Source organism: Phycisphaerae bacterium, from assembly GCA_017999985.1.
In the GTDB taxonomy this organism is placed as follows: domain Bacteria; phylum Planctomycetota; class Phycisphaerae; order UBA1845; family Fen-1342; genus JAGNKU01.
Genome location: JAGNKU010000017.1, coordinates 57,672 through 107,217, shown reverse-complemented (window position 1 = coordinate 107,217; position 49,546 = coordinate 57,672). Strand labels below are relative to the sequence as shown.

The 49,546-nt window shown below is 66.8% G+C and carries 36 protein-coding genes (1 of these 36 running past the window's edge); 15 read left to right on the top strand and 21 right to left on the bottom strand.

Annotated elements, in window-relative coordinates; translation table 11 throughout:
- Positions 1–726 (top strand): hypothetical protein (locus KA383_18220; protein ID MBP7748055.1); only part of this gene is annotated, 726 nt, incomplete at its 5' end.
- 194 nt (positions 727–920) lie between these two features.
- On the opposite strand, the gene KA383_18215 is transcribed toward KA383_18220, so the two are convergent.
- The 11 genes from KA383_18215 to KA383_18165 form a co-directional block, all read right to left on the bottom strand.
- Positions 921–1,703: a DUF11 domain-containing protein gene (locus KA383_18215; GenBank protein MBP7748054.1), complete on the bottom strand. Its 783-nt coding sequence runs from the start codon at positions 1,701–1,703 to the stop codon at positions 921–923.
- 140 nt (positions 1,704–1,843) lie between these two features.
- Positions 1,844–3,337 carry a DUF11 domain-containing protein gene (locus KA383_18210; GenBank protein MBP7748053.1) on the bottom strand — a complete coding sequence of 498 codons (1,494 nt, stop codon included), beginning with the start codon at positions 3,335–3,337 and terminating at the stop codon, positions 1,844–1,846.
- A 125-nt stretch (positions 3,338–3,462) separates the two neighbouring features.
- Entirely contained in the window at positions 3,463–5,736 is a 2,274-nt protein-coding gene (locus tag KA383_18205) for a DUF11 domain-containing protein (GenBank protein MBP7748052.1), read from the bottom strand.
- Between the two features lie 737 nt (positions 5,737–6,473).
- Positions 6,474–7,223: a hypothetical protein gene (locus tag KA383_18200; protein ID MBP7748051.1), complete on the bottom strand. Its 750-nt coding sequence runs from the start codon at positions 7,221–7,223 to the stop codon at positions 6,474–6,476.
- Between the two features lie 179 nt (positions 7,224–7,402).
- On the bottom strand, positions 7,403–7,870 hold the full coding sequence (locus KA383_18195; GenBank protein ID MBP7748050.1) for a YXWGXW repeat-containing protein: 468 nt from the start codon (positions 7,868–7,870) through the stop codon (positions 7,403–7,405).
- A gap of 149 nt (positions 7,871–8,019) precedes the next feature.
- Positions 8,020–9,903 carry a squalene--hopene cyclase gene (locus tag KA383_18190; GenBank protein MBP7748049.1) on the bottom strand — a complete coding sequence of 628 codons (1,884 nt, stop codon included), beginning with the start codon at positions 9,901–9,903 and terminating at the stop codon, positions 8,020–8,022.
- Positions 9,900–10,784, bottom strand: coding sequence for a hypothetical protein (locus KA383_18185; GenBank protein MBP7748048.1), 885 nt, complete (start codon positions 10,782–10,784; stop codon positions 9,900–9,902). Before KA383_18185 ends, KA383_18190 begins: the two co-directional genes overlap by 4 nt.
- On the bottom strand, positions 10,726–12,453 hold the full coding sequence (locus tag KA383_18180; GenBank protein ID MBP7748047.1) for a polyprenyl synthetase family protein: 1,728 nt from the start codon (positions 12,451–12,453) through the stop codon (positions 10,726–10,728). Before KA383_18180 ends, KA383_18185 begins: the two co-directional genes overlap by 59 nt.
- Entirely contained in the window at positions 12,450–13,640 is a 1,191-nt protein-coding gene (locus KA383_18175; GenBank protein MBP7748046.1) for a radical SAM protein, read from the bottom strand. Before KA383_18175 ends, KA383_18180 begins: the two co-directional genes overlap by 4 nt.
- 10 nt (positions 13,641–13,650) lie before the next feature.
- The gene (locus KA383_18170) at positions 13,651–14,148 is read right to left on the bottom strand and encodes a ferredoxin family protein (protein ID MBP7748045.1); all 498 of its coding nucleotides are present in this window, start codon (positions 14,146–14,148) and stop codon (positions 13,651–13,653) included.
- Between the two features lie 632 nt (positions 14,149–14,780).
- Positions 14,781–15,500 (bottom strand): TetR/AcrR family transcriptional regulator, encoded by a 720-nt coding sequence (locus tag KA383_18165; protein ID MBP7748044.1) that lies wholly within the window; start codon positions 15,498–15,500, stop codon positions 14,781–14,783.
- A 271-nt stretch (positions 15,501–15,771) separates the two neighbouring features.
- Here KA383_18165 and KA383_18160 point away from each other — a divergent pair, with 271 nt between their 5' ends.
- From KA383_18160 to KA383_18150, 3 genes are all read left to right on the top strand, one after another.
- Entirely contained in the window at positions 15,772–17,499 is a 1,728-nt protein-coding gene (locus tag KA383_18160) for an efflux transporter outer membrane subunit (protein MBP7748043.1), read from the top strand.
- A gap of 65 nt (positions 17,500–17,564) precedes the next feature.
- Positions 17,565–18,767 carry an efflux RND transporter periplasmic adaptor subunit gene (locus KA383_18155; GenBank protein ID MBP7748042.1) on the top strand — a complete coding sequence of 401 codons (1,203 nt, stop codon included), beginning with the start codon at positions 17,565–17,567 and terminating at the stop codon, positions 18,765–18,767.
- A gap of 12 nt (positions 18,768–18,779) precedes the next feature.
- On the top strand, positions 18,780–21,962 hold the full coding sequence (locus tag KA383_18150) for an efflux RND transporter permease subunit (GenBank protein MBP7748041.1): 3,183 nt from the start codon (positions 18,780–18,782) through the stop codon (positions 21,960–21,962).
- Between the two features lie 14 nt (positions 21,963–21,976).
- Here KA383_18150 and argH read toward each other — a convergent pair whose 3' ends face one another.
- From argH to KA383_18100, 10 genes are all read right to left on the bottom strand, one after another.
- Positions 21,977–23,353 (bottom strand): argininosuccinate lyase, encoded by a 1,377-nt coding sequence (argH, locus tag KA383_18145; protein MBP7748040.1) that lies wholly within the window; start codon positions 23,351–23,353, stop codon positions 21,977–21,979.
- A complete protein-coding gene (locus tag KA383_18140) occupies positions 23,350–24,456 on the bottom strand; it encodes a M20/M25/M40 family metallo-hydrolase (protein MBP7748039.1) in 1,107 nt (368 codons plus the stop codon). The genes argH and KA383_18140 overlap by 4 nt, the downstream gene beginning before the upstream one ends.
- Positions 24,453–25,388: an acetylglutamate kinase gene (gene argB / locus KA383_18135; GenBank protein MBP7748038.1), complete on the bottom strand. Its 936-nt coding sequence runs from the start codon at positions 25,386–25,388 to the stop codon at positions 24,453–24,455. The genes KA383_18140 and argB overlap by 4 nt, the downstream gene beginning before the upstream one ends.
- A gap of 30 nt (positions 25,389–25,418) precedes the next feature.
- Positions 25,419–26,435, bottom strand: a complete 1,017-nt coding sequence (locus KA383_18130; protein ID MBP7748037.1) for an N-acetylornithine carbamoyltransferase — start codon at positions 26,433–26,435, stop codon at positions 25,419–25,421.
- A complete protein-coding gene (locus KA383_18125) occupies positions 26,419–27,567 on the bottom strand; it encodes an aspartate aminotransferase family protein (protein ID MBP7748036.1) in 1,149 nt (382 codons plus the stop codon). The genes KA383_18130 and KA383_18125 overlap by 17 nt, the downstream gene beginning before the upstream one ends.
- Before the next feature lie 34 nt (positions 27,568–27,601).
- A complete protein-coding gene (gene argC, locus KA383_18120; GenBank protein MBP7748035.1) occupies positions 27,602–28,666 on the bottom strand; it encodes an N-acetyl-gamma-glutamyl-phosphate reductase in 1,065 nt (354 codons plus the stop codon).
- Positions 28,663–29,724: a hypothetical protein gene (locus KA383_18115; GenBank protein ID MBP7748034.1), complete on the bottom strand. Its 1,062-nt coding sequence runs from the start codon at positions 29,722–29,724 to the stop codon at positions 28,663–28,665. The genes argC and KA383_18115 overlap by 4 nt, the downstream gene beginning before the upstream one ends.
- Entirely contained in the window at positions 29,708–30,931 is a 1,224-nt protein-coding gene (gene argG / locus KA383_18110) for an argininosuccinate synthase (GenBank protein ID MBP7748033.1), read from the bottom strand. Before argG ends, KA383_18115 begins: the two co-directional genes overlap by 17 nt.
- A gap of 641 nt (positions 30,932–31,572) precedes the next feature.
- Entirely contained in the window at positions 31,573–32,571 is a 999-nt protein-coding gene (locus KA383_18105; GenBank protein MBP7748032.1) for a hypothetical protein, read from the bottom strand.
- 225 nt (positions 32,572–32,796) lie between these two features.
- Entirely contained in the window at positions 32,797–36,174 is a 3,378-nt protein-coding gene (locus KA383_18100) for a right-handed parallel beta-helix repeat-containing protein (protein ID MBP7748031.1), read from the bottom strand.
- Positions 36,175–37,649: 1,475 nt separating this feature from the next.
- Here KA383_18100 and KA383_18095 point away from each other — a divergent pair.
- From KA383_18095 to KA383_18045, 11 genes are all read left to right on the top strand, one after another.
- Positions 37,650–38,453 (top strand): hypothetical protein, encoded by an 804-nt coding sequence (locus tag KA383_18095; protein MBP7748030.1) that lies wholly within the window; start codon positions 37,650–37,652, stop codon positions 38,451–38,453.
- 67 nt (positions 38,454–38,520) lie between these two features.
- Entirely contained in the window at positions 38,521–39,714 is a 1,194-nt protein-coding gene (locus tag KA383_18090; GenBank protein MBP7748029.1) for a (Fe-S)-binding protein, read from the top strand.
- A gap of 92 nt (positions 39,715–39,806) precedes the next feature.
- Positions 39,807–40,577: an electron transfer flavoprotein subunit beta/FixA family protein gene (locus KA383_18085; GenBank protein MBP7748028.1), complete on the top strand. Its 771-nt coding sequence runs from the start codon at positions 39,807–39,809 to the stop codon at positions 40,575–40,577.
- Positions 40,578–40,644: 67 nt separating this feature from the next.
- Positions 40,645–41,589 carry an electron transfer flavoprotein subunit alpha/FixB family protein gene (locus tag KA383_18080; protein ID MBP7748027.1) on the top strand — a complete coding sequence of 315 codons (945 nt, stop codon included), beginning with the start codon at positions 40,645–40,647 and terminating at the stop codon, positions 41,587–41,589.
- 25 nt (positions 41,590–41,614) lie between these two features.
- The gene (locus KA383_18075; GenBank protein MBP7748026.1) at positions 41,615–43,720 is read left to right on the top strand and encodes a (Fe-S)-binding protein; all 2,106 of its coding nucleotides are present in this window, start codon (positions 41,615–41,617) and stop codon (positions 43,718–43,720) included.
- 11 nt (positions 43,721–43,731) lie between these two features.
- Positions 43,732–45,762, top strand: a complete 2,031-nt coding sequence (locus KA383_18070; protein MBP7748025.1) for a CoB--CoM heterodisulfide reductase iron-sulfur subunit A family protein — start codon at positions 43,732–43,734, stop codon at positions 45,760–45,762.
- An 11-nt stretch (positions 45,763–45,773) separates the two neighbouring features.
- On the top strand, positions 45,774–46,271 hold the full coding sequence (locus KA383_18065; GenBank protein ID MBP7748024.1) for a hydrogenase iron-sulfur subunit: 498 nt from the start codon (positions 45,774–45,776) through the stop codon (positions 46,269–46,271).
- Positions 46,268–47,275 (top strand): oxidoreductase, encoded by a 1,008-nt coding sequence (locus tag KA383_18060; protein MBP7748023.1) that lies wholly within the window; start codon positions 46,268–46,270, stop codon positions 47,273–47,275. Before KA383_18065 ends, KA383_18060 begins: the two co-directional genes overlap by 4 nt.
- A gap of 66 nt (positions 47,276–47,341) precedes the next feature.
- Positions 47,342–48,829 carry a Ni/Fe hydrogenase subunit alpha gene (locus tag KA383_18055; GenBank protein ID MBP7748022.1) on the top strand — a complete coding sequence of 496 codons (1,488 nt, stop codon included), beginning with the start codon at positions 47,342–47,344 and terminating at the stop codon, positions 48,827–48,829.
- Between the two features lie 17 nt (positions 48,830–48,846).
- The gene (locus KA383_18050) at positions 48,847–49,380 is read left to right on the top strand and encodes a hydrogenase maturation protease (protein ID MBP7748021.1); all 534 of its coding nucleotides are present in this window, start codon (positions 48,847–48,849) and stop codon (positions 49,378–49,380) included.
- 4 nt (positions 49,381–49,384) lie between these two features.
- Positions 49,385–49,546: the 5' portion of a cyclic nucleotide-binding domain-containing protein gene (locus tag KA383_18045; GenBank protein ID MBP7748020.1), read on the top strand. Its footprint extends 285 nt past the window's final position; only the first 162 of its 447 coding nucleotides appear in the window; it begins with the start codon at positions 49,385–49,387; its stop codon lies off the right edge, out of view.

Below are 49,546 nucleotides of genomic sequence, written 5' to 3'. Positions count from 1 at the left end.
AACCCGTGTGCGCAGCCGGTCGGCGCTTGCTGCTTCCATGATGGGAGTTGCCAGCAGCTTACCGAGGCGGCCTGCACCGCAGCCGGCGGTGAAGCCTGGACCATGGACCAGTCCTGCACGCCGAACCCGTGTGCGCAGCCGGTCGGCGCTTGCTGCTTCCATGATGGGAGTTGCCAGCAGCTTACCGAGGCGGCCTGCACCGCAGCCGGCGGTGAAGCCTGGACCATGGACCAGTCCTGCACGCCGAACCTGTGTGTGCAGCCCACGGGCGCCTGCTGCTTCCACGATGGCACCTGCCAGCAACTCACCGAGGCAGACTGCACGTCCGCTGGCGGCGAGACCTGGATGATGGATCTAGCCTGCGAACCCAACCCGTGCACACAACCCATCGGCGCCTGCTGCTTCGACGACGGTCACTGCGAGCTTCTGACCATCATCGCGTGCGAAACCGCGACGGGGTCGTATCAAGGCAACGACACGGTCTGCAACCCCAACCCATGCCCGCAGCCGCCGCTGCGCGGCGATCTGAACTGTGACGGGCTCGTGAGCTTCGCCGACATCAACCCGTTCGTGTTGGCGCTGAGCAACCCGGATACGTACATGCAGAACTACCCGGACTGCGACATTCTCGCGGGCGATATGAACTGCGACGGCGGCACCGGCTTCCAGGACATCAACTGGTTCGTGAACTGCCTGAGCAACGGCGACTGCGACTGCCCGCCGTAAGACAGGTTGGACAGCGACTGGGCGACTGGAGCGCCCCCGGCTAAAAAGCTCACGCGCCGTGCCTCGGCGTGATCGCAGAGGCACGGCGCGCGACGCAAATGAATAGCGCAACCCACGTGCTTTGCCACGGGGGGCGCCAGCGGCGACGGGGACGCGCGGGCGGACCCGCGGGCGCTCCGTAACGCGTCGGCGGTCTAGTAGATATGCGTGCTCTCGGTCTCCATGACCGGCTCAGCAATCTGATCGCTGGTCAGGTTGACGCGGAAACGGGCATCGCCTTCCTTCACACCCTTGACCGTCACGGTCCAGACGGCCTTCGCCTTCGGCGCCAGGGTCGGCAGCGGGGCAAACTTGACCGTCTTGGCATCCGCCTTGCCTTCGGTGGCGCCGCCGGCCTTCACGAACTCCTCCTCGGCGGGGAGCACGCACTCCAGCGCGATGTTCGTGCCCGTCTCGGAGCCCTGGTTCGTGACGGTAATCGTGTAGGTCATCTGGCCGTTGACTTCGATCGGATCAGGATCGTCCACGCACTCCAGCAGGATCGCCGCGACGCCTTTCACCGGGAACTCGCACATCGCCTGCGCCTCGGCGCAGTAGGTGACTTTCGCCACGTTGCGCACCGTCGTGATCTGGTTGCAGCGGACGTTGATCTTCAGCGTCCGGCTCTGGCCGGCGTCGAGGTTGCCCAGGCGCCAGACTACGTTGCTGCCTTCACGCTGCGCGTCGTTGTCCGCGCTGATGAACTCCACGCCGGCGGGCAGGGTGTCGATCACGACGACATTCAAGGCCGTCCCCGTGCCGCGATTCGTGAGGCCCAGCTCGAACGTGGCGTCACGTCCGACGTAGCGGAGATTCGGGCATTTCTTGGTGAGCTCGAGATGCGGTGCGCCCGTTGCGGGCTGCTCGGTCTGCGCAGCGGCGAACTGGACCGCGAGAAGCACGATCGTTCCAAGGGCCAATGTTCTGCGAAGCTTCATGACACAGCTCTCCTGATGGTGGATGTGAAGCGGCCGGCAGAGCGCGCCCACGACAACGTGCGGCGCGCGTGCCCGCCAGGACTAAAACCGTCTGGACCCGCGCTCGCGCGGGCGTGCGGACGCGTGCAGCGCGCCCGGCATCAATAAATGTGCGTGCTTTCAGTCTCCTCGACCGGGCTGGTCGTCTGGTCGCTCCGCAGGGTGACCTTGAAGCGCGCATCGACTTCCTGGAGGCCCTTGGCAACCACCCGGTATGTGACCGTCGCCTTCGGCGGGAGCGCCGCCAACGGGGCAAACCGGATGCTCGGACCGTCCGCCTGGAACGACACCGGTCCGTTTGCCGACACATACTGCAGCTCGGCCGGCAACGCGCAGTCGACGACGATGTTGGTGCCGACGGCCGAGCCCTGGTTGGTGACTTCAATGGTGTAGGTCACATCGCTGCCGATCTCGATGGGATCGGGGTGATCCACCACTTCAAGCAGGATGGCCGGGATGCCGCGGATTTCCAGCCGCGCGGCCGCGGTCGCCCGCGCGCAATACGCCTCCACGGTGGCGACGTTCTCGATGGTGCCGATGACGTTGGGCTTGAGGGTGAGCTGCACGGTCCGCGCTGCCCGGGGCTCCAGCGTCCCCAGTTGCCAGACGACGTTGCCACCGACCAGTTGGCCGCCGTCCGCCGCGACGAGTTCCGTGCCCGCCGGCAACGGGTCCGTCAGGACTGCGTCGCGGGCCGGTGCGTCGCCGGTGTTGAGCACCGTGATCTCAAACGTCGCCGGCCGCCCGAGGAAACGCACGTCCGGCCCGCGCTTGGTGATGGCGAGCACCGGCTGCCGGACCACGACCCGCGCGGACGCGTCGGCCGTCAAGCCCCCTTCCTCCTGCGCCCGCGCCGTGTTGACGATCTCACCCAGCCGCGTGGCCCGCAGGCCCACGCTGTACTCACGCGCCTGCCCGGGGCCCAGCTCGCCCACGTCGATGGCAAAGCCCGACTTGCCGTCGGCCGTCGTCAGGCCGTCCGGCAGCGCGTCGGTGATGCGCACGTTCTGCACCGCGCCCGTGCCACTGTTGCTGACCACCAGCCGCAAGGGAATCGGATCACAAACCAGTGCCTCCGGCGGCAACGACTTGGTGAGGGCGAGTTGCGGCTCGACGATGTTCGTGTTGGCGCAGATCACCGTCGCAAAACTGACGGTCGCGCAGAAGTGCAGCTCCCCCGCCGACGTGGTGGAACCGCGGACACGAATGGTCTCGGTGGTTCCGGCGTTCAGGCGCGGCCATTTCCAGCGCGCGGTCCGCTCCGGGGTCAGGCTCGCCTTCGGGTCGGACGCGCGCGGCGCGAAGTTCAGCGGGAACTGCTCGACGAGCTCGACGTCGCGCAGATCGATGCGCGTGACGTTGGTGAGCTTGATCTGGTATTCCAGGTCCAGGCCGGCGCGCACCTCGCGCGGCGTGAAACGCTCCAACAGCAGGACCGCCGAGGACCGATCGCCCGTGGGATAGGCCACCTCGGTGCGAACCACCGCCGAGCGCGCCGGGGCTGGGGGCGGCGCTGTGCGCTGTTGGGCAAACGCACTCCAGGCGCCGGCCGCCAGGACCGCCAGCCAGCTTGCCGTCCGTACATACGTACACATGTGTCGCTCTCCCTACTCGTCCCCGCGGCCCTGCCGCCGGCGGAAACACGTGCTCCGCAAAAGGCACGAGGGGTGCCGAGCGTTCCGCTCGGCACCCCTCGGAGGGTTCTTAACAGCCGAGCCGGTTAGTAAATATGCGTGCTCTCGGTCTCCTGCACCGGCTCCGTGATGAAGTCAGCGGTGAGTACGGTCGTGAACCGCACGTCACCTTCCTTCACACCCTTGACGACCACCTTGTACACCAGCCGCGCCTTCGGCGCGAGTGTCGCCACCGGTGCGAACTTGACGCTCTTGCCGGAAGCCGTCGCCTTGGCGGGACCGTCGCTGGAGACGTACTCCTGCTCGTTCGGCAGCGTGCAGTCGATCACGATGTTGGTGCAATCCGCCGAACCCTGGTTGGTAACGACGATGGTGTACGTCACCTGCCCACCGACCTCGATCGGGTCGGGGTCATCGACGCACTCGAGCAGAATCGCAGGCACACCCTTGATCGGCATGGTCGTGTCCGCGCTGGCCTCGGTGCAGAACGCCTTGGCCGTGGCCACGTTCTTCACGGTGCCGGCCGAGAGCGGCTTCAGTGTCACGGTGACCTTCTTGCTGGCACCGGGCTCCAGCGTACCCATACGCCACGTCACCAGGCCGCCGGCGAAGCTGCCGCCGTCGCTGGCCGAGGTGAACTCCAGACCCGCCGGCACGGTGTCCGTCAGGACCGTGTCGCGCGCCGGAGCGTCACCCTTGTTCGTGACCGTGATTTCATAGACCGCCGGGCGGCCGATGTAGCGCATCTCCGGTCCGGTCTTCGTCACGGCCAGCTCGGGCTTGCTGACCACCGTGGTGCAGCTCGCCTCCGCCGTCAGCCCGCCGTCGGCCTTCGCCATGACCCGGTTCTCGAACCGGCCGGTGCGGTTGGCCTTGGCACTGATGCGGATTTCCTTCGACTGGCCCGCCGCGAGCGTGCCGACGTTGCTGACCGCCGACGTCTTGCCGTCGGTCGTGGTGACGCCGTCCGGCAGGTTGTCGGTGACCTGGACGTTGTTGGCCGGGCCGTCACCGGTGTTGCGCACGACGATCACGTATTCGATCGGGTCGCACAGGGTCACCGCCTCGGGGCAGCGCTTCTCGATGACCAGTTTCGGCGACGTGACGACCGTGCTCGCGCAGCAGCGCGTGGACAGGTTCATCGCCGCCTTGACCTCGGCGCAGTTCTCGAACTTGCCGGTCTTGGTCGCCTTTACCTGGATGCTGATCGACTTCGACGCACCGCCGGCGACCGAACCCAGGTTCCACGACAGCGACTGGCCGCTGGCACTGGTCGTCGGGTTGGCGGACACGAAGCTGATGCCATCCGGCAGGTTGTCCGTCACCACCACGTCCTTGGCCTCGACCTGCGAGGGGTTGGAGACCGTGATGTTGTACTCAAACTGCTGGCCGGCCAGCACCGACGCCGGCGCGGTCTTGTTGCACGCGATCTTCGGTCCGATCCAGGTCTTGGCGGTCTGGCAGTTCGCGATGTGCACCTGCGGCTTGCACTCGCCGCATTCCTGCCGCCAGATCTCGATCGCGATATTGTTGGTGCCCTCGGCCGGCGTCACCTGCCGGAGCGTGACCTTCGCCACGCCCGTGGCATCGGTCTTCACCGTCGCGGTGGTGCCGCCACCCGGCTCGAAGACGCCCGCCGGACCGTCAAGGATCTTGTAAGTCACAATGTAGTCCGCCAGCGGCGAGCCGTCGGAGTACTTCTTGACGACGGTCGCGAAGTCGTGCGTCGTACCGGTCGGGTTGGTGGCCGGCGGCGGGCACTCCCACTGGACGTCGTACCAGTGCTTGACCGCGAAGACCTTGTGCTTGTTCCAGTCGTAGATGCCCGGCGCGTAGACGATGATGTGCGTATCGCCTTCAACGGGCGATGTAATGGTGCACCAGGTCTGTCCCGGCTCGAGCTGGATGTCGTCGGACGGATCATCGGTGCCGCGGTCGAGCACGTGCTTGAAATTGTTGGTATGGGAGACCGCGTAGCGCTCGGTGACCTTGTACCCGCGGCTCGCGCGGACGCCGCTCTCGTCCACTTCGATGATGTTGCCGATGCTGCCGTCGGCGATGATCCACTCGACGCGGCGGTTGGGCAGCGGCTTGCCGTCCTTGTCCTTGACCGTCGCGACCAGCACATGCTGAGTGCGAACCGGATTGACGTCCTCGATCGGCGTCACTTCCAGCGACACCGCGAACGGATCCCAGTTCGTGTAATACCCACCTTCTGGCGGCTTCGCATGGGTCTGTTGCACGTCACCCCCGGCAGCCCAGACGAACGAGTGCGGGACCGTGTCCCGACAACCCGCGGCGGTAACCATGAGCAACACCGCCACCACCAGACCGCAAGTTCCGACCACTCGTCCAATCATCGCTGACTCCTTCTGCTTCAGTTTTGCGACATCGAAGACTTTCAGAGGTATCTTACGAAGACCTGTTTATGCGCTCACGCCGGCAGGCTTTTCCTTCGAGCGCCGCACAAAAAAACGCTTCCGTTTCTATCGGCAACCCACGCCGGTTGTCATCTGCCGCGCCAAAACCCGATGCTCAAAAGCTGCCTTTCGACAGCCGTCCGACATGCCAACCCGGAGCGGGTTGCACCCAAACTTCACGTTCACTATAACTAGGCCCAACTTGCCGTCAAGCGGCTAATCCCGCGCGAATTGCATTCGGTCACTCGCATAAGAGTGCGTCCCGCAATGGCTTCGAATGCCAAGAGTCGCGTTGCGTGCGGCGCTGACTCGGCGCGGCGTCTGGACGCCGACGCTCGCCAAAACGCCACCACGACCAAACACACCGCTCACCGACACCGCCCGGTTGCCCCATGGGATGTTGCGTCGGCACCACAATTACAGGCGTCAGAGAGACGGAAAACCGCCAACTGGGTGATCACCTTAGACAACCGGCTGACGCTCCGGCGTCACGCAGCGCCGTGGGTGGGACGACGCTGCCGACCAAGGTTGAACGTCGCGCCAAACATGCACGCAAACGTCGCGCCCGGCGGCACGTACGTTTTGCTAGGGATCCTTGGAGGTGAAATCGTTTTCTAGGCTCTAACGCCTTGCCAGGTCGCGCGCGGGCGCGAATTTGTCCACGCCGCGCGATCCGGTCAACCCGTCCGACCACGCGGACGAGTGGGTCGAGCCGGTCGCGGCGACACTGGTTCTACTGGTTCCGGGCGCGGTTTCGCCGGTCGCGTCGTCGGCTCGGCCGTCGGCTGCGTGGTTGGCTGGGCAGTCGGCCAGGTGGCTGGCCGGGTAGTCGGCCGGGTGGTTGTGGTTGGCGTGACAGTGGGCTGGGGCTTCGGCCGAGTTGTCGGCTGCGAGGTTGCCCGTCGGTCCGGCACCGGCGCCGGTCTGGCTGGTGCTTCCGTCGCAACCGCGGCACGCCGGGCGGGCTGAGACGGCACCGGGCATGATGCCTGGGCGATGCACTCCCCGGAGATGTTGTAGAGGCGAAAGACTGCTGAGACGGGCCAGTCGCCCTTGCGGATCTGAAGTTGCTCCACGGGAATCGTCAGGGGCACGGATTCGAACGTGGTCGGGTTCTGCAGCACCATGAGCGTCTTGCTGGCCGCCACCGCGCCGGCTTTGTTCTGGTAACGGCCGTCGGTCGACTTGATCGGCCGCAGTGCCGCGTTGCGCAGGCTGACCTCGTACACAAGCTGCTCGCCAACGATCCCCTCGGTTTCGATCGTGGATTTGAACGTCAGCGCCACCAGCGCGTCTCCCTGCTCGACACGTTGGCAGGTCGGGCGCAGCACCCTAGCGCGCGCCGTTTCACAGCCGGTGGCACTCGCCAGCAAGGCCAGCGCACACAGTCCCGCCAGAATCGGCCGGCGATGGATGGAACCGTACATAGTCAATTCCCGTCGTCGCCCAGGCAGCCATGCAGCACGACCGGCACCATGGCTCGCACGCGACCGCGCCGGCGAATCATGCCGGTGGTCCCAGGTAGTGACGAGCGCGCATCAGGCCGCCGATGTTCCGGTGACCGGGGCGGGCACGGCACTGCCGCGCGGGGAGCCGGGCGCGCGAACTAGCGGCGCCAATAGCCTTCTCTCAGTTCCCAGCCCTGCCGGGTACGTATCCAGCGCGCCGGCTCATACCGGTATCCGCTGCGGGCCTTCACGTAGTGTCCCTTGATCCACACGAACTGGTCGCCTTCACGCGACCAGTAGCCGTTGACCCACACGTGCGGATAGGACGGCCGCGGCGGGCGCATCTCATGAATGACCTTGGGCGGCGCTTCGCGCACAATGTGAACCGCGCGCGGTTTCTCGCGCACTACGACGACATCCGGCTCGTTCCGCTGGATGACCACCATTCGATCCTCGCGGGGCTCGACCACCATCACGCGCGACGGCGCCTCGCGTTCCACGACCACGGTTCGGGGCCGGTCCTCATGTACCCTCACTTTGCGACGATCGTCGCCGCAGCCGAGCTGCAGACTGCTCAAGACGACGCCACAGACGACAGCGCCGAACGCAGTTCGCCACCCAATCATCACATCTCTCCTGAGGTCGCTGTTGATCGCCAAGCCGTCCACGAAATCGGCAATTGCAGCCGGGATTCTAATCCCAAGAACCAGGTCGCCGCCAGTGCCACCGCAAGGACCGCTCGCGCGGTCTGTCCGCCGGCGCGCAGCGCGCGGGCCTACGGGCGGCGCAGCCCACCGAGCGCGGCGACGGTCATGATCAGCGGATACAGCCGTTCGGCATACCACAGCCGAGCGAAGTACAGACCGATCGGCGCGGCCGGGAAGCGCCGTCCGCCCTGTGTGGCCTGAACCAGCCACCGTGCACCACGATCGAGCGCAGTGACGATGGCGTCGCCGCGGTCCGCAACGCCGGAGTGCGCCGATGCGGCGGCGAGTGCCTGCACGGCCTGGCCGGTTTCTTCGATGGTCGACGACACGCCCGCCGCGCCGCCCCAGCCGCCATCCGTGTTCTGCGCCGTCAGCAGCCAGCGCACACCGCCCGGCAGCAGCGCGCGCACCGCGGGCGTCGTGCGATCGCAGCAGCGGCCCAGCGCCAGCACGACGCGCGCGGTGCCATACGTCGGATTCTCTTCGTGCGGCGCTGCCTGATTGCCAAACCAGAGCGGCACCCAGGCACCCTCTGGCCGCTGCTGCCGGCGCAGGCATTGCAGAGCTCTCTGAGCGGCGTGGCCGACCGCATGCGCGAGCGGGGCTGGCAAAAGGTCGTGCCAGGCGCGCCAGGCCAGCAGCGCGTGGGCGGTGAGTTCCGGCGCGCTGCGGTCAAACGGCAGGCGCCCCCAGCCGCGACAGAATGTCGGAATGCCGCCATCGCGGTTCTGCAAACCCAGCAGCCAACGCACTCCGTCGGTCGCGGCGGCAATTGTCGCCCCGTCGGGTTCGCCGAGGCTGCGCAGCGCGATGAGCGCCCCGGCGGTGTCATCCGCGTCCGGCACGCCGCCGGCCAGGTCCGTCCAGGCCCAGCCGCCCGGATCGGCGCCGGTGTAGCGGTGCCGCTGCCGATGCTGCTGATTGAGCAGCCAAGCCCTGACCACCTCCTGCTCGCCGGCTCCCAGCGACTCGCACTCCCGGGGAGAGCAAAGCTCTGCTTGGCTGCTGCGTGCAAGCACCACCCCGCCGGCCGCAAGCGCATTCACCGACAGCGTCGTCACCCAGGTGGCCAGGTTGGTGTCTATCGGCCAGCTTCCGTCGGCGCGTACTGAACTCTTGAGAAACTGCACGCCGCGCGTTGCGACCGGACCAGCGGCCTGATCACTACCGATCAGACTCATGACTACGAAGCTCGTCAGCGGCGTAGCCTCCAGGAAGCCGCCGTCCGGCGGCTGAATCTGTTCGAGGACGCGCCGCGTGCGGCCGTGCAGCGCCCAGCGCAGCCCGCGCAGCAGCGGGTTCCGCGCGGGCCGCCGAAAGTGCCGCACCTGCCCCATCGCAATCAGCGCGGGCAGCGCGTAACTCACCACGGGCAACTGCAGGAAGCGGAACCAGAACTGCGGCAGGGCCGCGAGTTCAAACGGCAACTGCATCACGCGCGGCCACGCCTGTGCATCCGGCCCCAACCGCCCGGCGAGCGCACACATCGTGAGGATGGGTACCGAGAATGTGCGGTCATCGCCGTAGCGGTGGACGATCGCTTGTGTCAGCGTGTCCGGGTCGAGCGCGCCGGCCGCACGGGTCAGCCAGGCATCGGCGCGGGCACGGGCGTTCTGCACATTCGCAGCGCCGCCGATCGCGTGCAGGGCGGCCCAGCAGAGGACGGTCGTGCTGATGTTGCTCGCGCTGTCGGGCGTATCGCCCCAACCGCCGTCGGCGTTCTGATGGTGCGCCAGCCACGCAGCCCCGGCCGCGCTGAGCCGGCGACATTCGGCGCACGCGGAGCGCCCGGCGTACAACCCCAGCGCGAAGGACGCCGTCGCCGTGGACAGCGCGCTGCTGGACAACTCGCCCTCCCAATGCCCGGCGCTGGTGCGCGCCGCCAGCAGACACTGTCGGGCATTCGCCAGCGTCTCGGCAACCGCAGCGGTCGTAGCCGCGGCGGCGCTCATGGGCTCAAGTGCCCCAGCGCCAGCAGCGCATAGAACGTGTACTCACAATCCGCCACGTCGTCGGTCCAGTTGCCGTAGAACGCGCCGCGATTGGTCCAAAGACTGTTAAGAAAGTCCAGGCACGGTTCGCGTACCGCCGTCAGGTCTGCCTGCTGGCTGCGCAACGCATGCAACGCTGTGGCCGTCGAAAGCAAATCCGGCAGTGGCGCTACCGGCGTCGCAAAGAACCCGCCCGCCGCGTGGTGCCGTGCCAAGAGCCACGCACCGAGTTCGGCCGGCACCGGCTGGCTAAGGCTCTGCAGCAACGCAATGGCCGCCGCGGTGGTCGGCGTCAGCCCCACCGGCAGCTCGTCATCGTTGGCGTAGCCCCCGTCGCTGGCCCGCAGCCGTTCGATACAGGCCAGGACGGCTGCCGGCGCGGGAAGGGCTGCGCCCAAGTCTTCGTGGGCACCGAGTGCAAGGAAGCAGCCGTAGAGCGTGCCGCGCGGGCTGCCCGGGCGGGCATCGTACGCCCCGTCACCACTGCGAAACGTCGCCACGTGACGCAGAAGCTCCGCCCGTGGCGCCCGCGATTTCAGCTCCGCCGGCAATGCGGCCCAGCAGCGCGCGAGGCACGCAGCATGAACCAAGTCCAACTGCTCACCGGACCCCAGTCCGGCAAGGTAGCGGGCCACGGCGTCAAAGGGCACATCGCCGTCCAAAGCCACCAAGCCCTGCAACCCGAAGACCGTGTAATAAACGTCGCTCACGCCGGCCCGGTCGCGAAACCCGCCGTCCGCGTTCATCTGGCTCCGCAAGAAACGCCGGACCAGGTCCGCCGACTCACCCAGCAGACGCGGCGCCCGCCGGGCGGCTTGCAGCATGTCGAGACGCAGACTCACGACACCAGCCCTTGAGATCGACCCCGTAGATCTTGGCGACGACGCGGCGCAACAACCCCCGCAGGCTCGGGTTTTCCAGCCCCGCCAGGCAGTGGAGCGCCTCCGCGCGGTACGCGTCCAGCAACGCCCGGCAGTGCTGCTCGGCGCCCGACTCCGCGATGATCCCGCGCAGCCGCTCACCCAGCGCACCGGGCTGACGCGACGAGACCTCGATCGCCGCGCGCACGTCGCCGGTCGTGCGTTCCAGCGCTACAGCCAACGGCAACGACGGACGCAGGCCGGTCAGATCGTCCGGCGCGTGCCCGGGCTCCAGATCCTCCAGATCGTCGCGGATTTGATAGGCCACGCCCAGCGCCGCGCTGTACTGCGTTAGCACCTCGGCCACCTCGGGCGTCGCGCCGGCGTACGCCGCACCCAGCCGGAGCGCTACCTCGAACGCCGGCGCGGTCTTCTGGCGAAAGATCTCCAGCACCGCGCTCGACGACAGCGGCCCGCCGTCGCGCACCCAGGCGAGTTCCGCACCCTGCCCGAGGCACGACGTGCGCTGCCCCGCGGCCGCGATGCGTACCATTTCGGTCCGCACGGCCGGCGGCGCATCCAGTGCGGCGAGCAGCCGATACCCATCGCCCAGCAATAGATCCCCCACATTCAGCGCCACCGGCACGCCATGTTCCGCGTTCAAGGTCGGCGCCCCGTACCGCCGGTCGTCGCCATCCTCGATGTCATCGTGCACCAGCGACGCCTTGTGGAAACACTCCACCGCAACGGCAATCTGCCGCACCGCATCCGGCAGCGCGGCCTGTGGGTCCGGTGCGAGCGCGGTGTACGTGCAGGCCGTCAGGAACGGCCGCCAGCGTTTGCCGGCCCGCGCGAGCCAGTCGCGCGCGACGCGTTCGGTCGGCGACTGCTCCGGCCCCATGATGTGCTCCAGCGCAGCCGGCGTGAACCAGGCCTCCACGGTGTGGCGCAGCGCATCCAGATCGAGGCGGTAGGTGCGGTCGGCACTGGTCAAGTGAATGGCTTCCCAGACCCAGTCCAGATCGAGCGACGTGTCGCGGCAATCACCCTGCAGGAGCGGGATGGCGACGCCGGGGATGCCCGCCGACTGCATGTGCGGAAACGCCTTCTCCAGCACGGACAGGCAACTCACGCCGATGATGGCGTCGATGCGGCCGGTCTGGATGATCTCCATGACGCGGGCCGAGCCCTCGGCACACAGGACGGCGTAGCCAAGCTGCTCGGCCTCGGTCTGTAGCGCATGGATCGCGCAGCTTCCGCAGCCCTGGCAGATCAACCCCAACTCGTCGAACGGGGCCGGGCACGTCTCCGCCACGCGCAGACACTTGGGCAGGAGCAACAGGCGCCGCTGATAGGGCACCCGCGCCAGCGCGTCGCGCCAGGTTTCGCTGTTGAGCAACACCGCGGCGAAGTTCCGGTACTGCCCGTTGAGGCCGAGACCGGCACCGAGCCGCGCAGCATGCGCATGCAGTTCGTCGAGCGACAGCGGCGGCACCGGGCGCGCGGACGCCACGTACGCCCGCGCCGCCTGCCGCAGGCGCTCGCGCTCCGCGCGCGTTGGCGGAACACCCTCCTGCGGCGGGCGGGTCCGCTCCGCCGGCGCCGGCCGGGCGGGGCGTGAGCCATTCATCGCCGAATCGTCACGTTTCATCCGTACGCGCCGAATCCGAAAAACCAGTGCCGCTTCGCAAACCGGTACAGCCAGTGCTCCTCCGGGACCTGGTGCTCGGGATCGTGCTGGCTGCCACGCGGCACCAGCGCCGCGAGCTCGGCCAGACCCGTCGCCCGCTGGGTCGTGTCCACCGCTGCGTGCCGGCGAACCAGCTCCCGCAGCACGTCGGGGCGTTCCAACAGGATACACCCGCGCGTCGTCGCCGCCGCCGTCTCCCGACAGTCGCGGACAAATTCCGACCGAGTCAGTAGATCATAGAGGCTGTCGTGGTCGCGGATGTTCTCGGCCGCAAATTGGATGATTGGGCACGGCTCGACATGCCCACCCGGGCCGATGTGGTGGCTGATGCCGATCGCCATCGGGCACAGGGCCTCCCCGCGGTCGTTCCAGTAGGCGTCGACGATCCCGATGGGCAGCCGGCCCCGCATGGCAACGGTGAAATCACGCAGGTGCCGCACCTGCTCCCGGCTCAGGGCCAGCTCGGGGGTCGGCTGCGGCCCCACGACACGGTATGTGTAGAACCAAACATAGTGCACACCCAGCTCGATCAGCCGCCGCAGCCACGCTTCGCTCACGAGGTCAAAATTCGTCTGGCAAACGCTGGTGGCCACGCCGAAGAGCAGCTTGTGTTTCCGGCAATTCTCCAACCCGGCGAGCGTCCGCGCCAGCACCTGCGACCGCCCCCGACGCGCGTCGCTCACCGCCTCCGAGCCTTCGATACTGACGAGCGGCGTCGCGTTGCCGACCGCCCGGAGCCGGCGCGCGGCTTCATCGGTCAGCAGGTGCCCGTTCGTGAAAATCTGGAAGTAGCAGTCCGGGTGGGCCTCGAGGATCTCGAATAACTGCGGATGCAGGAACGGCTCACCCCCTAGCAGACCGTAGAAGCGATTGCCGTGCCGCCGGGCCTCGGCGATCAGACGCTTCATCTCGTCCAGCGTGATCATCTGCCGCGGCGCGTCGACGTCCACCCAGCAGCCCTGGCAGCGGAGCTGGCACGAGTTGATGATGGACACATATATGAACGGTGGGAAATGCACGCCGGCCCGCAAGCGGCGTTTGAACCGCTGCACCGCCCGCAGGCCGTGAAACCCGAAGTTCCAGGCGAACTTCCACAGGGCGCGCCGGTCCACCTCCGTCAGCATCCGCTTCGTCAGGGCCAGCAGCATGCGCGCGTCCTTATTCCGCCGGCGGTGACGGAGGTCCTTCGGCCAGCGTGCCTTGCGTACCCTGGAACTTCTCAAGGCAACGCCGCCGCTCTTCCAGCGCTCGCGCTTCATCCTGTTGCGGCGAAAACCGCGGCTTCACCTGGGCGCTGCGGTCGCGCAGGACCTGGTGGATGTTGCCGCCCAGCCGCGCCGAGACGTTGATCCCCACGGCTTCGCGCCGCAGGTCCTCGGGGCGGACCTGGTCGCCGTTGATCGGCGCGGCCCCATACTTCGGAAAGATGATCGCCGCCTCGGGGCAGACGCGGGCACACGCGGGGCAATCGGTCTTGCAATTGCGCGGCCGCTGAACTTCCACCCGCCCCTGCTCCGACAGGCCATACACGCTGAAGAGGCAGAACGACAAGCATTGTTTGCAGTTGACGCAGCGCTCACCGTCGATGACCGGGAACCAGGGCTTCCATCCGTCCGGCGGACCCGCGCCGGCGGCGGCCCGCAGGGCGGCAGCCATTTCCGACTGTGCCCCCGGATTGGTGTCGCCGCGAGCGCGATCCGGTCCGAGCAGACCCGCGATCACCTCGTCCGCGGTCGCGGTCCGCAGGTTCAGAATCTCGACGCCGTCAGCGGGCAGCGGCGCACCGGCCCGGGCGAACAACCAACGGACCGCACGCGGGAAGCACGCCGCGATCTTCAGTCGCCCGCCAGCCGCCAGGCGCGGCAACCGGGGGTCGCGCGTGGCCGCCAGCGCGCACAGGTCCGGCACAGCGTGGAACGCAACGCCCAACTCAAGCAGCCGGCGTAGGACTTCGTCCTTCACCGCTGCGGGGACGACCTGCGCGTAGGCACAGTGACAGTACAGAATGGAAGTCTCGTGCAACTCGGGCTGTGGCACATCAATCATCTGATCCTCGCGCGCGCTACCATGCCCATTCTAGCGGGCCCCAATCCCCCCAGACCACGGCGATGAAGCCGTGGATGGGCTCAACATTCAGCCGGGCATCGACTTATGCGTGGCACCGCAGCATGGCGCCTTGTACTGTCCGGGTCCGACCGGGCGGCGCGCCGGACATAGCATCAATCGTTATGTACCCCGCCGCCGCTTGTCGGGCAACAGTTCGCCCGGGGCGGGTCGTGGCGCCGGTGCTAATCCGCGCCGCGCGAGGGTTTGCGCTGGCCGGAGCGCGTGGCGGGCCGCGGCGTGGTGCGGCGCCCGGTGGTGCGGCGTTTGACGCGTGCCGGTAAGTTGCTCGCCGGCAGTCCGCGCAGGGCAGCGAGCGTGTAGTCGACCACATGCTCGACGAGTGTGGCGACGCTCGGATCGGCCAGGGTCGGAAACAGACGACGCGCAATATGGCGATAGTGGATGTAAAAGAGCGACGTTGCCACGATGCTGCAGACCGCAAGCATGGCCTGTCGTTCCGGCAGATCCGGGCGGATCTCGCGCACGGCTTCCCGCAGGCGCTGCGCCGGGCTTTGCACGAGGTCGTGCACCTGGTCGAGCGCCGGTGTCGGCTGAAACATCTCGCGCCCCAACAGCCGCGTGTGCCACTTCGGGCGTGCCGGATCCAGCGCCACCGTGAGCATCCCGGACAGCAGTTGCCGCACGCGCCCCTCGGGCGTGCCCGCCGTCAGCGGCTGGTTCAGGGTGGTAAGCACGCCTTCATGCACGTGCCGCAGCACCTGCGCGTAGAGCTCGAACTTGTCGTGGAAGTGGTAGTTCACCGCGGCGATGTTGGCACCCGCGCGCTGCGTGATGTCGCGGATCACCGCGCCGTGCAGGCCTTTCTCGGCGAAGATCTCGCCGGCCGCCTCCATGAGTTTCTCGCGCGTGACCGCGCCGGCGGTGTGACGGGGTGCGTCCATCGGTGGTCTACCTGGCGACTGAGCGGATTCCGTGCACTGGCATTCCAGAGGCAGGATATCGCAGCCGCGGCCCGATGTCAAACATAAGATTGAAAATTCCGTTTGACACGCGGCCGGGCCGCCGTAGAATTAGCAGCCGTCCGGATCGGCGTTGCCGCAGCGTCCCCCCGGCGGCGATGCAGAACACCAGCCCCGGAGCGCGGCGGCGCCCGCGACGCCGACGGATACGGTGCGGCTGCGCCCGCGCGGCATCGCAGCCACGGAAGTACGTATGAAACATCCCCACACACAGGCGCTTGTGTCACTCGGCTGCCTACTGGCCGGCTGTACCGTCGGCCCGGCCTACCACGCCCCCACGCCAACCTTGCCCGCCAACTGGCACCAGGCGGCGACCGACGGGCTCGCGTCCGGCAGCGCGAACGTGCAGCAATGGTGGCAGGTCTTCCAGGATGACACTCTCGCCAGCCTGATCCAGCGCGCCGTCGCCGGCAACCTCGACCTCCGCAGCGCGGCGCTGCGCGTCCGGCAGGCCCGCGCGCTGCGCGGCGTCGCGGCCGGCGAGCTGCTGCCATCGCTCAGCGGCCGCGGCAGCTACCAGCTTTCGCAGTCGTCCGCGAACGGCCCCCTGGGCGGCGGCCCGGAGGCCCCCGGGCCGGGCGCGCGGTTCACCGAATCCGTCTCCCGCGGCATCGCCACCAGCATCCTCGGCCAGAACTTGGCCTCCGCCGTGCCCGGCGTGCCCGGCATCACGAACTCGGTGGCCGGCGGCCTGATCGGCCTCATCCCCAGCCGCACCGATCTCGCCGACCAGCCAACCATGAACCTGTTCGCGACCGGGTTCGATTCTGCCTGGGAGCTCGACCTGTTCGGCGGGATCCGGCGCAACGTTGAAGCCGCTGACGCTGACCTCGCCGCCGCGACCGAAGACTACCGCGGCGTGCTCGTCAGCCTGCTGGGGGAAGTGGCCACGACGTATATCGACCTGCGGGCCCTGCAGAGCCAGCTTGAAGCCACGCGACAAAACGTCGAGCTCCAGAGGGAGACGTTGTCGCTGACGCAGGCCCGGCTCAATGCGGAGCTGACTTCGGAGCTGGACGTCCGGCAGGCCGAGGCCAACCTCGCCGCCACGGAATCGGAACTCCCTCTGCTGGAAACCGGGTTCACGGTGGCCATCTACCGCTTGAGCGTGCTGCTGGGCAAGGAGCCCGGGGCGTTGTTTGACGAGCTGTCCGTCGCGCGGACCATTCCGCAGCCGCCGGCGGAAACCCTGGTCGGCGTCCCCACGGACATTCTGCGCCGGCGACCGGATTTGCGGGCGGCAGAGCGGCGGCTCGCGGCGGAGACAGCCCGGATCGGCGTGGCCGCCGCGGAGCTCTATCCGCGCCTGACGCTGTCCGGAACGTTTGGACTCGAAGCCACGGATATCAATCACCTGCTGGACGGCCGGAGCGTAACGTACGGCCTTGGCCCCGCCGTCCGCTGGAACATCTTCGACGGCTTGCGGAACCTTAACCGGATCGCGGCGCAGGAGGCGGCGACGCACCAGGCCTACGTCGTGTACGAGCAAACCCTGTTGCGGGCGTTGCAGGAAGTCGAGTCCGCCATGATCGCCTACAAGCGTGAGCAGACGCGCCGCGACGCGCTGCTGCGCGCAGCCGAGGCTGCCCGCCGGGCCGTCCAGATCGCCGAAAAACGTTACGAGGATGGGCTGACGGATTTCGAGAGTGTGCTGGTTGTGCAGCGTTCGCTGGTGCAACTGGAGAATGCGGTCGCGCAGAGCCGCGGGCAGGTGGCCGTCAACCTTGTGGCCGTCTACAAGGCGCTGGGTGGCGGCTGGTCGCCCGAGACAACCCCGCCCGCCGACGACGTGCGTGAACAGTCCGCGGCGCTGGCGGACCCGGTGGACTACTTTTTCTCCGGCGGGCAGACAACGTTGCCTTGGGAGGCCCAGCCGCACGACGACGCCGCGCCGCCTGTGACCACGACGGACCAGAAATGAGTCCGGGCCGGGAGCGACTGCCGAGCGCCATCGCACGCTCCCCCGCCGGGATTGTGAGGTAGCGGATGTTCACACGCATCAAGTTCACGTGGGTAACTCTCGTACCGCTTGTGCTCGCGGGCGTACTCGGGTCGGGCTGCAAACCGGCGGCCGCACCCGCGCAGCGGCCGCCGCCGCAGTTGCCCGAAGTGGCCGTGGTCGTGGTTACGCCGCAGGCCGTATCGCTGAGCACCGAATTGCCGGGCCGCACAGCGGCGTACCTGGAAGCCGAGGTCCGTCCCCAGGTGAGCGGCATTATCCAGTCGCGGCACTTTGAGGAAGGGCAGGACGTCAGCGCGGGCGACTTACTGTACCAGCTTGACCCGGCGCGCTATCAGGCGATTCACGCGCAAGCCCAGGCGGCCCTGGCTATTGCCGAGGCCCAGTTGCCGGCGCTGCGGGCCCGCGTGGAGCGTTACACCAACGCGCTGGCGGAACGGGCGGTCAGTCAACAGGACTATGATGAAGCGGTAGCGGCGCTGAAGCAGGGCGAGGCCACCATCCAACTGCGCGCGGCCGAGGTGGAGAGCGCGCGGATCGATTTGTCCTACACGCAAATTACGGCGCCGATTTCCGGGCGCATCGGCAAGTCCTACGTGACCGTCGGCGCGCTCGTAACCGCCAACCAGCCGACGGCGCTGGCGACGATCCGCCAGTTCGATCCGATCTACGTGGACGTGACGCAGTCGTCGGCAGAACTGCTGCGTATGAAGCGCGAATTCGAATCCGGCGCACTTCGCGCCAGCGGTGACCAGCGCGTCGTGCGCCTGTTCCTCGAAGACCGGACGCCGTACGCGCTGGAAGGCAAGCTGCAGTTCCGCGACATCACGGTGGAGCCGACCACCGGGTCGTACACGCTGCGGATCGTGTTTCCGAACCCGGAGCACCTGCTCCTGCCGGGCATGTTCGTGTGGGCGAGCGTGCAGGAGGGCACCGCCGAGCAGGCGATCCTTGTGCCGCAGGAGGGTGTAAGCCGCAATCCCAAGGGTGAGGCGATCGCGTTGATCGTGGACGAGACCGACACGGTGCAGCAGCGCAAGCTCACGCTCAATCGCGCGCTGGGCAACCAGTGGCTGGTATCCGACGGTCTCTCGGCCGGCGACCGCCTGATCGTCGAGGGCCTGATCAACGCGCGGCCGGGCAACCCGGTGAGAGTCGTGCCGTTCGCGAGCGCGGCGGGGCAGCGCGGCGCCGGGGCCGCGCATAGCCCGGCCAGCCGGCCGAACTGACGGAGTATCCTGGTGTTATCGAATTTCTTCCTGGACCGCCCGGTTTTCGCGTGGGTGATCGCCATCATCATGATGCTGGCGGGCGGGCTGGCGATCTACAACCTGCCGGTCTCCCAGTATCCGCCGATCGCACCGCCCTCCATCGCTATCGAAGCGTTCTACCCCGGGGCCTCGGCCGAGACCGTCGAGAACAGCGTCATCCAGATCATCGAGCAGAAGATGACCGGGTTCGACAAGCTGCTGTACATGACCGCCAGCAGTGACGCGTCGGGCGCCGGGCGCATCGAACTGACGTTCACCGCGGGGACCGATCCGGACCTCGCGTGGGCCCAGGTCCAGAACAAGCTGCAGCTCGCGATGGCGAGCCTGCCCGACGTGGTGCAGCGCCAGGGGATCAAGGTCAGCAAGTCCACCCGCAACTACCTGTTGCTGGTGGGCCTGATCTCGGAAGACGGCAGCCTGGACGGCAACGACCTGCGCGACTACGTGCAGGCCAACATCGAGAAGGTGCTGGCGCGCGTGCCGGGCGTGGGCGAGGTCGAGAGCTTCGGCTCCCAGTACGCGATGCGCATCTGGCTGAACCCGGACAAGCTGACGGACTACAAGCTCACCATCGACGACGTCATCGCGGGTCTGCGCGCCTACAACGTGGAGATCTCCGCCGGCCAGTTCGGCGCGGCGCCCGCGGTGGACGGGCAGCGGCTCAACGCGTCGATCATCGTGCAGAACCTGCTGCGCACGCCCGAGGAGTTCGCCGCCATTCCGCTGCGCGTCAATCCGGACGGCTCGATGGTGCGCGTGCGGGACGTCGGGCGCACGGAGCTGGGGACCGAGCGCTACGAGATGAACGCGCTGCACAACGGCAAGGAAGCGGCGGCGCTGGCCATCCGCCAGGCCGCGGGCGCGAACGCCCTCGAGACAGCCCGAGCCGTCAAGGAGAAGATGGAGGAGTTGTCCCGGTACTTCCCGCCCGGAATACAGGTGATCTATCCGTACGACACGACGCCGTTCGTGCGCGTGGCCATCAACGAGGTCATCAAGACACTGATCGAGGCGATCGTGCTGGTGTTCCTGGTAATGTACCTGTTCCTGGGCAACATTCGCGCGACGCTGGTTCCGACCATCGCCGTGCCGGTCGTGCTGCTGGGGACATTCGCGGTCCTGGCCTGGTTCGGGTTCTCGGTCAACATGCTGACGATGTTCGCGATGGTACTGGCCATCGGCCTGCTCGTGGACGACGCCATCGTGGTCGTCGAGAACGTCGAGCGCGTCATGAGCGAGGAGGGCCTGCCGCCGCGCGAGGCCACCCGCAAGTCCATGCGCGAAATCACCAGCGCGCTGATCGGCATCGGCCTGGTGTTGGCTGCGGTGTTCGGCCCGATGGCGTTCTTCGGCGGCTCCACCGGCGTCATCTACCGCCAGTTCTCCGTAACGGTAATCGCGTCGATGCTGCTGTCGGTCGTCGTGGCCCTGATCCTGTCGCCGGTGCTGTGTGCATCGCTCTTGAAGCCGGTGGCGAAGGGGCACGAGGCGGCGGAGGGCGGGTTCTTCCTGCTGCGACCGTTCTTCCTGGCGTTCGACCGCGCGTTCTACTGGCTGCGCGACCGGTATCAGGCGCTGGTGGGACACATCCTCGGCCAGAAGCTACCCTACCTGTTCATCTACGTGCTGATCGTCGCGGCTCTGGGCCACCTGTTCCAGCGCATGCCCACCGCGTACCTGCCCGACGAGGATCAGGGCATCATGTTCGTGCAAGCCATGCTGCCCGCCGGCGCCACCCTGGAGCAGACGGGCGAGGTGATGAGCCAGGTCCGCAGGCACTTTGAGGAGCATGAGCAGGAAGCCGTGGCCTCCTGCCTGACGCTGGCCGGCCGGAACTTCTCCGGCGCCGGACAGAACGCCGGCATGGCGTTCGTCAAACTCAAGGACTGGGAGCTGCGCACGCGGCCGGATCTCAAGGTGGGCGCCGTCGTCGGGCGGGCCATGCAGGCGTTTTCGCAGATCCGCAACGCGCGCGTGGTTGCGTTTCCGCCGCCGGCGGTCGTGGAGCTGGGGCAGGCAGGCGGGTTCGACTTCCAGTTGCAGGACCGCGGCGGATTGGGGCACGAAGCCCTGATGGCGGCGCGCAACCAGCTCCTGGGGATGGCGGCCCAGGATCCGCGCCTGACGAAGGTGCGTCCCAACGGCCTGGAAGACGTGCCGCAGTATCGCATCGACGTAGACTGGGAAAAGGCTGGCGCGCTGGGAATCCCGATCAACGCCATCCACAACACGATTTCGGCCGCGTTCGGCAGCGCGTACGTCAACGACTTCATCCAGGGTGGGCGCGTCAAGCGGGTGTACGTCCAGGCCGACGCCCCCTACCGCATGCTGCCCAGCGACCTGGAGCGTCTGTACGTGCGCAACCAGGCCGGGACGATGACGCCCTTCGAGGCGTTCGCCTCCGGACGCTGGAGCTACGGTTCGCCGAGCCTGCAGCGCTTCAACGCTTTCCCCTCCATCAATATCTGGGGCGAAGCGCCGCCCGGGCGAAGTTCCGGCGAGGCGATGCAGGCCATGGAGGAGCTCGTGGCCAAGCTGCCCAAGGGCATTGGCCATGATTGGACCGGCGTCTCCTACCAGGAACGGATGGCAACATCCCAGGCGCCGCTGCTCTACGCCTTCTCGATGATCGTGATCTTCCTGTGTCTGGCGGCCCTCTACGAGAGCTGGACCGTACCGATCTCAATCATGCTGGCGCTGCCGCTGGGCGTCATCGGCGGCGTCCTGGCCACGTCGCAGCGCGGGCTGCCCAACGACGTGTACTTCCAGATCGGACTGCTCACCGTGCTGGGGCTGACCACCAAGAACGCGATCCTGATCGTGCAGTTCGCCATGGCGAAGGTGGAGGAAGGCCGGCACCTGCTGGAGGCCACGCTCGAGGGCGCGCGCCTGAGGTTGCGGCCGATCGTCATGACCTCGCTGGCCTTCGGCTTCGGCGTGCTGCCGCTGGCCACGGCGACCGGGGCCGGCGCCGGCGCGCAAACGGCCATCGGCACCGGCGTCCTGGGCGGGATGGCCACGGCCACATTTCTGGCGATCTTCTTCATTCCGCTGTTCTTCGTGGTGGTCTGCCAGATATTCGGCCGCAAGTACCGCGACCAGCGCGCGAGCCAACCGGGCGCGGCGAGCGGCGCCACGCAGGGCGCGCCGTGAGCACTGCCTGAGAACTAGGCCTGGAGCGCGGGCGCCGGCAACAGGGCTGCCTCCGCGGCCTGCACCCGTGTTTGCCACGCGTCCAGTTGCTGCCGCAACTGGGCGAGCTCCGCCCGGGTCTCGCTCGACAGCCCCGCTGTAAGGCGCCCGCCACCGTCATGCCACTGCGCGGCGGCCCGGGCATCGAAACGGCCGGCGGTGACGTCGGCGGCGATCTGACGATAAGCCTCGCGGAAAGGCATCCCCTGCCGCACCAGCGCGAGCGCTGCATGCGTGGCGTACAACTCCGGGCGCATGGCCGCCGCCAGCCGGTCGCGATGAACTTCGAGACCGCTCAGCACGCGCGTGGCGACGGCGAGGATGTCCGCCGTATCGAGTGCGGTGCGGATGGCCGGCGGTTTGGTCCATTGAAGATCGCGGTGATAGCCGCTGGGCAGCTTCGCTGTGATGGACTCGATTTCCAGGACGCGAGCGCGGGCGCGGGCCTCATGTGCCCGCAGCAACTCCAACACGTCCGGGTTGCGTTTGTGCGGCATGAGGGACGAGCCCGTGGTCATCTCGGTCGGCAGGCTGCAGAACCCGAACTCCGCCGTCGAGAAGAGCAACAGGTCGCAGGCGAGCTTGGCGACCAGCGCAGCGATGTCCGCGGCCACGCGTGCAAAGTACAGCTCCATACGGCCGCGGCTGTTCTGCACATCGAGCGGGTTGCGCTGGACGCGCGTGAAGCCGAGCAGCGCGGCGGTGTATGACCGATCCAGCGGCAGCGGCACGCCATAGCCCGCCCCCGTACCCAGCGGACAGGCATCCAGTCGCCGCAGGAGATCGAGGCCGGCGTGCATCTGCTCCAACGCCGCCTCGACGTGAGCGTGCAGCCAGAGGCCGATGCTGGACGGCATCGCGGCTTGCATGTGCGTGTAGCCGGGCATCGGGATATCGCCGTCGCGGTCGATGCGTTCCAGCGCCGCCGCCGCGAAGTCGTGCAGTCGCGCCAGCCAATGCAGTGTGAAGTGTCGCAGGAACAGGCGCAGCGCGGTGGCAACCTGGTCATTGCGCGAGCGGCCGGCGTGGATGCGGCCGCCGACCGCGCCGCAACGTGCGACGAGGTCCGCCTCGATCGCGGTGTGGCAGTCCTCGAGCTCCGGCGGAATCACGAACTGGCCGGCCCGGTCGCGGGCGTCGATGTCCGCCAAGCCCACAAGCAGCGCGTCCCGGTCGGCGTCCGTCAGCAGCCGCGCCCTTGCCAACGTCTGCACGTGGGCCACCGACCCAAGGCAGTCCCAGTGGACGAGGTGCTGATCCCAGGCAGGGTCATCGCCGACCGTGAAACGGTGAACGATTTCGTCCAGCGCGACGTCCTTGTGCCACAGGCGCGTGGGTGGTGACGGCGTCATGCCTGGCCCTCCGCAGTCGCGCTTACCGACGCGGCAGAAGCGCGCAAGTTGCAGTATTCCCGCGCAATCCGCTCGTATGCCGTGGCGCCGGCCGCCAACTCGTCATCGGTGATGAACTCGTCCGGCGTGTGCGAGCGGGCGGACAGGCCGGGGCCGATCTTCACGCTGGGCACGCCGGCGAGGAAGACCATATCGCTCATTGCGGGGCTGCCGGCGGGTGGGGTGTTCGGCAGCGCGCGGCGGACGGCTTGGACAATCGCGGCGTCGGGGTCGGTTTCGACCGGCACGAGGCGGGCGCTGTGGATGGCCAGTTCACTGCGCAGGGCGCGTGAGAGTCGCTCGTACAACGCCTGGTGCGATTCGCCCGGCGTCGTGCGGATGTCGAGATGGAACTCGCATGTGTCCGGCACGACATTGCGGGCGACGCCGCCGGTGATCTTCGTGACGTGCGCGTGGCAGCGGCCGAGCAGCGGGTGCGGCGGGCCCCAGTCGAAGTCGCGCAGGTGCACGAGGTCGCGGGCGGCAGTGAAGATGGCATTATCGGGGGAATCCATCGGCGTGTTGGCCGGGTGGGCGCTGCGGCCACGGGCCGTGCCGCGCAGGCTGAGCAAGCCCCGCTGCGCGATCATGGGCACCAGACCAGTGGGCTCGCCGACCAGTGCGGCGTCGAGCGGCCGCAGTTGGTCGAGGATCGTCGCCAGCCCCGCACCGCTGATTTCTTCCTCGGCTGTGAGGGCCAGCACCACGGTGCCCCCCAGCGGCGCACCGGCATTCAGTCGCGCGTGCAATGCGAGCGCGGCCGTGATGAGCGCCACGACGCAACCCTTGGCATCGTTGGCGCCCAGGCCGACCAGACGCCCGGCGACGCGGCGCGGCTGCCACGGATCAGCAGACCAGCCGTTGCCCGGCGGCACAGTGTCCAGGTGCGAGTTCAACAGCAAGCGCGGCCGCGCCGTGTCGCCCAGCTCGCACCAGATGTTGTTGCCCTGCCGGTGCACGGCAAGCCCCGCTCTTTCCAGGTCCGCCCCGACGAGGTCGGCCAGCTCGTGCTCCTGGCGCGACAGGCTGCGCGTCGCGACATAGCGCATCAGCCGCTCGATCATGGCGTCACCGCGTGCGGCGTGCCGTTGTTCAGCCCGTTGCGCTGCTGGACGATCAGGGTGCCGCAGCCCTCGTTCGTGAACACCTCGCCGAGCAACGTATCCGGTGCCAGACCGTTGATGATATGGACGCGCGGGACGCCGCTGCAGAGCGCGTCGCGGCACGCCGCCAGCTTGGGGAGCATGCCGCCGCTGATGGCGCCGGTGGCGATCAGCGCGTCGAGCTGCTCCAGGTCGAGATACGACTGCAGCGACGCGGGGTCGGACGGGTCGCGCATCACGCCATCGACGCTGCTGACCAGGAAGTACTTCGCCGCTTCGAGCGCGATCGCGATCCGGGACGCGACCGTGTCGGCATTCACGTTGTAAATGCGCCCGCCGGCGTCCGCAGCCAGCGAGCAGACGACCGGCACGTACTCCCCAGTCAGCAGGTGTTTCAGCACGTCCGCGCGCACATCGACGATGTCGCCGACGTGCCCGAAATCGACTTCGCGTGTTTCACCAGTCGCCGGATCGGAGACGGTCTGCGCCGGCCGCTTGCGCGCGGCGAGCAGGCGCCCATCCACGCCGCTGAGGCCGACGGCGGGCACGTCGGCCTTGCGGAAAGCGGCGAGCAGGTTCGTGTTCACCGTGCCGGCCAGGGCCATCTTCACGGCTTCGAGTGCGGCATCGTCGGTGATGCGCCGGCCGGCGAAGATGTTGGGCGGAGTGCCGAGGCGCTGGCTCAGCGCGCTCGCCTGCGGGCCGCCGCCGTGCACGACCACGAGCTTGATACCCAGTTGGTACAGCAGCGCGAGCTGGTCGACGATCCCATCGAGCAGCTTGCCGGGCTCGCACACCGCGCCGCCGAGCTTCACGACGAACACGCGGCCCTTGTACGCGCGGATGTACGGGACGGCGGTGCGGAGGGCCTTCAGGTTGGCTTGCAGGTGCATCGTGAACCTCGTGCGTACGGGCTAGGGTTCCTACTTCGAGCCATGCGACGAGCGTAGCAAGTGGCTCAGAATCGCCGCCTGCGCCCACATGCGGTTCTCGGCTTCGTCCACGACGATCGACCGCCGATCGTCCAACGCCGCGTCACTGATGACCACGTTGCGGCGGACCGGCAGGCAGTGCAGCAGCAGCGTCTCGGGGCCGAGATGGCCGGCGTCGACCATCCACGCGGCGTGCTGCTTGAAGCTCGCGCGCTGGGCGTCGGCCTGGCCGTAAAACCCGGGGCTGCCCCAGCTCTTCACATAAAGCACATCCGCGGAGCAGCCGGCGTCGCGCTGTTCGTGGGTCACACTGAAACGCGTGCCGGCCGCGGCGCACCAGCTCTGGGCGCGGTCCAGAATCGCCCGGCTCAGCTCGTAGCCCGGCGGGTGCGCGATTGTGACGTGCATCCCCGCCGCCGCGGCCGCCAGCACGGCCGTATGCGGCACGGCCAGGGGCAGGCCCTTCACGTGCGGCGCCCACGTGAGCGTGAAACGCCGCCCGCGCGTGCCGTTCAGCCGCTCGTCCATAGTCTGCCAGTCGGCGAGCCCCTGGCACGGGTGGTCCACGGCGGATTCCATGTTGATCACCGGCACCGTCGCGTACCGGGCAAACGAACGCAGCACGCGGTCTTCGGCGTCCTCGGCGGCGTCCTTCAGGGCGGCAAAGGTGCGCACCGCGAGCAGATCGCCGTAGCGGCTCAGTACGCGCGCGGCTTCGCGAACGTGCTCCGAGCAATCGCCGTCCATCACGACGCCGTCGCGATGCTCCAGTTTCCACGTGTCGCCGCCGACGTTCAGGCAGATGGAGTGCCCGCCGTAGCGCAGCATCGCTGCCTCGAACGAGGTGCGTGTCCGTAGCGACGGATTGAAGAAGACCATCGTGAGGATGCGGTCACGCAGGGCGGCGGCTTCCTTGGTCGCGGTGCCGGCCTTGAAGCGGCGGGCCAGCGCCACCAATTCAGCGAGTTCGCGCGGTTCATACTCCAGCAGGCTAAGCCAGTGTCGCATCGGTTGGTTCTCCCAGAGTCGCCAAGGCGGCGGCCAGTGCATCAACAGCCTCAAAGGGTAGATTGATCGGCGGCAGCAGGCGCAGCACGCGCGGGTCGGCGCTCGTGCCCGTGATGAAGCCGCGGTCGAGTAACGCCCGTTGAACCGGCCGCGCTTCACCGCGGACGCGCAGGCCGATCAAACAGCCGCGACCGCGCACCTCTTCCACGGGACCGGCGCGCAACGCGGTCTGCATCCGTGTGCCCAGCGCTCGCGCGTGCTCAACGAGTCCCGCGGCCGCAATCGAGTCGAGTACGGCCAGCAACGCCGCACACGCGAGCGGCCCACCGCCGAAAGTCGTGCCCAGGTCATCCAGTTTCACCCGTGCGGCCACCGCCGGCGTCATCAGTGCCGCCCCCATCGGCACGCCGTTAGCGATGCCCTTCGCCAGCGTCACCATGTCCGGCATGACGCCGAACTCGCCGGCGGCCAGCGGGCGGCCGAGGCGCCCCATGCCGGTCTGCACTTCGTCGTAGATCAACCGGGCGCCGACGGCGTCGCAGCGCTGGCGGAGCGCGGCGAGAAACTCGGGTTGCAGCTCGACCACGCCGGCGGTGCTCAGGATCGGCTCCACGATCACCGCCGCAATTCGTTCGTCGATTTGCGCCACATCCTCCAGCACGTTCGGTCGTAGCCGCAGGGTCGGGCAGAGCAGCCCGTCGAAGGGCTGCCGCAGGTTCTGCTTCGCCGTGGCGGCCAGTGCGAGCAGCGTGCGGCCATGGAAGGCACCCTCGAGCGCGGCGATGTGTCGGCGGCCAGTGTGCTGGATGGCGATCTTCAGCGCGTTTTCGTTGGCCTCCGCGCCGCTGTTGCAGAAGAAGACGTGCTCCAGTCCGTTCGGCGCGAACGCGCACAGACGCTCCGCCGCCCGCACACGCACCTCCAGCGGCACGACGTTCGAGTAGAACGACAGTCGCTGCGCTTGTGCTTGCAGCGCCTGCGCGACCGCCGGATGCGCCTGCCCCAGCAGGGCAACGGCATGACCGCCGTAGAAGTCCCAGTACTCGCGGCCGGTCGTGTCGCGCACGCGAGCCCCCTGCCCCGCCACGAGCGTAAACGGAAACTGGGCGTAGGTCTCAACCAAGGCCGGCATCTTCACAGGCACTCCTTCATGATGCCGTCACGCACTACACCGGACGCAGCGCCGGCACCCACAGGCCGGTCGTCTCGGGCAGGCCACACATCAGGTTCAGGTTCTGGATCGCCGTGCCGGCCATGCCCTTCACCAGGTTGTCAATGGCGGCCATCACGATCACCTGGCGGTCGCGCACAGCGAGGCCGATGTCGCAGAAGTTCGAGCCGACTACGTTCTGCAGCGCCGGCGAGCCCGCGATGATCCGTACGAACGGGCTTTCGGCATAGAACGCCGTGTACCGCCGGTGCAGCGCCGCTGTATCAAGCGGCTCCGGCAGCGTCGCATGCAACGTGAGAAAAATGCCGCGCGCGGTATCCATGCTCTGGGCGATGAAGCTCGTCTGGATGCGCGCGCCCGTGGGATCACCCAGGGCTTGGCGGATTTCCGGCTCGTGCTGGTGCGATAGCGGCTCGTACGCGCGGAAGTCGGCGTGACGCGTCGGATGGTGCGTCGTCTCCTTGAGCTGGCGGCCCGCCCCGGACGAGCCCGTCTTCGCGTCGATCGCCAGGGGTCCCACGTAGCCGCCGCTGACCAGCGGCGCGGCCGCGAGAATCGCCGCGCTCGCCAGGCAACCAGGGTTCGTAATGCAACGGGCGGTGCGGATTTGCGCGCGGAACAGCTCGGGCAAACCGTAGACGAACATGCGCCGCCGCTCGGGCAAGAGCGGCGTATTCGGGTAGTGGCGCGCGTGCTGCCCGGCGTCGGTCAGGCGCAGATCGCCCGATAGATCAATGACACGCAGGCAGTCCTGCCCGGGCACGCGTTGCACGGTGGTGAGCAACGCGTCGAGGGCGCTGCCACTGGCGCCGCGCGGGAGCGCGGAAAACACGACGGCGTACTCGCCCGCCAGCAGTTGCTCGAAATCAACCGCTGCCGTCGTCCGCAGGTCGTAGAAGCCGCGTAAGTGCGGGTGGAGTTGTGCCAGCGGCTGTCCCACTTGCGACGTCGACGTCGCCGACACGACTTCGACCTCCGGATGCTGCGTGAACAACCGCAGCAATTCGCCGGCGCCGTAGCCGCTGGCGCCCAGGATCGCCACGTGAATCGGCCGCTTCATGCCACCACCTGCGGGGCACGCTCGGCCAGCCGCGCCGCGACCAGGGCACCCAGCTCGCGGCCGTGCGTCCGGGCGTTGATCGCCTGCAATCCAAGCTGCTCCTGAACAAACCGCGTGCCGACCGCGTTGTCGGTCGTCGGGCCGGCGATCACGTCAATCGCGAGATCGAATCGCTCGCGCAGCAAGCGCTGCGCACCCCAGGCCCCCACCGGATCGGTCGCACACAGCACCACGACCGCGGCGAGGCTCTTCAACTCGGCATCCGCCAGGATCTCCGCGACGCCGTACTCGCCCAGCACGCCGTCGCCCAACTCGGCCACGATGACGGCGGCATCGGTGTGCGCGAGGTGCGTGACCAGTGTGCGGGCCACGGAGACGGCGCTGCCGGCGCTGGTCGACACACTGCCGGCGTCGGTGAACGACACGGCCCAGCGGGCGCCGTAGTCGCGCATCTGCAGCACATCGCGCCGCAGCGAGACGCCGGTCAGCTTGCACGCCCCCACCGCCAGCCCGCGCTTGGCGAGCTGGCGAATTACCTGACACGCCGCGGCGGTCTTCCCGCTGTTCATGCACGTGCCGGCAACGTAGACCACCGGCACGGTCGGCCGCGCGAGGCCGTCGGCGGTGATGGCGTTCATGCCAATATGGGCGGGCACGCCCGCACGGCTCTCGAATTCGGGGAACACCAGCACGCTGCCAAGCACCTCGAGGTCGAACGCGCGGCCGACGTCGGGGTTCTCGGACGTGCACTTCCCAATCACGCCGCCGAGGTTGAGCACCTGCAGGACGTCGCCGACCGCGACCGACGCGGGCACGTGGCCGGAATAGCCGTGCAGGGCGTTGCGCTGGCCGAGCACGCCGGCAATCACGTCGCCATCGTGCAGGGTGACCATCCGGCCGTGGATGTCCTCTAGTTGGTTGTACGTGGACTTCTCGCCGCGCACCTGCCCGGCCACGATGTAGCCTTCGCGCGCGATGATCTCCGGGCTGACGCGGACCTCGCGGCGCAGCGGGACGTTGCTCGTCGCCGAAGCAATCTTGTCAAGCCAGATGCGCACGGCTGCCCTCGCTTTCGGCCACCACCCGCGCGGCCAGCCAGTCCTGCAACCCGTAGAGCTTCGCGAACGCCGCCGCCTCGGCGCCGGTCCACAGCGTGCTGCCTTCGCCATACAGCGCCAGCTCCGGATTCATGAGCGAGTACGGGCTGCGCGCACCGAGTACGGTGGCCTGGCCGGCGTGCAGGCGGACGCTGACCGCCCCCGTCACGTGGCGCTGCGACGAAGTCAGGAACGCCTCCAGATCGCGCGTCAGCGGATCGAAGAACCGCGCCTCGTGCAGCAGTCCGCCATACAGATCGCCGAGCGTGCGTTTCCAGAGCAACTGCTGGCGCGAAAGCACGAGCTTCTCGAGCTCGCGATGGGCGGGAATCAAAACGGCAGCGGCCGGCGCCTCGAAAGCAACGCGTCCCTTGATCCCCAGAATCGTGTCGCCGACATGCATGCCGCGCCCGACGCCGTGCCGACCGGCGCGGCCATTGAGCGTCTCGATCAGCCCGACCATGTCCAGCGGCCGGCGGTCGAGCATCGTCGGCACGCCGTGGTCAAAGCCGATCTCCACGTCTTCCGGCGACGTTGGTCGCTGGTCGGGAGCAGCGGTGAGCACCCAGGCCTCGTCCGGCAGCCAGGCGTCGCTGCGGTGCGTCTCGGCGCCGCCGATCGTCGCACCCCACAGGCCGCGGTTGATCGAGTAGCGCGTCACTTGCGCGGGGATGTCGATGCCGTGGGCATTCAGATAGTCCGTCTCCTGCGCGCGGCTCAGGGTCTGATCGCGGATCGGCGTGAGGATCTTCAGCCGCGGGGCATATACGCGAAACGCGACATCGAAGCGCACCTGGTCATTGCCGGCGCCGGTGGAGCCGTGGGCCAGGGCATCCGCTCCGATCTCAACGGCGTACTGGGCGCAGCGGCGGGCATGGGCGACGCGCTCGGCCGCCACGCAAAGCGGATACACGTCGCCGCGCAGCGCGTTGGCGAAGATGAGGTAGCGCAGGAAGTCGTCGCACAGCTCGGGCCGGGCGTCGATCGTGCGGTGCTCGGCGACGCCGGCGGCCCGGGCACGCTTGGCGATCAGCGCAAGCTCATCGGCGTCGAAGCCGCCGGTCTGCACAGTGACAGTGTGGACCGCGTAGCCCTGTTCGCGCAGCCAGAGGGCGCAGTAGGTCGTGTCGAGTCCGCCCGAGAATGCCAGTACCACGCGTGATGTCATGTTGATCTTTCCAAAAAGGGGTTAGCCAGTCACCCGGGGAGTCGGGCGGCTAGACGCGCCGGCGCGCGGTACGGCGGCGGCGGGTGGCGTCTGCACGGATCGCAGCGGGGCACGGGCGCAGCGGCCGGCAGTCGGCAGACAGTGCACTGGATGTGATTAATTCATAATGGCGGCGACCGGGCCGGCACGCGCGACGGCTAGTCACCCGGGCAGGGCGCAGGCGACCACCGGCCCCGCCGGAGCCACGCGGCACCCGGCCGACGCACGCTGGGACACTCAATGAATGTCGCTCCTCGCACCCATGACCCATTTCGTGCCACCTCACGGGCGCCGGTCGCCGCGTGGCGATCGGCGCGACGGTCCGGCGATTCGGCTACTTGCCCATCGACGTTCCGGCCATGAATTAATTACTAATTCTGCAATCTTATGCGTGCCGCCCCGCGTGTCAAGGGGTGCGCAGCATGGACTGCACAAAAGTGCCGGAGAACCCCGCCGTCGCCCGCGCTCGGGAAAGGTGACGCCGCCCGGCCCCCGGTGCTCTGCTCAGTATCCCGCACGACGGTACGGGGCGCCAATCACCCACCGCGTCGCCTGCCCAGGCGCCAGGCGCGCGGGCAGGCCCGCCCCCGCGTTCACGCCGACTAGCCCGCGCTCTTCTTGCCCGCCTTATCTTGCTCGCTTTCGTCCGACTCCGCCCTCGACTTGCCGCCGGAAAGGCGCGTCCGCAATTCGATCTTCATCGGCACCTTCAGCTCGCCGCCGCCCGGCGCATCGGGGCCGCCCGTCATGGTCAGTTCACCGTTGATGGCGCCCTGGGCGTCACCTTTCACCGGCAGCCCGGTGTCGAGGTCGATTTCGACCGAGCCGCGCTGCTCTCCTTTCAGGTTGCTGCGCGCCTTGAGCAGCCCCATCGCGAGCGTCTTGTCCGGGTCGGACGAGACCTTCGCAACCACGGCAACGACGGCGCGCCGCCCACGCACCTCTTTCAGCGTATACGTGGTCTCGGTGCTCAACCCCAACTCCTTGCTCAGGGTCACGCGGTGGGACCAGGTATCACCCGCCGCAACCGGCTCATCCGGTAGCACTACCAGCACGTCGCTCACGGTCTCAATCATGCCGTCCGCGCTGAGTTGGTCCTTGATGCGCTCACGCAACTGCGCGCCCGCTGCGTCGTCCGGGATTTGCGCCAGCACCGCTTCCAGCAGCTCCTGCACGCCGGTGACTTCAACGATCTCGCCGTTCGGCCGCCATTGGACCGTGAGCGTGAAGCCGGCCAGGGCGGCCATGCTGCGCGCCGCCGGGGGCACGTCCGTGGGCGCATCCTTGGAGTCGTAGTCCACGCTGCCCGTAGCGCCCTTTTGCCGAAACACGACCCGCTCGAATGTTATTTGGGCGGTGATGCCCGCGGCGTCGACCGCCGTCGGCACCAGCGCGTGTTCAAAGCCAAGCGTCTGCTCCATCTCCTGTTTCTGGCCCAGCATTTCCTGCGTGATCTTCTCATCCGCGCGCATCCGCAGGTAGTACTTCTTCCCGACCTCGAGCCGGTATTTCAGCTCGACCTTATCCCCGGCCCAGGCCAGCCCCGCCCCGCCCAGCATGACCGCCGCCACGAGCCCGTTCAGCAGCCTCCGCGTTCGCATGCGCTTCTCCCGTTGCACACCGGCGTAATTGCAACTCGCTTCGAACGGCGCCCGCCGGACCGCCGTGGCTGCCAGTATACGCTGCCGCACGGAGCCCGCCACAGCGTGTCACCCCAAGTCCGGTCCCGCGACCCCGCTCCCCTTCCGTGAGAGGGCAGTGTGAGGGGCCAAACACCGCCGGCGTTGACCGCGGAGCGATGGCTGTGCGCTGGCAACTTTGGACCGCTACGGGCACTGCATCGGCAGCCAGTGGGTGGAGAGCAGCGTCACGAACGGGTTGATGTCGCTGAACGACGGGCACACGCCGTCGCCGTCGATGTCGCCGTTGGCCACCAAGCAACCGGCGTAGGTCGCTTGCCACACGGGGAAGTTCGACAGGTAGAGCACGAACGCGTTGATATCGACGAAGTCGACGGCCCCGCTGCAATCCAGGTCGCCGACGCAAACCTCGCACTCGTCGGGCACGCCGTTGCCGTTCGCGTCGAGACTCGTGCCGTCGAGCACGTCGCACAGGTCGTCCACGCTATTGCCGTTGCAGTCGATGAACACATCGCCGGGCGCTTCATAGGCCCCCATATCCACGATCGGCGGCGTGCCATTGCCCGTGTCGGGGCGGCAGGGCACATCAATAAAACGCGGATTGCCGTCCAGGTCGAGCGTGACCTCATCCGGCAGGGCCGCATTATCGCCGGCGTCGATGCAGGGCGAACCGTGCGTCAGGTGGAGATCGCCGAAATCATCGTCCGGCGTGCCCCATTGCCCGTCCGGGCCAGGGTCCGGGTCGCGCACGAAAAGTGGTTTCGCGTCGATGTTGCCAATGCCTTCGTAGCTGCCCTGAACGTCGCAGTAAGTCACGACCGGGCTGCCTGAAGAGACGTAGATCTCCTGAGGCGTGTTGGCCCAGAGGATGCAATTGGCCAGCGTTGGGTTGGCGGCGCGCGCGCATAGGCCCCCGCCGTCCGCACTGGCCGTATTGCCCGAGATCGTGCAGTTCGTGAGCGTTGGGCTCGAGAGCTCGCAGTATATGCCGCCGCCGCTCTGGAAGTTGGCCGCATTGCCCGTGATCGCGCAGTTGGTGAGCATCGGGTCGGAGCCGCGGCTGCAGTACAGGGCTCCGCCGTCATCGGCCACGTTGCCCATGAGCCTGCAACCGGCCAGCACCGGGCTCGCGTAGTACTCGCAGTACACGCCTCCGCCGTCGATGACGGTCACATTATCCGTGATCGCGCAGTTGGTCAGCGCTGGGCTGGAGAAGGCGCAATACAAACCACCGCCGTTGCCGTTGCTGGCCGTGTTGCCAGTGATTATGCAGTTGGTTAGCGTTGGGCAAGAGTGGTTGACGCAGGACACGCCGCCAGTGCCCCCATTTCGGATCGTCAGACTCTGCACGATTGAAGCAGCACTCTCACGGCTATGGAAGTTGAAACCCCGTCCGCTGCCCTCGCAGTCAACGATGCACGTGGTCGGATCGCCGCTCGCGGATCGCACCGTGATCGACAGGCCATGAAAATCGAGGTTCCGGTTTCCCGCGCCGGTATACACGCCGTCGGCTATGACGATTTCGTCACCGGGCACCGCGGCGTCGATCGCCGCTTGGATCGTCGGATACTCGCTCGGGACATGCAATCCCGAGGTTGCGCGCACCTCCAACAGCACGGCGCGCGGGGCATTGAAGGCCTGATCCGAGTTCACCCACACCGTGGCGACGTGCCTTCCGTGCGCCAACTGTGCCGTGTCCGCCGTCAGCGTCACCGTGTCGATCTCGCCTGTCGATTCCCCGCTCGCGGGATCGGCCGTCAGCCAGTCAGCCTTCCACGTCAATGCCCAAGCCAATGCGCCCGCACTGCTGTTGCGAATGCCCAACGTTTGTGACCCGCTCTGCCCCACCGGGACCACGAATGTGAGCCGCGCTGCGGTGAGGGCCAGCGTTGGCGTGGCCGGGTTGAATTCGTAGACGCCGATGTCTGCCATCGCCGAACCATCGCCGTCGCCGTCGAGCGGCCGGGGCTGCCCATCGAGGTCGCTCGGAGGCAGGCCACCGGGAGGGCTATTGCTGCCGGCGTCGATGCACGGCGAACCGCTCAACAAATGCGGGTCGCCCGGAAAGGCGAAAGCGGGGTCGGCGTCAATGTTCCCCGCGCCACTCCACCCGCCTTCCACGTCGCAGTACGTCACGATGGGACTGCCGCTCTGGGGCGCGATTGACCCCGGCGTGTTGGCCCAGAGTATGCAGTTGGTCAGCGTAAGGTCGCTGGGAGGATAACAGTAGACGCCACCGCCGGAAGAAGCGGCCAAGTTGCCCGCCAGCATGCAGTTGGTCAACGTCGGACCGGGGGAGCCGGAGCAGTTCACGCCACCGCCATAACGGTCGGCGGCATTGTCGGTGATTGTGCAATTGATGAGCGTTGCCCCTGAATTGCGACAAGAGATGCCGCCTCCGTGATTGGTAGCGGTGTTGCGCGTGATCGTGCACTCGGTCAACGTGGGGGAGGACGACGAAAAGTACACTCCGCCACCATGACCATTGCCATACGATTCCATGATCGAGTTGCCCATGATCGTGCAACGGACCAAGATCGGGGTCGAAGAATCAAAGCACAGTCCGCCGCCATCGCCACTGCCGGCCTTGTTGCCCGTTACCGCACAGTTGGTGAGTGTGGGGTCAGAGTACCCGCAGTACACGCCACCGCCGCTTTGCCCCGCCGTGTTGTCGGCAATAGCGCAGTCTGTGAATGTCGGGCTGGAATCGCCACAGTAGATGCCGCCGGCATGGTCGGCGACAACGTTGCCCGTGATCGTGCAACCAATCAGCGTGGCGTCCGACGAGGAGCAGTACAAGCCCCCGCCGTCGCCATACCCTCCCGTCGCGGAATTCCCGGTGATTGTGCAAGTGGTCAGCGTCGGGTAGGAGAACTCGCAGTACATGCCGGCGCCGATGCTGTACGTCCCGTTGGCCGAGTTGCCCACAATCGCACAGCCGATCAATGCCGGGCTGCTGGAATTGCAGTACACACCGGCGCCAAACGCGAACCTCCCGCTGGCCGAGTTGGCTGTGATCGTGCAATTGGCCAGCGTCGGGCTGGAGGTCAGACAGTACACGCCACCGCCGCCGTCGCTGGTCGAGGCGCCCTCCACGTGCCCAGCCGTGATCGTGAATCCGTCGAGCAGCGCCGTCGGACCGGCACCGCCGCCCTGCACGACGTGGTAGCTGTTGTCGCTGTTGTCAACCGGCGTGCCGATATCGCCGCTGAGGATCGTCTCGTAGGCGGAAATGTCGCGCGCGTCGGGCTCGGGCGCCCCCGGCCCCGCGTATCCGCCCGCCAGCGCCACGCCGTCCTTGAGCGTGAAGCTCGCCGCGCGGTCGCCGGTCCCCGTGGGATGCTCGGCATCGCGGTCCGGGAAGTACGTGCCTTGCGCGACGCGGATTTCGTCGCCACTCGCCGCGACCGCCAGCGCGTCCTGGAGACACGCGAAAGCGGTCTCCCAGCTACCTCCATTCCCGCCCGGCGACGCGTCGTCATCGACATACAGCGTGCCGGCCCCGGCGACCGGCGCGAGTGAGATCAACAGCCCCGCGCCCCAATGCGCAAAACGAAACCGCATGGCATTCCTCCTTCCCGGCCGCGTGTGCCCGCAGTCGGATAGCAGGGGCCCCCTTGGCCAGCGGCCACGCGACGCCCGTCGTCAGCGGCTGGACTCTGAGAGTGACCCCGTCGTGTGCAGCAACCCACTCGGTAACCGCCGGCGGCGCTGAGGCTTACATGACGGGCGTGTGTGCTCGGAGGCCGGACGGGCTCGCTTTCAGGCCCACGCCCCGTCCACTGTGCTCCCGCCATGACACACCACCTCCGCGTCAGCGACGTTCCGGTCGCATGCAAGATGATTGGACGCGCCGGGGGCATACAAGTTCCGACAAGTTTCAGATTTCTGACGAATTCGGGCGGTGCCCGTGCGCCCAGGCACCTCCACACCATGACACATGCTGGCCTATGGTCAGGGAACCGCCTCTGCGGCTCTCCGTTCTCCTCTCTACCGCTCTCCTGCTCTGTCGCCGCCACGCGGCGCTCGCGGCGACAAGCGTTGATAGTAGCCCACCCCGCCGAAAGCCGTCCAAACGATGCCTGAACGCGGCTCCGGCGTTGGCCAACCCGCCCGCGTTCGCGTTCCGCTGGGGACCACCGGGCGCCGAGGACTTCTGTGTCTGTTGACTGAACCACACACCCGATCGCGGTCGGTATGCATGGCACTGACCCGCGCGTAGCCGACGGCGATCTGCGCGACATGCAGAAACGCTTCGCGGCGACGTCGACGGCCTCGACTGGTGGTCGGGTAGTGACGCAACCGACGTCAAGCGCCACAAGCGTGGCGGATCAGCCGCCAACTTCGCAGGCGGTGGAGGAGTGGCCGGTTTTCATCGTCCACCGCTCCTACATCCCGGATGCGCCGCCCGGTCCCAGTGGCCTCGCCCCGGCATACCTGGCCAAGCTCGCGCGCCCCAAGTGGGCAGTCCCCGAAAATGGGCCGACCTACTTTGGCATGTATTTTGCAATGACTGGCTTGGGTGGCATCCACGTCGTCGCGGCGCTGGCTGTAACTGCGGCCGTGCTAATCACAGTGCTCCGAGGCCGTTCATTCGCCGTACTGACGCCCCGACTGGTCACTACCGCCGCCGCCTGGTGGTGGGCCACGGGGTGCTGGGGAGTGGTCTGTTTGCTGCTGTACGCCTGAAACTGAGCATGCCCGCGGCGGCGCGCGATAGACGCCGATGGCGGCCGACCGTGGCACTAACAACTCCAGGCGGTGCGGCCGCTCTGACCCAAATCTCAGAATCTACTCGGAACCACTTGAACTGCTTTGCTCGACTCGTTAGCATCGGCTTGTGGATGTTTACAGCCGATTCCCCTAAATAGGGGTGAGGCATGAGCGCATCCGAGCAGCCGACAGCGCGGGCAACCCCTAAACAAGTGTCGCCGGGTCTTGGCCGGAGACAGTTAAGACTTGGCCATGTTCGCTCCGTGTTCCGACTGCTCTCCGAAGTTCGGGACTTGGGGGCATCACCGATTGCCTGGCGACGGCACATGCTTGCCAGCCTTATCAGGCTAGTGGACGGCACGACCGGCATTGCCACAGAGGCAATCATCCCCAAGAATCCCGGAAATCCCAGGCTATTGGGCGCTGTCATCAGTGGGGTCAGTGACCCGCGGCTAGTTTCCGTTTATCGGGCCTTGGTCGAGCGGGGCGGATACGCATTTGACTTCCGACCAGAGGGCCTGGCTAGTCGGACGAATTCGACGCTGACGCGTACGCGCCAGCAGATGGCGCAGAATCGGGCGTGGCGCCAGCGGCCGGACCTCGACCCGTGGCGCACGCTGGATTGCGAGCATTTCATTTGCTCGAACCAGTACCTGCCGAGTGCCAGTTGCGTACATCTCATCATTGTGACCCGTTCGGGCCGTCAGGGACCGTTTGATGAGTTGGAGCGACGAATCGTCGGGTTGTTTCACGCCGAGCTCGGCCGGCTTTGGCGACGCACCGGCGACGACTCCAGTGCAGACCTTCCGCCGCACCTGGAACGAACCCTCGAATTGCTCCTCGAAGGACTGTCCGAGGGGCAGATCGTAGCCAAGTTGCAGCTCAGCCCGCATACGGTCCACGACCACGTGAAGCGTCTGTACGCCCGGTTTCAGGTCAACAGTCGCGCCCAATTGTTGGTGCGTTTGTCGCACTCCCCGTTAATCCGAGCGCCGCGCCTCTGCGTCAACCTGCTCAAGAGCGACGACGACCGCCGCTATGACGCGGTGGACACGGCGGAGGCCAAGGCCGGCCCTGAGACGCCGGTGCCCAACCTTGTCAACTCTGGCCCGCGGGCAGCCCAAGCATGATGCGCCGCGCCGTTTCATTGCTTCCTTCCGCACGATTAGGCCCCTGGCGGCCGTGAGGTGTGAGACCATGTCGGTCGTAACATCGCATGAGTTCCTCGACAAAGTGGTGCAAGCCACACCGGATGGCAAGCAGATCCGCAAATGCCTGCAATGTGGAACCTGCAGCGGCGTCTGCCCCTACGGCTTCGCGATGGATTACCCACCCCGTTCGCTGATTGCCGCGCTGCGAGCAGACGATTGGCACGGCGTACTGGAGAGCGACACGATCTGGTTGTGCGTATCGTGTTTCGCGTGCGCCAGCGTCTGCCCAAGCAAGATCCCGCTCACGCGCGGCCTGCTGTCGGCGTTGAAGACGGAGATGCTGGTGGGCGGGAGCATTCCCGCTGAGCTGCAGACCGCACTGGGGAACTCACGTCGATACGGCAACGCGCTGGGCGAATCGCCGAAGAAGCGCGCGGATTGGGCCAAGGACTTCACCGTGCCGGTGCCCGTCATGGCTGCGCACAAGGAACCGGTGGACGTGCTGTGGTTTGTCGGCGACTACGGCTCCTACCATCCGCGCGTCCAGCAGGTGACCCGCGCGCTGGCCAAGGTCCTGTATGTCCTGGATGTGAAATTCGGCATTCTCGGCCCAGAGGAAAACAGCGACGGCGACACGCAGGCGTTCACGGGCGAGTGGGGCCTCTTCGAATTGCTGGCGCGCAAAAACGCGATTGCCATGAAGAAATATACTTTCGGCGAAATCATCACGGCCGATCCGCACGCCTATAACGCCTTGAAGCACGAGTACCCGCGGCTCGGATTCGACCGGACGGTGAAACACCACACGCAGTACCTGGTTGAGCATTTCGATCGCATCAAGCCGCTCCTGCAAAACCGCGGTGCGCAGCGCGTCACGTACCACGACCCGTGTTACCTGGGGCGGGCCAATGACAACAACATCTATGCGGAGCCACGCCAGCTCCTGCAGGCTATCCCGGGTGTGGAATTCGTGGAGATGTCGCACAACCGGGCGCTGAGCATCTGCTGTGGTGGCGGCGGCGGCGGGATGTGGCTGGACGGCTTCTCCTGGGAGAAAGCCCACACACGCACCACCGAGTGGCGCATCAAGGAGGCACTCGCGGTTGGAGCCGACGTGCTGGCGGTGGCCTGCCCATACGAGACGCCCCGATTTGAGGACGCGGTCAAGAGTACCGGAAATGAAGGCAAGCTGGCGGTGAAGGACATCGCCGAGTTGCTGGCGGAGTCGATGTTCGGTTGAGCTGACAGCCCGCAGCTTTCAGCTCCCAGCCAGACTGCACGGGCGAAGCTAGCTGAGGGCGGATGGCTGGGGGCTGAGAAGGAGCGCCCGCGATGGACATCGTCGTGTTGATCAAGTTCGTGCCGGACCTGGTGGAAGACCTGGAGATCGACGCCGGCACCGGCCTGCTCGACCGCAGCTTCCTGCGGCTGATGCCCAACGAGCTGGACGACCACGCACTCGAGGAGGCGCTCCTGCTCAAGGAGCGGCACGGTGGCAGCGTGACGGTGCTCACGCTGGACTCCGGTGACGTGGACGAGACGCTCTTCACTGCGATCGCGAAGGGCGCCGATCGCGTGATCAAGCTCACCGGCGAGGGCTTCGATCAGGGCCCGAGCAACCAGCGCATCGCCGGGACGTTGCGGCAGGCGCTGAGCGGCATCCACTTTGACCTGATTCTGACCGGTACGCAGGCCGTCGATGACCTCGACGGTTTTGTCGGAGCCTTGCTCGCGGAGCAGCTCAAGCTTCCGTACGTGGGGTACATCACGAAGATCACCGCCGGCGACGGGCACCTGGTAGTGCAGAAGGAGTACCCCGGCGGGCTTAACGCTGAGATTGAAGTTAGCGGCCCCGCCGTGCTGGGGATCCAGGCGGCCGAGAAGCCGCCGCGCTACGTCGTGACCAGCAAGGTCATGGAGGCGATGAAGACCGCGAAGATCGAGGAAATCGCCGTGGACGGCGTCACGGTTGACACGGAAGTCCCGGTATCGGCAATGGCGGTACCGGAATCCGGCAGCCATGCGGAGATGATCGAGGGCAACGTGCAACAGGTGGCAGAAAAGCTCGCGGCGCTGCTGCGCGAGCGGGGCGTCGTGGCCTGACGAAGTGGCAGCCGCGGGCCCTGTGCCCGCCCGAGGATCGACCATGTGCGGTGAAGTGTGCGTCGTTGTGGAAACGCTGCGCGGCAAAGTCACGGACATCACCTTCACGATGCTGGCAGCCGGCCGTCGACTTGCAGATGGCCTGAAGACGAAGTTAACCACGCTACTCATTGGGCAGGACGTCCGGAGGCTGGCCGCTGAGCTCGGCATGGCGGACCGGGTCGTCTGCGTCGAGCATGCGAGCCTGGCCGAGTTCAACCCGGAGGCCTATCTGTGCGTCCTGACCGCCATGCTGGCACAACACAAGCCGCGGTTGGTACTGCTCGGTCACACGGCGATGGGAACTGATCTCGCCTGTAGTTTGGCCCAGCGTCTGCATTGGCCGGTCGCCACTTCATGCCGGACGTTTTCGCTCGACAGCGCGAACGTGCAGTATTCCGCGCCAACCTGCGGCGGAAAGCTGATCGCCACCGGACCGCTGCCCGAACCCACCTGCCTGGCAACGGTGATGCCCGGGGGGTACAGGCCGGATGAAGGGCGTGTTGGCAAGACACCCGCCGTGGAGGCGGTCGCCGCACCGGCTGGGCTGGATGCCGTGCGTACCCGTTTCAAACAGTATCTCGAGCCCCCCGCGACGGACGTAGATATCGCCAAAGAGGCAGTCCTCGTATCCGTCGGGCGTGGGATTCAGAACCAGGACAACATCGCGGCGGCGGAGAAACTGGCAAACGCGCTGGGCGGCGTCGTGTCGGGGTCGCGGCCCGTGGTGGACCAAGGCTGGTTGCCGACCACCCGCTTGGTCGGCAAATCCGGCAAACAGGTTAAGCCCAAGCTCTATCTTGCGATCGGCATCAGCGGCGCACCGGAGCACCTGGAAGGCGTACCCGAGGCCGAGTTGATGCTCGCGATCAACACGGATGCCAAGGCGCCGATTTTCGATGTGGCGCAGTTCGGCACGACGTGCAATGCGCTGGAGTTGATGCCGGCGCTGGCGGAGAAGCTGAAGAAATAGCCGCTCAGACCGAGGTTTTGGCAGCATGACAGCTTCGATGGTCGTAGTCCTGGCCGGCCTGCTCGCCGCGGTGGGCGTGTTCGGCTATCGCTGCTATCAGCGCGTGCAGCACTTGCGGCTGGGGCGGGCAGCGGGCCCCTTCGTCGATTGGGGGCAGCGCATCGCAGATGTCGTGGTCTTCGTGTGCGGCCAGGCGCGCTTATTCCGGTTCAAAGGCACAGGCCTGGCCCACGTGTTCATCTTCTGGGGGTTCGTGCTGCTTCTGCCCACGATTCTGCAAGCTCTTCTGGAAGGACTGTTTCCAGGCTTCGTGTTGCCCTTCCTGGCGACATTCGGCCCACTGCTACTGCTTCAGGACTTTATCGCGCTGGCCGTCATCGCGGGGGTGCTTTACGGGCTTTACTACCGCGTGCTGGTGCGGCCGGAGCGCTACCAGGGCAGCCACCAGTTCGAAGGCAACCTCGTTCTCTGCTTCATTCTTACCATCATGGTGACGTTGCTGTGCCACACCGGGATTCGCCAGAATCTCGGCGAGGCCCACGTGGCGCGGATGTGGCAGCCCGTGTCGGCGCTTGTGGGCAGCTTCTTCCGCAGCCTGCCTGCCCAGAACCAGCACCATGTGGCGCTTGTGTGTTGGTGGCTACACCTGGGTATTGTGCTTGTGTTCCTGACGCTCCTGCCGCTGGGCAAGCATTTTCACGTCGTTACCTCGGTCTTCAATGTCCTGCTGCGCAATCGCGAGCCAGCGGGACGCCTCGCGCCCGCTGCGGCCGCCGAAGGCGTCGACCGGATTGAGCAATTCACCTGGCGGCAGATGCTGGACTGGTACTCGTGCAGCGAATGTGGGCGCTGCCAGGACGTGTGCCCGGCGCATAACAGCGGGGCAGCGCTTTCCCCGAAACTCCTCATCATGGCGTTGCGGGCGCATCTGTTTGAGCGCGGGCAGGCGCTATTAGCGCAACGCCACAACCGACATGCACGGGAGAGCGAAGCTCCTGCCGACCCGCCGGAACTCACGGCGGTGTTGGCCAAACGCCTGACCGGCGACATCCTGCCCGATGAGATGCTGTGGGCCTGCACGACCTGCTACGCGTGCGACCGTGAATGCCCGCTTTTTGTTGAGCATGTACAACCGATCGTCGACCTGCGGCGGTCCTTGCTGGCCCGGCAGCGCGGCGACAAGCTGCTCACGACGGCCCTGGAGAACCTGCGGCGCTACGGGAACTCGTTCGGCAAATCAGACAAACAGCGGGCGAAGTGGACAATAGGGCTGGACTTCAAGATCAAGGACCTTCGCAAGCAGCCGGCGCAGACGCTGTGGTTCGTGGGTGACTACGCCTCGTACGGCCCCGCGCTGGCCGAGGTCACCCGGGCGACGGCGCGTGTGTTCCAGGGGGCAGGACTGGACTTCGGGCTCCTCTACGACGCTGAGCGCAATGCCGGGAACGACTTGCGGCGTGCAGGAGAGGAGGGGCTGTTCCAGCTTTTGGCTCAGAAGAACGTGGCGGCCCTACAGAAGTGCCAGTTCGAGCAGATCGTCACCACCGACCCGCACACGTACAACACGTTGAAGAACGAATACACGTGGACCAACGGGCAAACGCAGCCGCTCAGCACGAAGTTCCCAGTGCGGCACTACACAGAGCTGCTGGACGAGTTCGTGCGCGGTGGGCGGCTAACCGTGCGCCAGAAGCTGGGCTGCGTCGTGACGTACCACGACCCCTGCTACCTGGGCCGCTACAACGAGGTCTACGACGCCCCGCGTCGTGTGCTGACGGCCCTGGGTTGCCAACTGGTCGAGATGCCGCGTAATCGCGACCGGGCCCTGTGCTGTGGCGCCGGCGGTGGGCGCATCTGGATGGAAGAGGGCCACGTCAAGGAGCGCCCCGCCGAAAGCCGCGTGCGCGAAGCAGCGACGCTGCCCGGCGTACAGTATTTCGTCGTCGCGTGCCCGAAGGACCTCACGATGTACCGCGACGCGGTGAAGACGGCCGGGCTGGAAGGCCGCCTGATCGTCAAAGACCTGATTGAGCTAGTGGCCGAGGCCTGCGTCGCCGGCACTCCGCCGGTACCGGCTGCGGCCGCAGACACCGGTCCCAAGCCGGTGCCACAGCAACCAGTCGCACCATAGGAGGCCGGCTCATGGCCGAACGAGTTGGCGTTTACGTCTGCCACTGCGGCAGCAACATCGCCGGTACGGTGGATGTGGAAGAAGTCACGCGCTGGACCACCACGCTTCCGGGCGTGGCGGTGGCCCGCGAGTACAAGTTCATGTGCTCCTCGCTGGGCCAGGCGCTGATTGAGGACGACATCAAGAAGGAGGGGCTCACGCGAATCGTGATTGCCGCGTGCTCGCCACACCTCCACGAAAAGACCTTCCGCCGCGCGTGTGCGAACGCCGGGCTCAATCCTTTCCTCCTGCAGATGGCCAACATCCGCGAGCACGTGTCCTGGGTGACCAAGGACAAGCAGGCGGCCACGAGCAAGGTCAAGGCCCTGGTAGCGGGCGCCGTGGCCCGGGTGCAGCACCATCGGCCGCTCGAGCCGATGCCCGTAACGGTGAATCCGCACACGCTGGTGGTCGGTGGCGGGATTGCCGGCATCCAGGCCGCGCTGGAACTCGCCGACGCCGGTTACCCGGTCTACCTCGTCGAGCGCGAACCGAGCATCGGCGGCCACATGGCCCAATATGACAAGACGTTTCCGACGTTAGACTGCGCCGCGTGCATTCTGACACCAAAGATGTCGGAGGTGGGGCAGCACGAGAAGATCAAACTCCTGACGTACTCCGAGCTGGAGGAGGTGTCCGGCTCGATCGGCAACTTCCGTGTGCGCATACGCCGCAAGGCCCGTTACGTGCGTGAGGACAAATGCACCGGTTGCGGCCTGTGCATCGAGAAATGTCCGCGCAAGGTTGTCGACGAGGTGTTCGAGGCCGGCATGGGCTATCGCAAGGCCATCTACACGCCCTTCCCGCAGGCGGTGCCAAAGATCCCGGCGATCGACACGAAGTCGTGCATCTGGTTCGAGCGACAGCGTTGCCGCGCGTGCGAGAAGCTCTGTCCGACGGGAGCGGTCGATTTCGACCAGAAAGACGAAATTCTCGAAGTGGAAGTGGGGAATATCATCCTGGCGACGGGCTGGGATCTGTTCGATTGCCGTCGTATTCCACAGTACGGCTACGGCAAACTGGCGAACGTGTTCACCAGCCTCGAGTTCGAGCGGATGTGCAACGCCTCGGGACCGACTGGCGGACGGATCGTGCTCCGTGACGGCGTCACCGAGCCGCAGTCGGTTTGCATCGTGCACTGTGCGGGCAGCCGCGATCAGCGTTACAACACCTACTGCTCGGGCATCTGCTGCATGCTCTCGCTGAAGCTCGGCCACCTGGTGCTGGAAAAGACCGGAGCAAAGGTCTACGCCTGCTACATCGACATGCGGCCGAACAAGAAGGATTACGAGGAGTTCTACCAGCGGTTGCTTGACGAGGGCATGCTGTTCGTCCGGGGCAAGGTGGCCGAGATCACCGACATGGCCCGTACACCCCAGGAGGAAGGCAAGCTGGTTGTGCAGGTCGAGGACACGCTGCTGGGCAAGCAGCGCCGCATACCGGTGGACATGGTAGTACTGATGGGAGCCATCGAGCCGCGGCGCGACGCGCGCGAGACCGGCCTCAAGGTCGGCATCTCGTGCAGCATGGCCGGGTGGTTCATCGAGCGCCACGCCAAACTCGACCCCGTCGCGACGATGACCGAGGGTATCTTCATCGCCGGCGCGTGCCACGGCCCGAAGGACATTCCGGACTCGGTTTCACAAGGTGCGGCGGCGGCCGCCCGGGTGCAGGGCATGATCAGCAAGGGTACGGTGATGATCGAGCCGGTGGTGGCGTCGATCAACGAGGACAACTGCTCCGGCTGCCGCATCTGCAACAACCTCTGCCCGTTCAACGCAATCGACTTCCTGACAGAGGACAAGGTCAGCCGGGTGAACCCGGCCCTGTGCAAAGGCTGTGGCACGTGCGTGGCCGCGTGCCCAGCCGGCGCAATTGCGGGGGCGCACTTCAGCAACGACCAGGTGGAGGCGGAGATCGCAGGGTTGCTGTGGGATGTGCACGGCGAGGGCGAGCCCGCTGAGATCGACGAAGAGCCCAGCTTGGAACCCACTGCGCCCTAAGGAGTAGCCGGATGCAGCGCGAAATCTATGAACCGAAGATCGTTGGCTTCTTCTGCAACTGGTGCTCGTACCGCGCGGCCGACGGCGCGGGGACGGCCCGGATCAAGCACTCACCCAACGTGCGCGTAGTCCGCCTGATGTGCAGCGGTCGCGTCGATCCATCGTTCGTGCTCAAGGCGCTCGCGCTGGGTGCAGACGGCGTGCTCATTGCCGGCTGCCACCCTGGGGAGTGTCACTACCTCGAACAGAATTACAAGACAATGCGGCGGTTTGCCATGCTGCGGCACACGCTGCGGGCCCTGGGCATCAGCGAGCGGCGTGTGCGCCTGGTGTGGGCGTCGGCCGCGGAGGCCACCCAGCTCGCCGAGTCAATCGACGCGATGGTCGAGGACATTCGGACTCTCGGGCCCCTGCGCTGGTCCACGAACTGGGCTGAGGAAAACGGACACCTGGACGACGTCGAGAAGATCCTGCTTGAGCACCAGGCAGCCATGGAGGTCGGGCGATGAGCGACAGGGGCAAACTGGCAATCTACTGGGCCGCCTCGTGTGGCGGGTGCGAGATCTCGATCCTCGCGCTGAACGAGAAGATCCTCGACGTCGCGGCAGCATTCGACATCGTCTTGTGCCCCTGCATCATGGACACGAAGGTGCGGGATGTCGAAAACTGGCCGGACCAATACGTCGATGTCTGCCTGTTCAATGGCAGCGTCCGCACCAGCGAACAGGAGTACATGGCCAAGCTGCTGCGGCAGAAGTCGAAGGTCCTGGTGGCGTTCGGCTCATGCGCCACGGAGGGCTGCATCCCCGGCCTGGCGAACCTGACCAACCGCCAGGAGATCTTCGAGACCGTCTATTGCGAGAGCGCGTCAACGGACAACCCCGGGCGCGTGATACCACTGCCGGAGGTGCAGTCCAACGGGCACCACCTCTCGCTGCCCGTCTTCTACGACACGGTCCACACTCTCGCGCAGACTGTGCCGGTCGACTATTTCCTGCCCGGTTGCCCGCCGGAAGCCGACCGGATCTGGGACGCCGTGGTGGCCATCCTGGAGGGCAAGTTGCCGGCCGCCGGCGCAGTAATCGGGGCGACAACGACCTGCTGCGACGAATGCCCGCGCAAGCGCAGCGAGAAGAAGATCAAGGCTTTCAAGCGAACCTGGCAGGTTATTCCCGACGCCGAGACGTGCCTGCTTGAACAAGGAATCCTGTGCTGCGGTCCCGCCACCCGTGCCGGCTGTGGCGCACGTTGCCCGCAGGTGAATTCACCCTGCATCGGCTGTTACGGTCCCAATGCCGGCGTGGAGGACTTCGGCGGGCGGCTGATGACGGCCCTGGCGTCCGTGATCGACGCGCAGGACCCCGACGAGATCGAGCGCATTATCACCGAGGGGATCCCGGACCCCGTGGGCACGTTTTACCGGTTCAGCCTGGCTCATAGTCTCCTGCGGCGGGCGGCCCTCGTGCCCGACGCCGAACGTCATGAACTGCCGTTGCCCAAACCCGTCGCGTAGGGTGGGCATCGCCCACCGCGCGACCCCAATGGTGGGCAGCGCCCACCTTACGAGGAGCAGTCGCCGATGACAACGCAGCGCATCAGCATTGACCCGATCACGCGGCTCGAGGGCCACGGCAAGATCGACATCTTCCTGACCCCCAAGGGCGACGTGGCCGAGACGTACCTCCAGATCCCCGAGCTACGCGGCTTCGAGCGTTTCTGTGTCGGCCGGCTGGCCGAGGACATGCCCAACCTCACCTCCCGCATCTGCGGCGTGTGCCCGGAAGCACATCACATCGCCGGAACCAAAACGCTTGACGCGCTCTTCCACGTCGATCCGCCACCGACGGCGAAGAAGCTGCGGGAGATGTTCTACTGCATCTTCTTCGCGACGGACCACACCACGCATTTCTACGCGCTCGGCGGCCCGGACTTTGTGATGGGGCCTGACGCCCCGCCGGAGCAGCGCAACATCCTCGGCGTCATCCAGAAAGTCGGGATGGAGATCGCCGGCAAAGTCCTCAAGATGCGCCGCGATGGGCACCATCTCATCGAGCTGATTGGCGGCCGGAAGGTGCACCCGAACTGGGGCCTTCCGGGCGGCGTCAGTCGCGGCATCAACGAGGAGCAACGCAAGGAGATCGAGGCGCTGGGACGCGACGCCATCGAGTTCGCCCGGTTTTCGCTCCAGCTCTTCAACGACATCGTGCTGGGCAACAAGGAGTACGTGCGGCTCATCACCAGCGACGCGTACACGCACCGTACGTACAACATGGGCACGGTCGATGCGAACAACCACGTGAATTTCTACGACGGCCTGATCCGCGTCGTCGGTCCCGACGGCAAGGAACACGCCAAGTACGCGGCGCGTGACTACCGCGATTACGTCGCCGAGCACGTCGAGCCGTGGTCCTACCTGAAATTCCCGTTCCTCAAGAAAGTGGGCTGGAAGGGCTTTGTCGATGGCGAGGACTCCGGCCTGTACAAAGCAACCCCGCTTTCCCGCCTGAACGCCGCCGACGGCATGGCCACCCCGCTGGCCCAGAAGGAATACGAGCGGATGTACGAGACGCTCGGCGGCAAGCCGGTAAACCACACGCTGGCAACCCACTGGGCGCGGCTGATCGAGCTGCTCTATGCCGCGGAGCGCTGGGTCGAACTGGCGATCGACCCGGAGATCACCGGCAAGGAATACCGGGTACTGCCGACGGCGACGCCTGACGAGGGCGTCGGGTGTGTCGAGGCCCCGCGTGGGACCTTGACTCACCACTACTCGACCGACGAGCGCGGCGTACTGACCCACGTGAATCTCATTGTCGGCACGACAAATAATTACGCCCCGATCAACCTCTCGATCAAGCAGGCGGCCAAGACGCTGATCCGCAAGGGCACGACAGTCACCGAGGGTGTGCTCAACAAGATCGAGATGGCGTTTCGGGCGTATGATCCGTGCTTTGGCTGTGCAACCCACTACCTGCCCGGCCAGATGCCGCTCACGGTCATCGTACGGGCGCCCGATGGGCAGGTACTCCAGACGATCCGTCGCACCGCTCGGCGTGCCGGCGAGTAATACTTGCGGAAGCTCCAATGTCGACGGCAGCGCCGACCCCAAGTTGTGCAGTTCAGTCCACGGCGGACGTCGCTACCGCGGAAACGCCGCGGACCATTGTGTTGGGGCTGGGCAATCCCCTGTTGACCGATGACAGCGTCGGACTCCGCGTCGTCGAGCGATTGAGGCCCGCGCTGACTGACCGGCCGGGTCTGGAGTTGGCCGAGGATTACTGGGGCGGCTTGCGGCTGATGGAACGCCTGGTCGGCTACGACCGCGCCATCATTGTCGACGCGCAACGCAGCGGCGCCGTCCCCGGTAGCATCCGCATCCTGGCCGCACAAGCACCGCCAACCCGGCACGGCAATTCCGCGCATGACGTGGACCTGTGGACCGCCCTGGAGTTCGGGCGACACGCCGGCTTCAAGTTGCCGCTACCCGGCGATATGCGGATCGTTGCGATCGAAGCTGCTGAGGTAGAAGCGTTCAGCGAACGGTGTACGCCCGCGGTGGCCGCAAGTGTCCCCCGCGCTGCGGAGCTGGTGCAATCCTTGCTGACCGAGTGGAGGTAGCATCATGGTCTCAATCGAGGTCCTGCGCTCGTTGCCCTACTTCGCTGGCGTCAGCCCCGAAAGCCTGAAGGCCGTGGCAGCGATCACGGAGGAGCGCGCGTTCCCGGTGGGCCAACCGCTGTTCCGGGAAGGTGAGTCCGCCCAGGCCCTGTATATTCTCCGTGAA

Bases quoted from the DNA above. Each gene is read 5' to 3' on its own strand.
- KA383_18165 (MBP7748044.1), bottom strand. From the start codon at position 15,500: ATGGACGCACCCCGTCACACCGCCGGCGCGGTCACGCGCGAGAAACTC.
- KA383_18160 (MBP7748043.1), top strand. From the start codon at position 15,772: ATGAAACATCCCCACACACAGGCGCTTGTGTCACTCGGCTGCCTACTG.
- KA383_18065 (MBP7748024.1), top strand. From the start codon at position 45,774: ATGCAGCGCGAAATCTATGAACCGAAGATCGTTGGCTTCTTCTGCAAC.
- argC (MBP7748035.1), bottom strand. From the start codon at position 28,666: ATGAAGCGGCCGATTCACGTGGCGATCCTGGGCGCCAGCGGCTACGGC.
- KA383_18060 (MBP7748023.1), top strand. From the start codon at position 46,268: ATGAGCGACAGGGGCAAACTGGCAATCTACTGGGCCGCCTCGTGTGGC.
- KA383_18055 (MBP7748022.1), top strand. From the start codon at position 47,342: ATGACAACGCAGCGCATCAGCATTGACCCGATCACGCGGCTCGAGGGC.
- KA383_18175 (MBP7748046.1), bottom strand. From the start codon at position 13,640: ATGCTGCTGGCCCTGACGAAGCGGATGCTGACGGAGGTGGACCGGCGC.
- KA383_18050 (MBP7748021.1), top strand. From the start codon at position 48,847: ATGTCGACGGCAGCGCCGACCCCAAGTTGTGCAGTTCAGTCCACGGCG.
- KA383_18215 (MBP7748054.1), bottom strand. From the start codon at position 1,703: ATGAAGCTTCGCAGAACATTGGCCCTTGGAACGATCGTGCTTCTCGCG.
- KA383_18085 (MBP7748028.1), top strand. From the start codon at position 39,807: ATGGACATCGTCGTGTTGATCAAGTTCGTGCCGGACCTGGTGGAAGAC.
- KA383_18070 (MBP7748025.1), top strand. From the start codon at position 43,732: ATGGCCGAACGAGTTGGCGTTTACGTCTGCCACTGCGGCAGCAACATC.
- argB (MBP7748038.1), bottom strand. From the start codon at position 25,388: ATGCACCTGCAAGCCAACCTGAAGGCCCTCCGCACCGCCGTCCCGTAC.
- KA383_18105 (MBP7748032.1), bottom strand. From the start codon at position 32,571: ATGCGAACGCGGAGGCTGCTGAACGGGCTCGTGGCGGCGGTCATGCTG.
- argG (MBP7748033.1), bottom strand. From the start codon at position 30,931: ATGACATCACGCGTGGTACTGGCATTCTCGGGCGGACTCGACACGACC.
- KA383_18095 (MBP7748030.1), top strand. From the start codon at position 37,650: ATGCTTGCCAGCCTTATCAGGCTAGTGGACGGCACGACCGGCATTGCC.
- KA383_18155 (MBP7748042.1), top strand. From the start codon at position 17,565: ATGTTCACACGCATCAAGTTCACGTGGGTAACTCTCGTACCGCTTGTG.
- KA383_18140 (MBP7748039.1), bottom strand. From the start codon at position 24,456: ATGATCGAGCGGCTGATGCGCTATGTCGCGACGCGCAGCCTGTCGCGC.
- KA383_18180 (MBP7748047.1), bottom strand. From the start codon at position 12,453: ATGAAACGTGACGATTCGGCGATGAATGGCTCACGCCCCGCCCGGCCG.
- KA383_18100 (MBP7748031.1), bottom strand. From the start codon at position 36,174: ATGCGGTTTCGTTTTGCGCATTGGGGCGCGGGGCTGTTGATCTCACTC.
- argH (MBP7748040.1), bottom strand. From the start codon at position 23,353: ATGACGCCGTCACCACCCACGCGCCTGTGGCACAAGGACGTCGCGCTG.
- KA383_18075 (MBP7748026.1), top strand. From the start codon at position 41,615: ATGACAGCTTCGATGGTCGTAGTCCTGGCCGGCCTGCTCGCCGCGGTG.
- KA383_18195 (MBP7748050.1), bottom strand. From the start codon at position 7,870: ATGATTGGGTGGCGAACTGCGTTCGGCGCTGTCGTCTGTGGCGTCGTC.
- KA383_18125 (MBP7748036.1), bottom strand. From the start codon at position 27,567: ATGCCGGCCTTGGTTGAGACCTACGCCCAGTTTCCGTTTACGCTCGTG.
- KA383_18170 (MBP7748045.1), bottom strand. From the start codon at position 14,148: ATGGCTGCCGCCCTGCGGGCCGCCGCCGGCGCGGGTCCGCCGGACGGA.
- KA383_18200 (MBP7748051.1), bottom strand. From the start codon at position 7,223: ATGTACGGTTCCATCCATCGCCGGCCGATTCTGGCGGGACTGTGTGCG.
- KA383_18205 (MBP7748052.1), bottom strand. From the start codon at position 5,736: ATGATTGGACGAGTGGTCGGAACTTGCGGTCTGGTGGTGGCGGTGTTG.
- KA383_18090 (MBP7748029.1), top strand. From the start codon at position 38,521: ATGTCGGTCGTAACATCGCATGAGTTCCTCGACAAAGTGGTGCAAGCC.
- KA383_18190 (MBP7748049.1), bottom strand. From the start codon at position 9,903: ATGAGCGCCGCCGCGGCTACGACCGCTGCGGTTGCCGAGACGCTGGCG.
- KA383_18210 (MBP7748053.1), bottom strand. From the start codon at position 3,337: ATGTGTACGTATGTACGGACGGCAAGCTGGCTGGCGGTCCTGGCGGCC.
- KA383_18130 (MBP7748037.1), bottom strand. From the start codon at position 26,435: ATGCGACACTGGCTTAGCCTGCTGGAGTATGAACCGCGCGAACTCGCT.